The 41,043-nt window shown below is 34.8% G+C and carries 28 protein-coding genes; 22 read left to right on the top strand and 6 right to left on the bottom strand.

Annotation, left to right across the window (positions count from 1 at the left end):
- The 9 genes from EDD63_RS06450 to EDD63_RS06410 form a co-directional block, all read left to right on the top strand.
- Positions 1–333 (top strand): LPXTG cell wall anchor domain-containing protein (locus EDD63_RS06450; RefSeq protein ID WP_134169658.1); only part of this gene is annotated, 333 nt, incomplete at its 5' end.
- Between the two features lie 207 nt (positions 334–540).
- Complete coding sequence (locus tag EDD63_RS06445) at positions 541–1,386, top strand: PRD domain-containing protein (protein ID WP_134169656.1); 846 nt, start codon at positions 541–543, stop codon at positions 1,384–1,386.
- Between the two features lie 3 nt (positions 1,387–1,389).
- Positions 1,390–3,207, top strand: a complete 1,818-nt coding sequence (locus EDD63_RS06440) for a beta-glucoside-specific PTS transporter subunit IIABC (RefSeq protein ID WP_134169654.1) — start codon at positions 1,390–1,392, stop codon at positions 3,205–3,207.
- An 8-nt stretch (positions 3,208–3,215) separates the two neighbouring features.
- Positions 3,216–4,652: a glycoside hydrolase family 1 protein gene (locus EDD63_RS06435; RefSeq protein WP_134169652.1), complete on the top strand. Its 1,437-nt coding sequence runs from the start codon at positions 3,216–3,218 to the stop codon at positions 4,650–4,652.
- Between the two features lie 226 nt (positions 4,653–4,878).
- The gene (locus EDD63_RS06430; RefSeq protein WP_134169650.1) at positions 4,879–5,148 is read left to right on the top strand and encodes an ACT domain-containing protein; all 270 of its coding nucleotides are present in this window, start codon (positions 4,879–4,881) and stop codon (positions 5,146–5,148) included.
- Between the two features lie 11 nt (positions 5,149–5,159).
- Positions 5,160–6,518 carry a PFL family protein gene (locus EDD63_RS06425; RefSeq protein ID WP_134169648.1) on the top strand — a complete coding sequence of 453 codons (1,359 nt, stop codon included), beginning with the start codon at positions 5,160–5,162 and terminating at the stop codon, positions 6,516–6,518.
- Between the two features lie 268 nt (positions 6,519–6,786).
- On the top strand, positions 6,787–7,287 hold the full coding sequence (locus EDD63_RS06420) for an NADH-quinone oxidoreductase subunit NuoE family protein (RefSeq protein ID WP_134169646.1): 501 nt from the start codon (positions 6,787–6,789) through the stop codon (positions 7,285–7,287).
- Between the two features lie 8 nt (positions 7,288–7,295).
- Positions 7,296–9,185: an NADH-quinone oxidoreductase subunit NuoF gene (nuoF, locus tag EDD63_RS06415; protein ID WP_134169644.1), complete on the top strand. Its 1,890-nt coding sequence runs from the start codon at positions 7,296–7,298 to the stop codon at positions 9,183–9,185.
- A gap of 14 nt (positions 9,186–9,199) precedes the next feature.
- On the top strand, positions 9,200–10,936 hold the full coding sequence (locus tag EDD63_RS06410) for an NADH-dependent [FeFe] hydrogenase, group A6 (RefSeq protein ID WP_134169642.1): 1,737 nt from the start codon (positions 9,200–9,202) through the stop codon (positions 10,934–10,936).
- A gap of 149 nt (positions 10,937–11,085) precedes the next feature.
- On the opposite strand, the gene EDD63_RS06405 is transcribed toward EDD63_RS06410, so the two are convergent.
- A complete protein-coding gene (locus tag EDD63_RS06405) occupies positions 11,086–11,988 on the bottom strand; it encodes an endonuclease/exonuclease/phosphatase family protein (protein ID WP_134169639.1) in 903 nt (300 codons plus the stop codon).
- A gap of 481 nt (positions 11,989–12,469) precedes the next feature.
- On the opposite strand from EDD63_RS06405, the gene EDD63_RS06400 reads away from it, so the two are divergent.
- The 8 genes from EDD63_RS06400 to EDD63_RS06365 all read left to right on the top strand — a co-directional run bounded on the left by EDD63_RS06400 (position 12,470) and on the right by EDD63_RS06365 (position 29,676).
- Positions 12,470–12,730, top strand: a complete 261-nt coding sequence (locus tag EDD63_RS06400; RefSeq protein ID WP_134169637.1) for a TIGR03905 family TSCPD domain-containing protein — start codon at positions 12,470–12,472, stop codon at positions 12,728–12,730.
- 86 nt (positions 12,731–12,816) lie between these two features.
- Entirely contained in the window at positions 12,817–13,713 is an 897-nt protein-coding gene (locus EDD63_RS06395; RefSeq protein WP_134169636.1) for a peptidase U32 family protein, read from the top strand.
- Positions 13,710–14,933 (top strand): peptidase U32 family protein, encoded by a 1,224-nt coding sequence (locus EDD63_RS06390; RefSeq protein ID WP_134169634.1) that lies wholly within the window; start codon positions 13,710–13,712, stop codon positions 14,931–14,933. Before EDD63_RS06395 ends, EDD63_RS06390 begins: the two co-directional genes overlap by 4 nt.
- Positions 14,934–14,945: 12 nt before the next feature.
- Positions 14,946–16,643, top strand: coding sequence for a proline--tRNA ligase (locus tag EDD63_RS06385; protein WP_134169632.1), 1,698 nt, complete (start codon positions 14,946–14,948; stop codon positions 16,641–16,643).
- 121 nt (positions 16,644–16,764) lie between these two features.
- Positions 16,765–17,217 carry a thioredoxin domain-containing protein gene (locus EDD63_RS06380; protein ID WP_134169630.1) on the top strand — a complete coding sequence of 151 codons (453 nt, stop codon included), beginning with the start codon at positions 16,765–16,767 and terminating at the stop codon, positions 17,215–17,217.
- Positions 17,214–17,696 (top strand): hypothetical protein, encoded by a 483-nt coding sequence (locus tag EDD63_RS06375; RefSeq protein ID WP_134169628.1) that lies wholly within the window; start codon positions 17,214–17,216, stop codon positions 17,694–17,696. Before EDD63_RS06380 ends, EDD63_RS06375 begins: the two co-directional genes overlap by 4 nt.
- A 381-nt stretch (positions 17,697–18,077) precedes the next feature.
- On the top strand, positions 18,078–25,025 hold the full coding sequence (locus tag EDD63_RS06370) for a discoidin domain-containing protein (protein WP_134169627.1): 6,948 nt from the start codon (positions 18,078–18,080) through the stop codon (positions 25,023–25,025).
- Between the two features lie 187 nt (positions 25,026–25,212).
- Positions 25,213–29,676 (top strand): LamG-like jellyroll fold domain-containing protein, encoded by a 4,464-nt coding sequence (locus EDD63_RS06365; RefSeq protein WP_134169625.1) that lies wholly within the window; start codon positions 25,213–25,215, stop codon positions 29,674–29,676.
- A gap of 55 nt (positions 29,677–29,731) precedes the next feature.
- Here EDD63_RS06365 and EDD63_RS06360 read toward each other — a convergent pair whose 3' ends face one another.
- From EDD63_RS06360 to EDD63_RS06345, 4 genes are all read right to left on the bottom strand, one after another.
- Positions 29,732–30,748, bottom strand: coding sequence for an acyltransferase family protein (locus EDD63_RS06360; protein ID WP_166667566.1), 1,017 nt, complete (start codon positions 30,746–30,748; stop codon positions 29,732–29,734).
- A 66-nt stretch (positions 30,749–30,814) separates the two neighbouring features.
- Positions 30,815–31,168 (bottom strand): hypothetical protein, encoded by a 354-nt coding sequence (locus tag EDD63_RS06355; RefSeq protein ID WP_134169620.1) that lies wholly within the window; start codon positions 31,166–31,168, stop codon positions 30,815–30,817.
- A complete protein-coding gene (locus EDD63_RS06350; protein WP_243833745.1) occupies positions 31,165–32,070 on the bottom strand; it encodes a phosphocholine cytidylyltransferase family protein in 906 nt (301 codons plus the stop codon). The genes EDD63_RS06355 and EDD63_RS06350 overlap by 4 nt, the downstream gene beginning before the upstream one ends.
- Before the next feature lie 2 nt (positions 32,071–32,072).
- The gene (locus tag EDD63_RS06345; protein WP_134169616.1) at positions 32,073–33,404 is read right to left on the bottom strand and encodes a DUF1576 domain-containing protein; all 1,332 of its coding nucleotides are present in this window, start codon (positions 33,402–33,404) and stop codon (positions 32,073–32,075) included.
- Positions 33,405–33,635: 231 nt separating this feature from the next.
- Between EDD63_RS06345 and EDD63_RS06340 the strand changes: the two genes are divergently transcribed.
- From EDD63_RS06340 to EDD63_RS06325, 4 genes are all read left to right on the top strand, one after another.
- Positions 33,636–35,330: a phosphoenolpyruvate carboxykinase (ATP) gene (locus EDD63_RS06340; RefSeq protein ID WP_134169614.1), complete on the top strand. Its 1,695-nt coding sequence runs from the start codon at positions 33,636–33,638 to the stop codon at positions 35,328–35,330.
- Between the two features lie 208 nt (positions 35,331–35,538).
- Positions 35,539–36,741 (top strand): Fic family protein, encoded by a 1,203-nt coding sequence (locus EDD63_RS06335; protein ID WP_134169612.1) that lies wholly within the window; start codon positions 35,539–35,541, stop codon positions 36,739–36,741.
- 85 nt (positions 36,742–36,826) lie between these two features.
- Positions 36,827–37,303, top strand: coding sequence for a Cys-tRNA(Pro) deacylase (ybaK, locus tag EDD63_RS06330; protein WP_134169609.1), 477 nt, complete (start codon positions 36,827–36,829; stop codon positions 37,301–37,303).
- A 7-nt stretch (positions 37,304–37,310) separates the two neighbouring features.
- Positions 37,311–38,732: an LTA synthase family protein gene (locus EDD63_RS06325; protein WP_134169607.1), complete on the top strand. Its 1,422-nt coding sequence runs from the start codon at positions 37,311–37,313 to the stop codon at positions 38,730–38,732.
- Between the two features lie 47 nt (positions 38,733–38,779).
- Here the strand turns inward: EDD63_RS06325 and EDD63_RS06320 are convergent, their stop codons facing one another.
- Positions 38,780–40,099, bottom strand: a complete 1,320-nt coding sequence (locus tag EDD63_RS06320) for a C39 family peptidase (RefSeq protein ID WP_134169605.1) — start codon at positions 40,097–40,099, stop codon at positions 38,780–38,782.
- Positions 40,100–40,262: 163 nt separating this feature from the next.
- On the opposite strand from EDD63_RS06320, the gene EDD63_RS06315 reads away from it, so the two are divergent.
- Positions 40,263–40,985, top strand: a complete 723-nt coding sequence (locus tag EDD63_RS06315; protein ID WP_134169603.1) for a Bax inhibitor-1/YccA family protein — start codon at positions 40,263–40,265, stop codon at positions 40,983–40,985.
- Positions 40,986–41,043 lie beyond the last annotated feature (58 nt).

Here is a 41,043-nt window from a genome sequence, read left to right as displayed (position 1 = left end):
ACAGAATACGAATATCTAGCAAAACGTGCACAACCAAAAGTACCAATGTTTATGCACTTGTCATTTACAGATGATACATTTACAATGGAAGCATATCGTACGGATACTATGGAAACAGTAGATGCTTATACAATCAAGAAGACAAAAGATACACCAGTGGATGAAAAACCAGTAGACGAAAAGCCAGTAGTTGATACACCAAAAGATAACACTGTATCAAAACCAGCAACATCACCTGATACAGGAGATAGTACAACACCAATGGTATTTGCCTTGATGTTACTAGCTAGTGGTATGGTATTAGGAGCTTACAAGCTAAAAAGAAAAAACTAACAGTCATAGAAATCTATGATTGTTGTACAAATCGTGTTGACATACACACAGTTTGTGATATTATGGAATTACAAAACAAGAAAACGCTTTCAATCGACGATAGACTGGAAGAGTGAGTATGTTACTGGAATGCAGGCAGACTCAAACCGCGAAAGGATTTTTTCCTATGTGGTTTGAGTTTTCTTTTTGTAGAAAGGAGGAAATACAGTGAAAATTCGTCAAATATTAAACAACAATGTGGCACTTGTAGAACGTGGCAAAATTGATGTAATCGTGGTATCAAAAGGAATTTCATTTAAGAAAAAAGTAGGAGATTCTATACAAATGGACGAAGTTGAAAAAGTATTTGTGCCTGATTCCAACGACGTGTTAGAAAATTATAGCTATTTATTAAGTCATGCGGAGCAAGGTACACTTGATGCAACCTTCAAAATTATTACGTATGCTGAAGAACACATTGAAGAAAAAGTAAATGACTACTTATATTTGACACTTCTAGATCACATTGATTATGCAATAAAAAGAGCTGAAAAAAGTCAATTTATTATTAGCCCATTAGCTTGGGAAGTAAGAAAATTTTACCCACATCATTATGAAATTGGGAAGCAAGCAGTCAGAATTATGTCTGAAGAAACAGGAATTGAATTTCCTGAAAGTGAAGCAGTAGCAATTGCTTTACACTTTATCAACTTGCAAGAAAGTCAAGTTGATGTCAAAGATGCAATCAAAGCAATGGAAACTGTAAACGATATCTTAACGATTATTCGTATCCATTTCCAAATGCAATTTGATGAAGGATCAATGAATTACAATCGTCTTGTGACGCATTTACAATATTTTGCACAGCGCATTAATTTAGGGGAGATCTATAATAGCGAAGATAGTGAACTAAATAAGCAAGTTCGTATCATGTATCCCCAAGCATATATTTGCGTCAACAAGATCCGCGTTTACCTTATGGATCGATTTGATAAAGAATTATCAAAAGATGAGGAGACGTATTTAATGTTACACATTCACCGTGTGACACAACGAAATGAAAGTGAGGAATAATACATGAAATATGAAGAATTTGGAAAACGTATTATCGAACTTGTCGGGGGAAAAGACAATGTTCAAGCAGTTGTACACTGTATGACAAGATTACGTTTTACCTTAAAAAATAGAGATTTAGCTGATGCAGAAGCAATTAAGGCGATGGATAATGTCATCGATGTTGTTTCAAATAAAGTATCATTTCAAATTATTATAGGAACAGAAGTTGCTGAGATTCATCCAGAAATTTTACAATTATTAGGGATGGAATCAGAAGTGAAAGAAGAGAAAAAACAAAATATTGTAAAGCGAATTCTAGATTTAGTATCAGAAACATTAACACCAATCTTGAGTGTTATGATGTGTGCTGGTTTGATTTCGGGAATCCTTTCTTTATTAACTGTCTCAGGGATCATCTCCTCAGAGAGTTCAACATTTATGATTTTTGATTCGATTCGTACATCAATGTTTTACTTTTTACCATTATTTATAGCTGCATCTGCTTCAAAACGTTTAGGCGTTCCGATGTATTTGGGAATGTTATTGGCAACAACGCTACTATCAACTACTATCAATGGTGTTGAAGGGTTAGATTTATTCGGAATAGCGTTGCCTACTATTACATACTCAAGTTCATTTATACCAGTACTATTAGGTTTATGGTTTATGGGAATTGTTTATAAGTATGTACAGAAAATTATGCCAAAATCATTGGATTACTTTTTCACACCACTACTTACAATTATCATTACATTACCAATAACATTGCTATTATTTGGTCCGATTGGAACATGGATTAGTGATGGATTAGGGTATGTATTCCAGTTTATTGGAGATACATTTGGTAGTTGGTTAGTTGTAACCATTTATGCAGCATGTCAACCATTCTTAATTATGATGGGAGCTGGAAACTTCATAATTCCTATTGTAGTTAACTCATATGCAACGTTAGGCTATGATGCAATGTTCACACCAGCTTGGATTATTTCAGATTTAGCAGTTGCTGGAGCGATGCTTGGATATTTCTTACGTGCTAAAGATGCAAAACAAAAGCAGTTCTTTGGAACATTGTCTTTCTCTGCATTTATGGGAATTACAGAACCAGCAGTATTTGGAGCATTTGTGAAATACCGTCGTCCGTTTTTTGCGGTAATGATTGGTGGAGGAATTGGAGGTCTAATAGCTGGACTACTAAGCGTAAAAGGTTATACGATGACAACTCTTTTTGGATTATTAACATTTATTGGTAACAATGATTACAATAATTTATATTTCATGATTGCAGCATTGATTGTTGGATTTGTTGTTGCAGCAATTGCTGGATATGTACTATGGATTCCAAAGTCAGAACAAGAAGAAGTAAAAACTGAAGTAAAAATTACGGAATCAGGATTAAATAAAGTACGTTTAACTACTCCAGTATTAGGAGAAAGTATTCCATTAGCTGATGTGAAAGATAAAGCATTTTCAACAGGAGCACTTGGAAAAGGAATTGCTATTAAACCGGAAGATGGACTTGTAAAAGCTCCAATTGCTGGTGAAGTAGTAAGTTTATTTCCAACCAATCATGCAATTGGCATTAAAACAGAAGATGGTATTGAGGTTTTAATTCACATTGGTATTGATACAGTAGAATTACAAGGAGAACACTTTACACCACTTGTTAAACAAGGAGATGTTGTAAATGTGAATGATCCATTAATTGAAGTGGATTTCGCACAAGTAAAAGCAAAAGGATACGATCCAACAGTAATTATGGTAATTACCAATACACAAGATTACTTAGAAGTTGTACCAAACATGACAAATGCAAATGAACTTGTGACAGTTGTACTTTAGGAGGACTTATGAAATTAGATAAAAACTTTCTTTGGGGTGGTAGTATTGCTGCTCACCAATTAGAAGGTGCATATAACGAAGATGAAAAAGGTTTAAGTGTTATGGATACTGTGACAGGTGGAACGTATGAAACACCTAGAACAATCACAACGGAAATACAACCAGATGTATTTTATCCATCACATGAAGGAATTGATTTTTATCATCGTTATAAAGAAGATATTGCTCTATTTGCAGGGATGGGGTTTAAAGCATTACGTATATCCATTGACTGGACACGTATTTATCCAAATGGAGATGATGAAAAACCAAATGAAAAAGGAATTGCATTTTATCATTCTTTACTCGATGAATTGATTAAGCATGATATTGAACCGATTGTGACATTGTTTCACTTTGAATTACCAGTCGGTATTTTAAAGAAATACAACTCATGGTTGAATCGTGAAACCATTGATTTATACTTACGCTTTGTTGAAACGGTTGTAAGTGAATATAAAGGAAAAGTAAAACGCTGGGTTACGTTCAATGAAATGAATCATTTAGATCCTACAACAGATGTATCTGCATTATTTACATATATGTTAGCTGGAGTTGAATATTCAAAAATAAAAAACAAGGAACAAGATTTAGCAGTGATTGGATATAATATGACGCTTGCATCAGTAAAAGCAGTGAAACTGATTCATGATCTTGATATAGAAAGTCAAGTAGGTTGTGTGTTTGGATTAACACCATCATACCCAAAATCATGTAAACCAGAAGATGTGATGCTATCATTTAAGGATACGATTCGTGATTTCTATCAAATTGATGCAATGACGTATGGAAAATTCCCAAAATACAAACTACACGAATATGAACGTATGGGTGTACATTTAGAAGTCTCTAAAGAAGACGAACAAGCATTTAAAGAAGGAATTATTGACTTTATTGGATTGAACTACTACATGAGTCAAGTAAGTTGTGCAACAGTTGCAGATGATGAGCAAGCTTCTTTATTTGGTGGAATTGTAAACCCATACTTAGAAAAATCAGATTGGGGATGGACTGTTGATCCTAAAGGATTGCGTTATCTATTGAACTTCATGTATCGCAAGTACCAAAAACCAATCATTATTTGTGAAAATGGACTTGGAGCAGTTGATGAAGTTGGTGAAGATGGTATTGTGCATGATGATTACCGCATTGATTACTTGAATAAGCATTTAACACAACTAAAGAAAGCAGTGGTTGAAGATGGGGTTGAATGTTTTGGATATTTAATGTGGGGACCAATTGATTTAGTGAGTGCAACAACTGGAGAGATGAAAAAACGTTATGGATTCATTTATGTTGATAAACATGATGATGGAACTGGTGATTTATCAAGAACACCAAAAGATTCATATTATTGGTATAAGAAAACCATTGCTGAAAATGGTGAGAATCTAAACGAAGAATAATAAATAGAAAGTGGATCATTTGATGGAAAACAAACGATTCACTTTTTCAAATTAGCTGGATTTTTGATGTATATAAAATATGGATATATTAAATATAGCGTTTACATGAGTAATACAGGAAAACTAAGGCATAATTTTATTGTGTTTCTTGTGCATATTTCATATAATAGAAAAAATGAAAGTGTTCGCAGTATGAATACAATTGTTTGTAAGAGGAGGAAAAGTTATGCGCGCAGTAATAAGTGTAGTTGGAAAAGATGGAGTTGGAATTTTAGCAAACGTTTCAAACAAATGTGCAGAAGCAAAAGCAAATGTTGTGGATGTATCACAAACGATTATGGACGATATGTTTGTAATGATTATGTTAGTTGAGGTAGATCAATTAGCAACAGAATTTACAATGTTTGTTGATGACATGGAAGCATTTGGGAAAAGCAAAGGTTTAGATATTCATGTTATGCATGAAGATATCTTTAAATCTATGCACACAATTTAAGGAGTGTTTCTATGATTAATGTCGATAACATACTTGAAACGATCAAGATGATCAATGAAGAAGATCTTGATGTCCGTACGATTACCATGGGTATTTCACTTTTAGACTGTGCAGATGCCGATATAGATAAATCTTGTGAGAAGATCTACAACAAGATTACAACAAAAGCAAAAAACTTAGTGGCTGTTGGTGAACAAATTGAAAAGGAATATGGAATTCCTATCATTAATAAACGTATTTCTGTTACACCAATTTCAATGCTTGTTGCTGTTAGTGGGGGAGACCCTGTTAAGTATGCACATGTATTAGAAAAATGTGCACAAGCTGTAGGTGTTAACTTTATTGGTGGATACAGTGCGCTTGTTCAAAAAGGGTGTGCCGCTGGAGACCGCGAATTAATGGAAAGTATTCCTCGTGCCTTAGCAGAAACAGAACATGTTTGTGCTTCGGTAAACATCGGTTCAACAAAAGCAGGAATTAATATGAATGCTGTTGAATTAATGGGACGCAAAATTGTAGAGGCTAGTGAACTAACAAAAGATCGCCAATGTATTGGGGCAGCTAAATTAGTTGTATTCTGTAATGCACCAGAAGATAACCCATTTATGGCTGGAGCATTCCACGGAGTTGGAGAGCCTGATGTTGTATTACATGTTGGAGTTAGTGGTCCAGGTGTTGTTCGTGCAGCACTTGCCAAAGCACCAAAGGATTTACCAATGGATGAAATTGCAGACTTAATTAAAAAGACTGCATTTAAAATCACAAGAATGGGGCAAATGGTTGGTAACTTAGCAAGTGAACGCCTTGGTGTGCCATTTGGAATTGTGGATTTATCATTAGCACCAACACCTGCTGTAGGAGATTCAGTTGCTTACATTCTTGAAGAAATGGGTCTTGATGTATGTGGAGCATATGGAACTACTGCATGTTTAGCCATGTTAAATGACGCGGTTAAAAAAGGTGGAGTTATGGCAAGTAGCTCTGTTGGAGGACTTTCTGGAGCATTTATTCCAGTGAGTGAAGATGCAGGAATGATTGAAGCCACACGCAAAGGTGTTTTAACACTTGAAAAACTAGAAGCGATGACAGCTGTATGTAGTGTTGGACTAGATATGATTGTTGTACCTGGATACACAAGTGCATCAGTGATTTCAGGAATTATTGCAGATGAAGCTGCAATTGGTATGGTAAACTCAAAAACTACTGCAGTACGTCTTATCCCAGCAATTGGAAAAGATGTTGGAGATGAACTTGAATTTGGTGGACTACTAGGATCTGGACCAGTTATGAAAATTAACCAAACAGACTGTAGTGTAATGATTAACCGTAAAGGAAAAATCCCAGCACCACTTCAAAGTTTGAAAAACTAATCTATATAATGAGGAGAGAATTGATCGAAAGGTTGATTCTTTTTTTATTAGTATTAGACAAATCCTTTAAAATGGCACTTTTTCTATGGAAAATGAATACGTTAGGAAAGGTGTGTAGTGCATGTTTTATAGTTACCTTCAACTAACAAAAATATCGATAAATACAGGTCTGGTAGTGCTTTCAATCTTTTTCTAAAGTTGTGGAAAACTGAACTTATTTATACTATAATAGTCTATGAGCGCATAAGAATTTTAAGGAGGATCGCGAATGTCAGAAAAAGTCGTTCCGTTTCAAGGAACTAAAGAGCAAGAAGATTTGCTTAATGAAGTGATTGCTAAACATAAAGATCAACGCGGTGGGTTGATGCCTGTCTTGCAAGAAGCGCAAGAAATCTATGGGTACTTACCTTTAGAAGTGCAAAAAATGATCGCTAACGGTTTAGATAAATCATTATCTGAAATCTATGGAGTAGTTACATTCTACTCACAGTTCTCACTCGTACCAAAAGGTAAATACAAAATTAGTGTTTGTATGGGAACTGCATGTTACGTAAAAGGTGCAGATAAAGTATTGGATGAAATCCAAAACAAATTAAACATCAAAGCAGGTGGTTGTACAGAGGATGGATTATTCTCAATTGATGCAACTCGTTGTGTTGGTGCTTGTGGTTTAGCACCAGTTATCTTAGTAAATGAAGATGTTTACGGAAAGGTTACTGTTGAAGAAGTTGACGGTATCTTACGTAAATACAGAGATATGGAGGCGTAGGGAAACATATGGATTTCGAAACATTACAAAATATTAAAAAACGTTATGAAAACGTGGTTCACGTACGTCAAGCATTAAACTCTCATGGGGCACTAGTTCAAGATAGTGAATATGAAAAACAAATTGTTATTTGTGCGGGTACAGGATGTACTTCATCAGGTTCACGTAAACTAGCTGACCAAATTGATACAGTATTAGCTGAAAACAACTTAACTGATAAAGTATTAGTTGTAAAAACAGGATGTTTTGGTTTATGTGCGCTAGGACCAGTCGTACTTGTTTATCCAGAAGGAGTATTCTATTCACAAGTAACTCCAGAAAGTATGGATATTATTTTAAATAAACACATTATCGGGGGAGAAGTGTGTACAGACTTATTATATGAAGATACAGTAAGTCCTGAAGGTAAAGTGCTTCCTCTACAAGATACAGATTTCTATAAGAAACAAAAACGTGTTGCTTTAAGAAATTGTGGGGTTATTGACCCAGAAAAAATTGAAGAATACATTGCAACTGATGGATACCAAGCGTTATACAAAGCATTAACGGAAATGACTCCTGAAGATGTAATTGACACAATAAAAGCCAGCGGACTAAGAGGACGTGGAGGGGGAGGATTCCCTACAGGTCTTAAATGGTCATTTGCGGCTAGAGAAGAAAATGGTACAAAATATGTAGCATGTAACGCCGATGAAGGGGATCCAGGAGCATTCATGGACCGTTCAATTCTTGAAGGTGATCCACATGTTATTATTGAAGCGATGGCATTAGCTGCTTACGCAATTGGAGCCAACCATGGTTTCGTATACGTACGTGCTGAATACCCAATTGCTGTACAACGTTTACAAATTGCGATTGACCAAGCACGTCGTGACGGATTCTTAGGAAAAGATATTTTCGGAACTGGATTCGACTACGATATGGAAATTCGTTTAGGAGCTGGAGCTTTCGTTTGTGGGGAAGAAACAGCACTTATTACAAGTATTGAAGGTAACCGTGGAGAACCAAGACCACGTCCACCATTCCCTGCTGTTAAAGGGTTATTTGGTAAACCAACAGTACTTAATAACGTAGAAACATACTCTAACGTGCCACAAATTATCCTTAAGGGAGCTGAATGGTTCTCTAGCATGGGTACTGAAGGTGGTCGTGGAACAAAAGTATTCGCTATCGGTGGTAAAGTTAAAAACGTTGGTCTAGTGGAAGTTCCTATGGGAATCACATTAGGTGAAATTGTTAACGAAATCGGTGGTGGAGTACCAAACGGTAAAAAATTCAAAGCTGCACAAACAGGAGGACCTTCTGGAGGATGTATTCCTGCAAGCCAAATGGATGTTGCAATTGACTTTGATAACTTAGTAAAACTTGGATCGATGATGGGTTCAGGTGGACTTATTGTGCTTGATGAAGATACATGTATGGTGGATATTGCGAAATTCTACTTAGACTTTACAGTTGATGAGTCTTGTGGAAAATGTACACCATGTCGTATCGGTACAAAACGTCTATACGAAATTCTTGAAAAAATTACTTCTGGAAATGGAGAACTTAGCGATTTAGATACAATTGAAGAATTATCTAAACAAATGCAAACGTCTTCACTGTGTGCTTTAGGGCAAACAGCAAGTAACCCAGTAGTTTCTACACTAAAACACTTTAGAGATGAATATTTAGCACACATCGTGGATAAAAGATGTCCAGCAGGTGTATGTAAAGACTTACTACAATATTCAATCATCGAAGACAAATGTATTGGATGTACAGCTTGTGCACGTAAGTGTCCAGTAAGTTGTATCTCAGGTGAAGTGAAAAAACCTCACGTCATCGACCAAAGCAAATGTATCAAGTGTGGTGCATGTATGGATGCATGTAAGTTTAGTGCAGTAGTGAGAGGGTAATGAAGGAGGTAAATATGAGCGATATTAATTTAAAAGTTAACGGTATAGATGTAACTGTTCCTAAAGGAACTACCGTTATGAGCGCTGCTAAATTAGCAGGTGTAGAAATTCCTTCATTATGTTACTTACGTGAAGTAAGTGCGATTGCTTCATGTCGTATTTGTGTGGTAGAAATCAAAGGTCGTAAAGGTTTAACGGCTTCTTGTGTATTACCAGCTGAAGAAGGAATGGAAGTTTTTACAAATACAAAAAATGTACGTGATGCAAGAAAAGGTAACTTAGAGTTATTACTTTCTGATCACAACAAAAAATGTTTATCTTGTGTTCGTAGCACAAACTGTGAATTACAAGAATTATCAAGAGAATACGGAGTTGAAGAAGACAAATATCCAAACAGTGGAATTCGTTATGAAATCGACAACTCAAGTGAATATGTAGTGCGTGACAACAACAAATGTATCTTATGTCGTCGTTGTGTAAGTGCTTGTGTGCAAATGCAAGCAGTTAATGCGATTGGTGCAATTGACCGTGGTCACAATACACACATCGGATGTGCATTTGAACGTAACTTAGAAAACTCTCCTTGTGTTGGATGTGGGCAATGTATCGTTGCTTGTCCAGTTGGAGCACTTTCTGAGAAAAACCACGAAAAACAAGTTTGGGATGCAATTAGTGACCCTAACAAACGTGTTGTAATGTTTACAGCACCAAGTGTTCGTGCACAAATTGGTGAAGCATTCGGTATGCCAATTGGAACAAACGCTGAAAGCCAAATGATCGCTGCTAGCCGTCGTTTAGGATTTGATGCAGTATTTAACATGGATGTTACAGCTGACTTAACAATCGTTGAAGAAGCTAACGAACTTGTTGACCGTGTAAGTAACGGTGGTGTATTACCAATGTTTACTTCATGTTGTCCAGGATGGGTAAAATTTGCTGAGCACAATTACCCAGAGATGTTACCTAACTTAAGTACATGTAAGAGTCCTCAACAAATGTTTGGTGCATTGTTGAAATCTTACTACTGTGAACAAGAAAATATCGATCCAAAAGATCTATTCGTAGTATCAGTAATTCCATGTACAGCTAAGAAATTCGAAGCAAAACGTGGAGAACAACACTGGCACGATGACCAAGATGTTGATGTAGCATTAACAACTCGTGAACTTGCACACATGATTAAAGAAGGAGCTATCCAATTTGAAAAATTAGATGGTGAAGACTTCGATAATCCATTCGAATGTGGTTCTGGAGCAGGAACAATCTTCGGAGCAAGTGGTGGAGTTATGGAAGCTGCACTTCGTACAGCTGGACGTATCATTGATCCAACATTTGATAAAGTTGAAATCGATGAAGTTCGTGGTACAAAAGGTATCAAAAAAGCTACTTACAAAATGGGTAACTTAGAAGTTAAAGTTGCAGTAGTTTCTGGATTAGCTAACGCAAGAAAGTTAATGAAAGAAATCGAAGAAGGAAAAGAAGAATTCCACATGATCGAAGTTATGGCATGTCCAGGAGGATGTGTTAACGGTGGAGGGCAAATCATTCCACGCGACAAAGTTAGAAACAACATTGATGTTCGTACAGAACGTGCAAAAGTTCTATACAAAATTGATGATTCTGACAAATACCGTGTATCTCACGAAACGCCAACAATTACAAGAATTTACGATGAATTCCTTGGTAAACCAGGACATGGTAAAGCACACGAATTGTTACATACAACATACGTGAAACGCGAAAAATTATAGAATGAAAAGATGAACCTGAAATTGACGGTTCATCTTTTTAATTTTGTGTAAAAAAAGTAGCAAAATCACATATATGAATTTGCTACTTCTTCGATTGTAAATTATCTTATGCTGTTATAATTCATTATTAACTAAACTACTTAATTGTCTTAGTTTAATTCCAATTCAACAACTAATGGATTGTGATCAGATAAATCTGTATCAACCATTTTTACGGATTTAATTTTGATGTTCTTAGATACAATAACATTATCGATATGATACAAGTTCATAGATTCGTCTACTCCAGTATATGTATCATGCCAAATACCATCTTTTCCATTTGATAGCTTGTAATTATCTTTAAATAGATCTAATTCTCTTGTATTTTGGTCAACATTAAAATCACCAACGACAATTTTATACTCGCATTTGTCTTCATCAAGTGTTTTAGCGATAAACTCTAGTTGCTGTTTTCTAAGTTCGATATCTTCCCAACTTAGGTGTGTATTGTAGAAAGCAACATCTTTTCCGTTTACACTAATTACTGATCTTTGAAGTACTCTTGGTTCAATCGGTCCTTTTGCATCAACTGCATCTAGTGCATCTGCTGTTTCTTTGATTTCTGGATCAAAGTTTTTATATGCTTCTTTTAGTTCAGCTAAAAGTTCTTCACCCTTGAATAGTCCACTAAATAATTCCATGGTATCTGATGAAGTGAATGGGTGTTTTGAAACAGTAGCGATTCCATATTCTCCGCCTTGAAACTCAATTGCATTGCTATAGAATACATCTGTGTATACGTCATTTTTGAATTTCTCTGCAACATCATATGAATTTCTAATGGTTTTATTATCAACTTCTTGAATTCCAAAGATATCTACGTTGTTATCCTCTAACAGCTTTCTTTGTGCTTGAACATCAGGTTGAGCTTTCGCGTCAATATTAAATGTAGCAACAACAAGAGTGTTTGGATCCGGTTTTTCACTCCCATCCTTTTGTTTGTCCGTATTATTTGAACAACCAGTTAAAACAATTCCAATCAATAAGCAAACGGTAAATAATTTTTTCATAAATCCTCCTCTTATCCGTCTTTTATCTATTCAGTTTAATAAACTGTAAAGATCGAAATTCAAGTATATGATTTTCTATACATATACTACCTTTGCGATTTATATCGCACAGTGGTGAAACCAATGAATATAAAGTAAATCTGGTATTGCTCATGAACGCTATTTATAATTCTTTGATAATAAAAAAATACTTTTTTTATTATCAATAATTTTGATGTAATTATACCATGGAAATTCTTAATTCTCAATATTCGTAGAATTCGTTGTTTTCAATCACATGTAGTTCTTTGACTGTTTTTATGTGATAAATCATAGTGTGTAAATTACATGCACTCATAGATAAGAGCATAAGGTAAAAGGTAAATTGAAAACGAAATATGAAATTATACAATAAATGTAGAATAAAACTTCATTTTTGATATAAAAAAAACGAAAAATATAGTAAATTATTATCAGTAAGAATTAGAGGTGAGGTTTGAACATGCATTATGAATATAAGACACGAAATACGTGTTCACAGAAAATAAGTTTTGATTTAGATGGGAATACTATAAGTAATATTGAATTTGAAGGTGGTTGTAATGGGAATTTACAAGCTATTTCAAAATTATTAGATGGAGCAAGCGTTGAATTAATTGAAGAAAAATTACTTGGAAATCTATGTGGGATTCGTCAAACATCTTGTACAGATCAACTTGCTAAAGCAGTTAGGAAAGCATATACAGAAGCAACTATTAAGTAAATTGAGCGTATTTGTTGATTTAGAGAATAAAGTTTTATAAAACCTAAAAATTGACAGATAGATTGTAGTATAATAGTATAGCAAATATGAAAGAAAATATTATTGTTTCGCCTTATATATTGGCGGATATTAAAAAATTAAATGAAGCAGGAGCGACATCAATTCTTGTTGGAATTGATGCTTTTCCTTTTGCCTCAACCATATATGTAAGTCATGATGAATTGCAGGAAGTTAGAAGACTAACCAAAGCATTAGGAATGAATCTCTATGTGAATGTGAATGCATTCTTTATGGAATGTGATTTGGATAGATTACTTGAAGAACTTGCTTTTATTAAAGAAGTAGATGTTGATGGTATTTACTTTACAGATTTAGCTGTATATACACAAGCAAGTAAACTGGATATGACAGATTTATTAATATATAATCCTGATACATTACTAACCAACCATTTGGATGTACAAGAGTATTTAAATCTTGGCTTACAAATGTGTACACTTGCTAGTGAAATTACACTAGAAGATATTGTATCTATTGCTTCTAAAGTACAAGGTCGTGTTGAAGTTATCATACATGGAAGACTGAGTATGATGCACTCAAAACGGACATTGCTTACAAACTATATGAAGTTTATTGATAGTGAACATAAAGTATATGAAAATAAAGACTTGTATTTGATTGAAGAAAAACGTGATGATCATATGCCGATCTTTGAAGATGTTAGTGGTACACATATGTACACTGGATTTACACTTGCTAGTTTCGAAGAAATGGAAGATTTTGTTGGTGCAGGCGTGCATGATTTTCGAATTGAAAGTATGTTTTATACAATAGAAGAACTTTGTCGAATCATTAAAGACTATCGCTATGTATTAGAACATCCTGAAAGTGGTCGTGCACTTTATCAAGAGTACGAAAGAAATCAAAAAGATCGTAATATTACCAAAGGATTTTTATATACAAAGACAGGAGCAAAAAAATGAGAAAGGTTGAATTATTAGCACCAGCTGGTGATTTAGCCAGACTGAAGGTTGCCGTTCGTTATGGGGCAAATGCTGTCTATTTAGGTGGTAAGAAGTTTTCATTACGCTCACGAGCAAGTAATTTTGATATTGAAGATATTGCAGAAGGTGTACAGTTTGCTCACGCACATGGTGCACATGTCCATGTAACGGTAAATATGTTGCCACACGAAGAAGATCTAGAAGGACTAGAAGCCTACTTAAAAGATCTAGAACGGGTAGGCGTGGATGCCATTATTGTAGCTAGTTTTCATATCATGAAACTAGCAAAGCAAGTCGCACCAAATTTGGAAGTACATGTAAGTACACAGCACTCAAGTACCAATAGTGGTGTTATTGATTTCTATGAAAAACAAGGAATGAATCGTGTCGTACTTGCTAGAGAGTGTACACTAGATGATGTTAAAGCAACGATGCAACATGCAAAACTTCCTGTAGAAGTATTTATTCACGGTGGAATGTGTATTTCCTATTCGGGTAGATGTACGATGTCAAATTCGATGACACTACGTGATGCAAATCGAGGAGGATGTGCACAAAGCTGTCGTTGGAAATATAAACTCTATGATAAAGATGTTCCAATTTATAAAGAAGATCATCTATTCTCAATGAGTAGTAAAGACTTGAATGCGATGCGTTTTTTACCGGAATTAATTGATGCAGGTGTTGCAAGTTTTAAAATTGAAGGACGAATGAAAAGTCCATATTATTTAGCTACTGTGGTACGTAGTTATCGCAAACTTATTGATACTTACCAAGAAACTGGACAACTAACAGATGCTGATTTTGATTGGGTGGTTCGTGAACTGGCCAAAGCAGAAAATCGTTTAACAGGACCTGGATTTTACGCAGGCTTACCGAAGATGGAAGACCATCTATATGGGGTCAATGGTGCTGGAGTATCACAAGAGTTTATTGCATATGTTCTTGACTATGATCAAGAGACGCAGATGGCAAAATTAGAAGTACGTAATAATTTTAAGATTGGTGATGAAGCAGAAGCTTTTGGACCAAGTTTAGATAACACTAATTTTAAAGTTGATACATTGTATGATGAAGATGGAGAAATCGTGGATGTTGCACGAAATCCAATGCAAGTTTTATACACAAAAGTAGATATAAAACTGCAAAAACATGATATGATAAGAAAAGTTATGACAAAGCGAGAAAAAGTATATTAGGAGGTAATTGTTATGAGACTAAAAAATAGTTTCTTCTATACGATCCGCGAGGATAGTAAAGATGAAGAAAGCCGCAGTGGAAATTTGCTTGTCCGTGCGGGGATGATTAAAAAAAGTAGCGCAGGGTTCTACATGACAATGCCCATGGGTCAACGCGTAATTCGTAAAATTGAAGACATCATTCGTGATGAAATGAATAAAGCTGGGGCACAAGAATTAACGATGCCTACGGTTATCCCAGAAGAAGTATATGAAAACAGTGGACGTCGTGAAGCATTTGGTTCAAATATGTTTGCTTTACGTGATCGTAATGATAAACGTTATGTCTTAGGACCAACACATGAAGAATTATTTGCCATGGCAGGGATGATGGATGGATCAAGTTATAAAGATTTTCCATACAACCTATACCAAATTCAAAACAAATTCCGTGATGAAACTAGACCTAGATATGGTTTAATTCGTACGCGTGAATTTACAATGAAAGATGCATATTCATATGATGTGGATTTAGCTGGACTAGATGTATCTTACCAAAAGATGTTTGATGCATACTGTAATATTTTTGATCGTATGCATTTAAATTATAAAATTGTACAAGCAGATACAGGAGCAATGGGAGGACTTTTAAGTGAAGAATTCCAAGCCATCACGGAAATTGGAGAAGACACTGTAGTTCTTTGTGACTCATGTGATTTAGCAAGTAACTTAGAAATTACACCAGTTGTAATTCAAGGAAATCCAAGTGATGAAGTAGAACTTGCTTATGAAATGGTAGAAACGCCAAATGCGAAAACCATTGAAGAAGTTGCTGCATTCTTTAATCAACCAGTAACAAGTTTTGTGAAAACATTAATCTACAATGTAGATGGTGAACTTTACGCTTTCTTGATGAAAGGGGATCGTGAACTTAACGAAACAAAAGTACTTAAATTATTAGGTGCTAATGAAATGGAACTTGCTACATTTGATGAGGTGGAACAAGCAACTCATGCAAAAGTTGGTTTTGCTGGTCCAATCGGTCTAGAAATCAAAGTTGTAATGGATAATGAAGTTGCTAATATGAAAAACTTTATTACAGGTGCAAACAAAACTGATCACCACTACAAAAATGTAAACGTAAAAGATTTCGATGTATATAAACAAGCAGATATCGTAAGTGTACATGAAGGAGATGTATGTCCTAAATGTGGTGGTAAATTGAACTTTGCACGAGGTATTGAAGTTGGGAATACATTTAAATTAGGTACGAAATATGCAGAAAGCATGAACTTCAACTATCTTGATAAAGAACAGAAATTACACCCTGTTGTGATGGGAAGTTATGGTATTGGAGTGCAACGTTGTATGGCTGCAATCGTTGAACAGTTCAATGATGAAAATGGAATTGTTTGGCCAATGAGTGTCGCACCATATCAAGTGGAAATCATTATCGTAAATGTAAAAGATGAAGCACAAGTAAAACTTGCTGATGCATTATATGAAGACTTACAAGCACAAGGCGTTGAAGTACTGTATGATGATCGCGATGAACGTGTGGGTGTAAAATTCAAAGATAATGAACTTATTGGAATTCCTTTACGTATCACAGTTGGTAAAAAAGCTGGTGAAGGTATTGTGGAATTCAAAACACGTACAACAGAAAAAGAAGAAATTGCTTCAAACACAGTTGTCTCATTTGTTAAAGAGAAAATTGCTGAAAGTATGTAGTTATTGAGGAATAATTAAAATTAGCTTGGGCGAATTCGCTTGAGCTTTTTTTGTTGAAAAATGTAAATAATTTAATATTTAGTGCAAGTGATAATGACAACTTTTATGTTACTCTTAAAGTATGAAGAGAATCTATTTACTGATTATTGCACTATTATTAGTTGCATGTACTGCAAAGAAAACGGAAGATGTTGCAATAGAATTACAGCCAAACAAAGGAGAAGTTGTAGGTATTACATTAAATGAAGTAAACCAAATGGTCGAAGATGAGGACAGTTTTGTAGTGATCTTCTCACAGACGTACTGTGGTTCTTGTATGAGTTTTTTCTCGCAAACAGATGAATATACAACAGAAGTTGGATTGAGACTGTATGATGTAACACTTGACAAGGAAGAAAGAAGTGAAACAGAAAACTTAGAATTGATGGAAAAGCATTTCTCTGGTTTTCAAACAACACCAACGATTTATGTTGTAAGTAAAGGTGAAATTGTTGGAACTCTTGATTCAAGTAAAGAAGAACCAACATTGGATGCCTATAAGACATTACTAAAAGAGAGTGGGGTAATTAAATGAAAAAAATAATGCAAATATGCAGTGTAGGACTACTTGCACTTGGCTGTGTTGCATGTAATAGTTCAACAAAAGCGGATACAACTGCAGTATGTATGATGCAAACAAGTATTGATGATATTCAATTTAAAAGCATTTACACAATGGAATACAACAAAGAAAAAGAAATTGTTCTTTCTTTACAAGCTGAGGAAACGTATTCAAATCTCGATAATGAACTATTCAGTGTTAACATTCGAAAAGATGTAGGAATGAAAGCTAGTGAATTAACTTCAATTGAAGGCTTAGAAGCACTTGTTCGTGATGAAACAGATGCTGAATATTTCAAGTTAGAAATTGATGGTGAAGCCTTAGATGTAGAAGATATGGTTTCAAAATACCCAGAATATAAAGCATGGATCAAAGATGGAAATATGAACATAGAAATGATCACAAATGCACTTATTATGGAGGGGTATTCTTGCGATTTAGATAGTAAATAACAATAAAAACAATCACAGATTTGTAGCTATAATCCATTTTTGGATTTATGCAATTTTCCGTGATTGTTTTTTACTATAATTTGATTATCATTATATTTCTATTAAAAAATAATGAATCAATATATTTATAAAATATCTATCAAATAATACCAAAAAAGATAAAGTACATGTTAAAAATTCTAAATCTTTTCTAAAAAATAGGTGTAATAATGTGATTGTAGTGTAAGGGCTTTCAGATTAAAAAGGTAGAAAATTGAGACAGGCTATCTATGAAATCTGATGAAGGGAGTGGTGTGTTTTAATACGTACAATTGTTTTTATGTATACATTTATTAGTTAATCGTTTGATATTCATATGAATAATATGAGAAGAGGGAAAGAATGAATAATATAACAAAAAAAATAAAGTTAGTCTCATTAGCTGCCTCAATCACATTAGGTGGATTTGCATCTTTACCGATGAACGTACTTGCTAAAGAAGGGATTCAAGCAACGGCGACAGATACGGAAGGATACACATTTATTGGAAGTGTAGAAACAGCTAAACAAAGTAAAAACAAAGTAGATTTAGTATTACAATCGGGAGAGAAAATAAGATTCACATTCTTGGATAAAGATCTATTCAGATTGTATATGGCACCTGATGGTGAGGATTTTAAGGAATATCCTACACCAAATTCAGTTGATCACAAAGCAACAATCACAGTTGCTTCAGATGACGAGTTCTACGCAAAAAATAATGTAGAACCAACACTTGTTGAAAATGATACAATAATCCAAATTAAAACGGATGCTTTGGTATTAGAGATCAACAAAGAAACTTCAATTATGAAATTAACGAAGACGAATGGGGAGATTGTTTGGGAAGAAGCACAACCTTTACGTTACAAAAAAGGAAGTACTTACCAAACACTAAAAACTTCGGCTGATGAATTTTACTATGGTGGTGGGACACAAAATGGTCGCTTCTCTCATAAGGGTGAAGTAATCGCAGTAAAAAACACAAACAACTGGGTGGACAAAGGAGTAGCGAGTCCTAACCCATTCTATTGGTCTACGAAAGGATATGGAGTTGTACGTAATACATGGAAACCAGGATCATATGATTTTGATTCTAAAGGACAAAATGTAGTTACAACGAAACACGACGAAACACGTTATGATGCATATTATTTTGTTGGTGATACACCACAAGAATTATTAAGTGGGTATTATGATTTAACAGGAACACCTGTGGAGTTACCAGAATATGCTTCATATTTAGGACACTTAAACTGTTACAACCGTGACTACTGGACAGAAGTTCCTCAAGGTACAGCTGGTGCTGTTAAACTTGGTAGCAAATGGTACAAAGAAGACAGTAAAACAGGAAGTATTAAAGAAACACTAAATGGATCTGCGGAAACAACAGCAGAGCAAATAATTAGAGATCACAAAGATAACGATATGCCATTAGGATGGTTCTTACCAAATGATGGATATGGTTGTGGATATGGTCAAACTGCAACGTTAGATGGCGATGTTCAAAACTTAGGAACATTTGCAAGTAATGCACTTGCTAAAGGTGTTCGTACTGGGTTATGGACACAATCAAACTTATGGCCAAAAGATCAAAGCAAGCCGCAAAAAGGCGAACGTGATATCTATAAAGAAGTTGATGCAGGTGTTGTCGCTGTAAAAACTGACGTTGCATGGGTTGGTAATGGATACTCAATGGCGTTAAATGGAATAAGTGTTGCATATGATGCAATTACAAAAAACTCAGGATTAAAAGCAAACATCGTATCATTAGATGGATGGGCTGGAACACAACGTTATGCAGGTATTTGGACAGGTGACCAATATGGTGGTAAATGGGAATACATTCGTTTCCATATTCCAACATACATTGGAACTTCATTGTCAGGACAACCAAATGTCGGAAGTGACATGGATGGAATCTTTGGAGGTAAAAACACAACCGTTTGGACACGTGACTTCCAATGGAAAGCATTTACAACGTATATGCTAGACATGGATGGTTGGGGATCAAACCAAAAATCACCTTATGCATTAGGTGAAGATGGAACATCAATTAACCGTTCATACTTAAAATTAAAAGCAATGTTGATGCCGTACAACAACACAATGTCACATGAAGCTACAGTGAACCAAGGATTGCCAATGATTCGTGCAATGTTCCTTGAAGATCCAAATGCGTATACATACAGTAGCAAAACACAATACCAATACATGTGGGGTGACAACTTCGTAATTGCACCAATCTATCAAGATACAGCAAGTGATGCTGCTGGAAATGATATCCGTAACGATATTTATCTTCCATCAACAAGCGATGTATGGATTGATTACTTTACAGGTGAACAATATGAAGGTGGACGCATCATTAATAACTTTGATGCACCGATTTGGAAATTACCAGTTTTCGTAAGAAATGGTGCAATTATTCCGATGTATGCTGAAAACAATAACCCAATTGCGAAAAGTGCAGAAAACACAGATGGATTAGATCGTTCAATCCGTCGTGCTGAATTCTATCCATCTGGAGATACTGAATTTGAAGTATATGAAGATGATGGAATCACTTTAGGTGGAGCTGGAACAACTACAAAAATTACAAGTAGTGTAGTTGGTGATGTTGCTACATTAAAAACAGCAAAAACAAATGGTACATACACAGGTATGGTAGACAAACGTTCAAACGAATACATCGTTAACGTTTCAAAAGCACCATCAAGTGTAACTGGAAATGTTGCTGGTAAAGATGTAACATTCACTAGTGTTAACTCAAAAGAAGAGTATGAAGCTGCTACAGGAAATGTATACTTCTATGATGAAAACCCAAGTATTTTTGTAAAAGAATTTGCATCTGCTGGTTCAACTTACGAAAACACAGATAAAACTACTGCTCCTAAGCTATATGTAAAATCAACAGATAAAGTAAGTATTCATAACTATGACTACACAGTTGTAGTAAATGGTTTTGCAAATGACCAAGGATTAGTAAAAGATGTATTGGATACTACATTAACAATACCTACAAACATTCGCGGAGAAAACATTGAAGATTTATCATTCACTGCTGTGTGGGATGATGTTGTTAATGCAACAGGATACGATGTTGAAATTTTCGATGGAGTATATGTAAATAATCCACAAGCAAGATATGAAGTGGTAGATTTAGACTATGATACTGAATACACTTTCCGTGTTCGTACAAGAGTTGATAACACATACTCTGAATGGAGTGATTATGTAACCGTTCGTACAAATGTTGACCGTTACCGCAATGTTGTTCGTAACTTAGATGTAACTTGGAAATATGGAGATAGTCACGGGGCGTTGAAAAATGGTTTCGACTTTGATCAAGGAACCATGTTCCACTCATCAAATGCAGTTACTGAAGATCAACAAATGATTATCGATATGGGTGCTGCATATACAATGGATAAATTTACATACCAACCTCGTATGGATAACAAAGGAAATGGTGCAGTAGAGAAAATGAATTTATATGCATCAGTTGATGGTGTAACATATGAAAAAGTTTGGGATGGAGATGCAAACCCTGCATGGACATACAACAAATCAGATATGAGTGTTGAAGATGTTAAGGAAATTCCATTAAACAACAAAAAAATTCGTTTCTTCAAAATTGGAATTATCTCTTCAACTGGAGGATTCTTCTCTGCTTCTGAACTAATGCCTTATAAAGTAGAAGGGACAGGACCATGGGTAGTAGGAGATGCTAACAACTCTGGCGAATTAGAAGATGGAGATCTAATGTTCTTTGAAAACTACATTGGATTAAATTCAGTAGATGCAGATTGGGAATACACATCCGTATTAGCAAACCTTAATGGAAATGATATTCTTGATGGATATGATTTATCATTTGTTGCTAGATTGTTAGGAACACCAGTTAAAAATGCTGAAACTGGGGCCGATGGTAAATTGATGTTAGTTCCTTCAAAAACGGATATTAAAGCAGGTGATGTTGTAAATGTTGATGTATATGGAATTGGATTGAAAAATGTAAATACTATTTTCGTTGAATTCCCAATTGATACAAATACAATGGACGTGTCACAAGCGGCACAACCAAGTATTTCAACAATTGCAATGCGAAACTTCTCAAAACTAAGAAAACACAGTGATAACAATGTAGATAACTACATTGCATTTACAAATGTTGGTCAACAACAATTGTTAAATGGGTCAGGTACAGTTGCGACATTTAGTTTTACTGCAACTGCTGATTTCACATGGAATCATGATATGAGTCGTGCACAACTTGTTGGACAAGACTTAACAGAAATTGATGCAAGAATTGATGAAAGTCAAACACCACAAGTTCCAGAAACAGTTAATGTACTTAATGAAGCAGATATCAAATCAATTAAGTTCTCTAATTCAGAAAGTGCAGACATTCCTGGTGCTGATTTATGGCAACAATCTGATTGGAAAACTCGTTTATTTGATGGTGATAAAACTGGAGAATTAGCTGAGTTCAAATGGTATCATTCAGAGACTGATATTCCAGCATACGTAATGTTACCAACAGATATGGAATTCACATTAAATAAGGCAGAACCAGTATCAAAAGTCGTTGTACACAATAGAAAAAGTAGTAATGGTTCAATTAAAAAAATCAAGGCTGTAGCATACAATGGAACAACTGCATACGACTTGGGAACAATTACAAACCCAGAAAGTACAGAAATTACATTTAGTATTCCTGCAGAAGCGAAAAAGATTGATCGAATTGTTATTACGCCAATGGAAAGTTCTGGAAGTGCAACAGGAACACAAACAGGAACTGAAACAAACCGTATGTTATCAATTCACGAAATTGAAATTATTAGTGATGCAACAGTAAAAGCTACAGGTATTGCATTTGCTGATGATGCAATTAGTGAAATGAATGTTGGTGCCTTAGAAGAAATTTCAGCAGTAGTATTGCCAAATAATGCTTCAAACCCATTATATGAAATTACAAGTAGTGATATAGAAACAGTACGTGTAAACAAAGTCACACTAGGAGATCACTATGCATACGTACTTGAAGCTCTAAAAGAAGGAACTGTTACGTTAACAGCTACAAGTGAAGATGGAAACTTTAGTGCAACACACACATTACATGTAGTGAAAGGTATTGATGCTACAGAATTGCAAAAAGCAATTAATACATTTGATGCATTACCACCACAACTATATACTGCAGACACATATAATGCAGTGAAAGTACTTGTAGATCAAGCAAAAGTATTATTAACTGGAGATCCTACACAAGCTGAAGTAAATACGATTACAATTCAAATTGCAAATGCTTCAAAACTATTGAAATTAAAAGGTTCAAATGAAGAACAACCAACAAGTACAAATATCATGGATTTATCAGATGCAACACTATTCTATGAAACAAGTTTTACATCTGCTGAAAAAGAACATGGTGATTTAGCATTTGATGGTGATATTACTACATTCTGGCATTCTAACTATGGTTCAAGTTATAAATTACCTCAATACATCGTTGTGGATTTAGGTGATACATATAACTTAGAACAAATTAATATGTTAGCACGTCAAAACAGTAGAAATGGTGGTGTAACGCATTACCGTGTTGAAGTAAGTACTACTGAAGGAGATAATTTAACAATTGATGATTTAGATTTCTATCCTGTAGTTGAAGGTTACTTCGAAACAGAAAATGGAGAATTGGTTGATCGCGCGAAAGCAAAAGAAATTAAGTTCGATACAGTAGAAGCTCGTTATGTAAAATTTATCGCTTTAGAATCAGTAGGAAGTTCAGCTGATCAAGCAAACCGTTATGCTTCGATTGCCGAACTAACAATGTTTGGTAAAAAGAGTGTAACATTTGAAATACTTCAAGATGTACTTGCAGAAGTTGATGGATTAAATGAAGATGACTACACATCAAGTACTTGGAGTGATTTAATGGCTGCATACGATGTAGCGAATGCACTTACAGACACATCATCAAAAGAAGATATTAAAGCAGCGATTACTGATTTAAAATCAGCACAAACTGCCTTAACTCGTCGTGCTTCAAACATAGCACTTACAAGTTTAAAAGATAAAATTGCAAAATGTGAAGCACTAGAAGGATCATACACTACAAGTGACTTTGCAGCTATGAAAGCATTACTTGTAGATGCAAAAGCATTGATTGCAAAAGGTGATGCAGATATTAGTTCAACAGAAGCTACTGCTATGTTATTGGCATTAGTAAATGAAGAATTAGCATTAGGAGAATTATCTGATGTTTATGCAATGCGTAGTACATTGGCGATGGTCGTTGAATTAGCAGGTGAAGAACTAGCTAATGCGACAAATATCCGTCCAGGTAAGATTACACAACTTACAAATGCACTTGCTGCAGGTCAAGCGTTGCTAGATGCTGAAAGCAAAGATGTTGCTGCTATGGAAAAAGCAATGAAAGATATTAATGCAGCTGTAGAACAATTATGGGAAATCGTAAATAAGAGTGATTTAGAAACAATTATTGATACTGCTAAAGATGTTGAAGCAGATGGATATACTGTAGATAGCTACAAAGCATTACAAGATGCAATTGCTGCTGGTGAAATTGTAGCAGCTAATGATGATGCAACAACTACGGAAGTTGCAGATGCAACACAAGCAATTTATGATGCAATTGCTAACCTTGAACGTGAAACAGTATTGAATAAAACTGCACTTATCAATGAAATTGCACTAAGTGAAACAATCGTAGCGGCTAGTGACCGTTATGTTCCTAGTTCAATTAAAAACTTACCAGGTGCAATTGATGTTGCAAAAGCAGCTCTTGCAAGTGCAACAACTCAACAAGAACTTGATGATGCTACTAAAGCATTAATGAGCGTACGTATGAAAGCAAGATTAAAAGCTGATACTGCTGCTTTACGTGCATTAAAAGAAAAAGTAGAAGCAATGAACCTTGATGGTTACACTGCAAGTTCAGTAATGGGTGTGAAAAATGCATTAGCACATGCTGCAAATGTAATTAGTGATCCTGAAGTAAGTCAAGATGTTGTGGATACAGCTTTGGCTGGACTACAAAATGCAGTTGATGCATTAACGCCAATTACTACAACGCCTGGAGGCGATGATGTAAATACACCAAAACCTGGTGATAATGGAAATGGTGTGATTGGTAACCCAAGTGTGGCACCTGATGGAAGTGTAAACTCAGGTGATACGACAGATGTAACAAGTCTATATGGACTTCTTGCTCTTGCACTTATGGGACTAGGTGTCTTAGGACGTAAAAAGTATAAAAACCACGAAATAAAAGAATCCGAATAATTAATCTCCTGTGACTTATTGTTTAGATAAGCACAAACAAAAGGCCGGGTGAAAACAAGTTGTACACTCGGTCTTTATTTAAAATATGTGGTTATATAATAATTTCGTGTGTTTAGAATGATTGAGATATGTATCAAGTAGGAGAAGTAAAGGACTTTTGCTTGATTAGGAAAACAGGGAGTGAAAAATGTATAAAATAATTAAACGACTTTTCATGACGTTTGTTGTGACATGTATATGTATGACAACCTGTATCACAGGTGTTGATGCAGTGCTATTAAAAGCAGTTACTGATGAAGTTCTATATGTAGATTTTGAAGGACAAGTTGATGACCAATCGGGAAATGGTAATAACGGTACCTTAGTAGGAAGTCCTGATTTCGTGAGTGGTATTAAAGGAAAAGCCATTCACATTAAGAATGCCGGATCAACAGCAACACAATATGTAAACTTTGGAAAACCAACAGACCTACAATTTGGTGAAGGAAACTTCTCGTATTCACTATGGTACAACAGTGCTGGTAGTAATGATGATATGATCCTTGGAAATAAAGATTGGAATAGTGGTGGAAACCGTGGATGGGGTCTAGCAACATTTAGTGATGGAGTGAGAGCTAACATTGCAACAAATGGTCGTAAAGATGCATATTATATTAAAGTTAATGATCAAAAGTGGCATCATATTGCAGTAAATTATGACCGTAGTGGAGACATGGTTGTGTATGTAGATGGAGTTGAGTTTAAGCGTTTAGCAATCAACACATTGACAGGAACAACAGATTCACTTGATGTGGTGTTAGGAGCTGATGGAAATAAAGGGTTTGCACTTGCAGATGGATATATCGATGAATTACGTATGTTTAGACGTGTTATGAGTGCTGAAGAAATCAGTGAGCAATACATGGATGATGGACTCCCATATCTACGCAAAATGCATAAAGAACAATATGCGCAAATTAAAGGTAATCAAGAATACAACAGTGACTTAAAACAAGCGTATAAAGTATTAGTTGATGAATTACACCAAGATAATTTAACAGCGGCTCAATTAAATGAATTGACACCAAAGTTAGTTAGCGCATATGAAGCAGTACAAGCAAGTGCACCAGATGCAGTGCCTGGACTTGTGTTACATACAACATTCGATGATGATACAGCTACAGACATTAGTGGTTGTGCCAATAATGGATCAGTAGTTGGAAATCCTGAATATGTAACTGGTGTGAAAGGAAAAGCGATTCACATTCAAAATACTGGATTAGCTGCTACACAATATGTAAACTTTGGAAAACCAGAAAGTCTAATGTTTGGTGAAGAGAATTTTGCGTATTCACTATGGTACAACAGCGCAGGTAGTGAAGATGATATGATTCTTGGAAATAAAGATTGGAATAGTGGTAAAAACCGTGGATGGGGATTATCTACATACAATAATGGTGTTCGTACAAATATTTCAACTACAGATCGAGTAGATATAAGAGAAATTAAAATCAATGATCAAAAGTGGCACCATATTGCGGTAAACCATGATCGTACAGGCGATATGGTTGTGTATATTGATGGTACAGAGTTTAAACGTATTGATATAAGTAAGATTCCAGGAAATGTAGATGTTCTTGATGTTGTATTAGGTGCAGATGGTAAAAAAAGTTTTGCGATGGCAGACGGATACATTGATGAGCTTTACATGTACAACCGTTTGATTACACAAGAAGAAATTAATGAGCAATATGATGTAATCAAGTTGGAAAGTACAATTAAGAAATATCAAGCAATCGTTGCTGAAGCAAAAACAAATGGCACAGATGCAACAAAAATTGCTGAACTTGAAAAAGCAATTCAATCAGTAATTACAATTAAAGAAGCTGGCGGAAGTTTGGATATTAATCGCTTAGTAGCAAATTTAGATATTGCATATGAACGTTTCCAAACAACTGAAACTCCAGCAATGAGTTTTGAAGTAATTAGTGATCCTCACATTCAAGGAACAGATCGTTCATCTAAAAATAGTGCAAACTTAATTGACGCACTAGAAGATATTGGATATCTAAACCCAACATCATCAGCTGTTTTATATCCTGGTGATTTGACTGACTATGGAAGAGAAAATGAATATAAAGGATTCTATGATATCATTGAAAACTTTACACCACAAGGTACAGAAAGTTTCGTAACTTTAGGAAACCATGATGTTCGTTGGCAACCAAGTGGATGGGAAGAAGCAAAAGCTCGTTACTTGAAATACAACAAAAATATCATGGGAGACACAGATGGACGTGTTTACTATGATAAATGGATTGATGGGTATCACTTTATTTCATTATCAACAGAATCAGATTTAAAAGATCAAGCTACATTATCTGCTGAGCAATTACAATGGTTAGATAACAAACTTAGTGAAAATGATGATCCTGAACGTCCACAGTTCATTATCATTCACCAAACAATCAAAGGAACATATGACCAAGCAGATGAAGATGTTATAAAAGAATCTGAAGAAGTGAAAGCTGTTTTAAGAAAACATAAAAATGCAGTTATGTTTACTGGACACATTCATAATGGAATCGATTTAATCTCACATGTGAACTATGGATATGGAACACAAGTGGATGTACCTTCATTCTACTATTCAAGTTTTGGTAGTAAAGTAAACCAAGTTGGATATCAAGTCAATGTATTTGATGGTGGACAAATTCAAATTCGTTTAAGAGATTACAAGAATGATACGTTCTTAGATGAATATGAAATGAACTTCAACATTGATGATGTACAAGAAAGTGCATCGTCACCTGATGTACCAACAGATGTATGTAAAGTTACTGCTGGTTCAGAACAAAGTACATCTGAAGATGCAAGTAAGTTAATTGATGATGACTTAACTACAATGTGGCACTCAAAATACAGTAACGACACTCGTGAAAACCAATATGTAATCTTTGAACTTGATAAAGAAATGGAAGTTAATGGAATGCGTTACGTACCACGTCAAAGTGGAATTAATGGAAAGATTAACGCATATGAAGTATATACCTCAGTTAATGGAACGGACTATACGTTACAAACAACTGGAAAATGGTATGGTCACCGTAATACGCAGTTTGCAAGTTTTGATCCTGTAGTAGCAAAATATGTAAAACTTCAAGTAGTAAGTAACTACGGACCTGGACTTTATTCCTCTGCAACAGAAATGCGTGTGACACAACCGAAAAAAGCAAATTCTGAAGCATTCGATGCACTACAAGAAGTGATTGTACGTGCTAAAGCTTTGATTGATGCAAATAAAGAAGCATCAACAACGAAAACTTCATGGACAAACTTTAGGAATGTATATGATGAAGCAGTCTTAGTGACTTCTGATGCTGAAGATGTAGCAATTCTAGATGTAACATTACGTTTAGAAACGGCAATGACTGGTTTAGTTGATCGTGCTTCAACAGCTGACTTTGAAGCTCTAGTAGCAAAAATTACAGAATATGAAGCATTAGCTGACAAATACAGTGATGCACAGTTTGCAGGTATGAGAACTGCAATTGGTGAAACTAAAACACTTGTTGCTAAAGGAAATGCAGATGTATCTGCAACTGATGTAGCAAATGCAACTAAGAAATTAACTGATGAAAAAACAAAATTAGATGCAATTAGTCAAGGTGATCTCGATGAAATTCGTGCATTACTTACAACAACAATTGCAAATGCAACAAAAACACTTGAAGAAGCAAAAAATATGCGTCCTAGTACTGTAACAGCTGTGGAATCAGCAATTACAAATGGACAGTCATTATTACAAGCAAGTGAAACAAACATTACAATCCTTACAGACGCAATTCAACGCATTGTGGATGCTGTAGCTAAATTAGAAACCATTGTAGATAAAACTGAGATTACACAAATGATTACACTTTTAGAAGCATTAACTGAAAGTGACTACACTGAAAAATCTTGGAAAACACTACAAACAGCAATCACAAATGCAAAAGCAGTTGTCGCAAATGATGATGCAACAACTGAAGACGTACGTCTAACACAAGAATCTCTATATGCAGCTCTTAACGGTCTAGAAAAAGTAAAAGTATTTGTAAAAGACAATTTACAAAAAGAAATTGCAACTGCAGAAATTATTCTTGTGAATAGTGATAAATATGTAGCTAGTTCAATTAAGGACTTAGCTACAGCAGTAGCAACTGCTAAACAAGCGCTAGCTGATGCAACTAGTCAAGCTGATATTGATGCAGCAACTAAAGCATTAATGAGCGTTCGTTTAAAAGCACGCTTGAAACCAGATACAGAACGTTTAGAAAACCTCCTTTCGAAGACAGCTGATTTGGACACACGTCTATACACTGTTGAAAGTGTAGCCGCTTTAGATAATGCAATTACGAAAGTACTTTCATTACTTGAAAATGAAGAAGCTACACAGGCAGAAATTGATGCAGTATATAGTGAATTAGCACAAGCAATGAAGAACTTGGTAAAACAAGCTCCTAGTACATCCCCTGAACAAAATAAACCAAACAACACACAAGTCAACAATAATGGGGCTGGTGTAAATTCTGGTGACACTACAGATACAACAGCACTATATGGTTTACTCGTACTAGCACTTGCTGGTGTAGCCCTTTTTGGAACACGAAAATATAGACAACATAAATAAAACACACATGTTAGACGCAAAAAAGCTCGGGCCATAATGCTCGAGCTTTTTTGTGTTATGAAGTAATTTTGTTGATGAGTTGATTGAATTTCTGAATCCGGGCTAAGCCATAGGATATTCCAAAACTAAGCACACATAATATAATGTAGAATACTATCGTATTTCCTAAAATGCCTAGTGGAACTTTTTGCATAGCGATAATAATCATTGGATGTAAGATATACATATAAAGTGATGTGTTTCGCCATACAATATTTCTTGGTTTCTCTTTGGAAACAAGTAATGTAAATAGTGAATACGTAAATGGAATGAGTGAGATATACATTGTATTGTGTATATCAGAACGAACAATATGAAATTGATACAAAATGATACCTTCCAAAAGTAGTGCGATTGCGCTGATAATTAGATCACTCATATGAAACACTAATTTATTGCGCTGTATTTTGCGTGCGATATAGGCACCTAATACAAAGAATATCGGAGCCATAAAGATTCCATTTCGTGTACTTTCAAAGATGAAGAAGATACCATCATACAATGTGGAAATGATTGGTGTTTGGAAGATAAATCCATAATACGAATCACCAAATAAACCAATGACATATAGTACACCTGCAAAGAAGATAGACGACTTCATATTGAAGGTTTTTAGAAGTAACCAGGCAACATAGGCACCAACTAGAGAGCCCATGAAGAACCACAAGTGATAAAATGTACCATTCCATAAGAATTGTTGGAGTAGTAGATGAATATCACTCCATTGTTTATAACTGCCACCAATAAAATTAAATGGTAAGTAGATAATGATACATAAAATGTAATATTTTAAATTGCGCTTCATAAATGCGAATACTTTATCTTTGGTTTGTGTATTCTTTAGATTGTTGTTGAATAAAAAGAATGCAGAACTTACAAAGAAAAAAGGTACAGCAATTCGAGCAATAATTCTTGTGTATGTATAATCCAGTGTGGTATTAATAGATGAAAATACTGGATAGTGTGCTGCGATTACAAGTAATGCAGCCAGTATACGGAAAGTATCAATCCTTCCATATTCTTTGTGTTTCATGATATTCCCCCTCATAAAAAAGCTATAACAATCTTACCATATATTTGATAAGTATGTTATAGCGTACTAGTCGTGTCGGTATCGAATAAGTTGAATTTCTAAATGATTGGTTGTATGTGTGACGTTTGCTTCATCGATTAATGAGTTTAGCAAGTCAAATTCGAACTCATTACTAAGATCACTTGTCCCAGTCAAATTCCAATACATTTCTTCTACTGCTTCTAATCGGTTACCAAATAGTTTACCTTCAAGATCATCTACCATTGATTGATAGATGTCTTTATAATCACAAGTTAAGGAAATGATGTGTGCATCGATTTCCTCTTTTATGTGAATATGGATATCGTTTGCCCCTATGGCATACGCATACGTCGTAAGTTCTTCAGATATCTTACTTATAATACGTTTGGTGTGTCTCATGATACAACTTTATATGCTGGGTCGATATCGCAAAGTTCTTTAAAGGTATCAATTTCAATAATATCACCTTCATGAACTGGTTTAATATGCACGCTATAGTGATCAATGCATTCACGTAATGCAACTTCATCCCAGTATTTTTCTTTACCGCCTGGACTTTGGTATACAGTTTCAATATCGGTTGCTAGTTTTTTTCCATCTTCTGCACTCCAATAAGAAATTCCATACATGTGGTGGCAGTTTTTACCACCAACTGCAAGTTCTGTGATAACACCTTTCTTTGAATAGAAACACCAGTCATCAGTGACGTCTACTTTTTTACCCAAGTAGTTGCTGTTGTATTCGTAAGCACGAATAATCTCTGGGTTATATAAGACTAAATCCGATTCTAGTACATAAGCATTTTCAAGTAAGTCTTTGGCAATATATGCACTTGAAATATTGTTTGCTTCATTGTAGAAATCGTTATCAATGAATGTAATCATTGGATATTTTGTTAGTAGGGTATCGAATTGTTCTTTCAAATATCCACGAACAATTGTAATATCTTCAATTCCAGCTGCAAGAACTGCATCAATTAAGGTATCGATGATACGTTCGCCTTTCACTTTGATTAAAGGTTTTGGTGTATTTAAAGTAACAGGAACCATGCGGCTACCAAATCCTGCTGCCATAAAGATTGCACGTTTTACCTTATACGGTTCTAATGCTTTGTATCCAGCTGCAGTAACTTCATATTTCGATTTTCCTAATACGTCAATGTATCCAAGTTCTTGTAATTCTTGGATAGCTTTGTTTACAACGCCAAGCGATACATCTAATTGTTTTGCAATATCGCGTTGTGCGTATTTTTCTTTCTTTTGCGTAAATGTAACAAGTACTTCAAATTGTTGATGTGTCATAGTTATCTCCTAATAATCTCTTCCTCTAGTGTATCATTTTCTACACGTTTTGAGAACCTCGCTTCTTGTTGTCGACGTCTTTGTTTAGCAAATACATCAATGATTGGTAAGACAAATAATGCAACTAGTCCGGCAGAGAATCCATTGTTATATAAATTGATCCCTCCGTGATACGCTCCGATGCTTTGTACTAAAGCTAAATGTAGCATTCCTGTCACAATTCCAGCAACCCAGCCAAACTGTCCAGCAATTGGTGCAAGTCCGGTTGCAAATAAGGCAGCAAGTAAAATCACTGGTTCATGTAAGGCTCCCATTCCTATATATCCAGCAATGACTACACCTAGGACTAAAGGAATAGTATTTCGTAAGTGTTTACCAAATCCTCCAAAACCGACAATTGTAAGTATTCCACCAATTGTAGGTCCATTAATATGTCCACCAACAAGCAGTACATAACTTGTGTAGGTAATGCCTAGAATTCCCATATTGAATAAAACGGGACCGCAATTATCCGAACGAATGAAATCACTAACAAGACGTCCAGAGCGTTTCATCAGTTGGCGATAATTACGAAGTACGTGTTTATCTAAAATACATGCACAAATGATAAAGCAAATGAACACTCCATATAATAAAAGGATAACACCAAGATGGTGTGAATCATACCAATGTAATACTGGTGTACTTTCATAACCGATTTGTGAGATGATTGCATAAATAATCGTGCCAGCAAGTCCAGCACCAAAGCCAACATTATATAAGTTATATCCTTGGTGAACTGCTAAACAGGCATTAGAGACAGGTGCTAAAAAGAAACCAACTGCCACAGTTACTAAAAATGCCATGAGTAGTGCTGCAACTGTATTGTTGTGCCACAAGGCGAGTTCACTAGTTAATGGCGCTAAACTTGTCCCAAAGAAAGCAATATAGATATACTGTCTAAAAGGATGTTTTTGAAGCTTTGCAAAGATGTATACGCCTGTGATGATTCCCCATATATTGACAATGTTTTTACCAAACATCCCAAATCCACCCATGAGAAATACAGCAGCGATTGCCATTCCACTAAGTTTCGCTTTAGATAGTTGCAATAAGCCAAGAGATAAAAGCATCAACAATCCTGCATTTAAAAAGGTCGCACCAAATCCAGCAATCTCTACATAGTCTGTAATTAGGCGATCTCCTTCCATAATTATTGTGGACATTCCATTTATAATATTACTTACGGAATCCAATAAAAAAGCACTACCAATAAAGATAAGTGCGAAAAGTATAAGAAAAATTTTAATTTGATGGTCTTGTGTGTTCTGTAGTTTCGAAATCGTATCTTGCATAAGGCCCTCTTTATATTCTTTATAGTATTAGTATACAGGAAAATAAAACCGTAAAAAAGTACAAGTCTTTATTTTTTATGAACGAATCGTCGATGAATACTACATAATGAATATACTTACATTTATGAAACAATTTACATTATAGCAAAGAAACTTTTTTCAAAAATGCTTTTTTTTACTGGTGTTTTAGTGTACAATGGTACTAATGTTTAATGGAGTGGAGGTAATTTAATGAAAGAAAAACTATATTTACATGACAATGTGGCGATTATTAATTTCGACTTAGCATACCCTACATCAATGTCTGAACTACTCGGTTCTAGATCGTTAGGTTTATTTGCGAAAAAATATTTAAAACATTTGGAAAAACGTGATCCAGACTTACATGCTTGGGTAACTAATGGATTTACAATGGATCAAGCTACACGTGCACTATCACGCGTGTTCCGTCAACTCATCGTAATGAATCCAGATGAAATTGATGATTACTACTTAACAGATAAAGCGAAATTACTTGAATTTGTCGAAGGTCTATACAACTACTGGAAATCTCACCAACGTTTCTCTTATACAAGACAACGTTACACTGGTAGAAATGCATCAAGCTTCGTGCTTTCAGATTCTAACTTCAATACATTACTTCGTAGTTCATACCGTTTCCTTGAACAAAAACTTCAAGGAAGAAAAAGTGGTGTGTACCGTCAGTTACAAGCAGGAACGAACTCAGCGATGTCAACATATCGTGCACGTAAGTTAGCGTTCCCTGAAACATATAAAGCGTTTGCGGATATCCCTATGATTGAAGCAGTAATGTTACGTACACCAATGATCTTAACAACAAGATCAAACAAACGTACAGGTATGTTTGAAGAAACGGATAGAAACCCTGTAGAATACTTTACTGGAGATAAGAGTACTTGGTTTTGCTACCCTGCAAAAGTTGGGGATTTATTAGTACATATTTACTTCCACCGCGATTTCACTTGTAGTGGAGTATCACTGGCTAACTTATTTGAATTAGCAAACCCAGAAGAAGCACAACAAAAACCAGATGCAATTGTCCAATTTGCAAATCAAGATGGTAAAGATGAAACGAAATTCTTCTATGATGAAGAAAACGATATTTATGTAGGTAGTGTTTCTTACATGCAACAAGCAGAATACTTTGGATATATGAAGAAAATGGTACTTACATTACACAACCTTGTTATGATGAGACGTGGTTGGTTACCAATTCACGGTGCCTTTGTTAATATCACACTTTACGATGGAAAACGTAAAGGTATTATGTTAATGGGTGATAGTGGAGCTGGTAAATCAGAATCAATTGAAGCCTTAAAAGCATTAGGTAATGATGTAATTAAAGATATCGAAGTTGTCTTTGATGACATGGGAACGATTCACATCGAAGATGGTGTTCCTTATGGACAAGGTACAGAAATTGGTGCCTTCATCCGACTTGATGACTTAGATCCTGGAACTCCATACCGTGATATGGACCGCTCAATCTTCATCAACCCAGATGTATTGAATGCACGTGTTATCACACCTGCTGCACCATATAGCGTAATTGCACGTAACCATAAAATCGATTTATTCTGTTATGCAAATAACTACGATACAGATTTAGGTATGCGTCAAATTGAAGATATGGATGAAGCAAAACCAATCTTCGTTGAAGGTAAACGTATGGCTAAAGGAACAACGCAAGAAGTTGGTTTATCAACTACGTACTTTGCTAACCCATTTGGACCAATGCAAAAACAAGAAGTTTGTGATCCAATCATTGATGAAGTCTTTGATACATTGAAAGCAAACAACATCTACGTTGGAGAAATCTTCACACACTTAGGTCTTGACCGTGGTGACCGTGATGGTATTAACGTAGCTGCTCAAGAATTATTAAAATTCATCCAAGAAGGATAGAACTCATTTAGACATTTCACAATATAGTGAAGTGTCTTTTTTTTGTTTGTTGAAATTGGTGAAAATCAAAGAACAAATAGTAGAAAAGCGAACTGAATTCATTTTACTTGTTGAAAACGTGGATTTTTAACACGAAACATGATAATATCTTGGTAAAGTTGTTGAAAATCTAAATAATAAAAGATTTTCGTAGGTTAGGAGGAGTTAGATGGCGTATTTATTACTTTCAAAAGAGTTTTATAAAAATCCTGATAATTATGAATTGCTATATAAGCAAAGATTTTATAGTGAGTCATCTGTTCATTTGAATTTTAGAGTTAAAGAAAATCCTTCATTTTTTGTAATTAATAATGAAATTTCGAATAAAATAGCTGAGGTATATAAACTCAGTGGTGTTATAAAAGATTTATTCAATGATTTGCCAGAAGTAGCAAAGCAATCGTTTCAACAGATGATACTAATTGAGGAAATTATGATCACCAATGAAATCGAAGGAGTTTCTAGTACAAAAAAGGAAATTGAGAGTGCAATTGAAGAAGATAAAAAAGTAAAAATGAAGAACCTAGATACTAGGTTTATTGGTCTTGTAAATAAGTATAGTAGTATTATAAACAAGCAAAACATCAACTTGAAAACATGTGAGAATGTTAGGAAGCTTTATGATGCATTCGTTTTAAATGAAATTGAAGACAAAGATAAACCAGACGGAAAAATGTTTAGAAAGGAAATTGTAAATGTAATAAGTGCTACTCAAAAAGTTCTGCATAAAGGATTATATCCTGAGCAAGTTATAATTGAAACAATGCAAGAATGCTTAGATTTCGTTAATGACGAACATAATGAACTAAACACGTTGGTAAGGATTGCTCTTTTTCATTATATGTTTGGATATATTCATCCGTTCTATGATGGGAATGGAAGAATGAGTAGGTTTATAAGTAGTTATTTACTGAGCAAGGAGTTAGAACTTTTTGCGGGTTTAAAGCTGTCTTGTTCTATAAAAAATAGAATTAATGATTATTATGATGCATTTAAAATATGCAATGATGATAAGAATAAAGGAGATTTAACCCCATTTGTTTATACTTTTATTGATTTTTTATTGGATTCATATAAAAGTTTAAGAAAGGAATTAAAAGCAACAAAATTTAAATTAGACTTCTATATAGATAAACTTAAGATGATTACGACAGAAGAGAAAAAAATTAATTTTCTATATGTGCTTCTTCAAAATTCACTTTTTGAAGATGATGGTCTATCGGTTAGTGAATTAAAAACAATTCATTCAATTGGGGAATCAAAAATCCGTGAAATTCTTCGAGAGTTTAGTAGCAAGAAAATAATAACATGTAAAAAAATATCAAAGAAAAAGCTTTATCGAATTGATTTAGAATCGCTTGAGAAAATGTAATATAAAGCATAATATGTGAATGATTCGGTATATATAGACTCGTTTTGAAAAAGTATTATATAAAGTAATAGATAGGAAGTGTCATATGAAGAAACTACAAAAAACTAATGCAATGCGTATTCTTGAACAAAAGAAATTTGAATATCATACATATAGTTATGTACCAAGTGAAGATGGTAAACCTGGAGAAAGTGCTTTGCAAATTGGAAAGCCAGCAGAGATGATATACAAAACCCTTGTATGTGTAGCCAAAAGTAAACAACACTATGTATTTGTAATTCCTGTATTACATGAATTAGATTTAAAGAAAGCCGCAAAAGCAGTAAAAGAAAAATCGGTTGAATTAATCCATGTTAAAGAATTACTTCCACTAACAGGATATGTACGTGGTGGTTGTTCACCTTTTGGAATGAAGAAATTATTCCCAACAGTTATTGATGCAAGTGCATTATCACTTGATACGATAATTGTAAGTGCAGGAAAAATTGGACAACAAATCGAGACAAGTAAAGATGCATTTGAATCAATTTTACATGCATCATTTCTTGATGTAGTGGTATAATACGAAAATGAGTTATTATGTAATTTTATTAATCCTATTTATCGGTTTACTAGCATATATTAGTGCGCGGTGGGCGATACAATATTTTGGATTATCATGTTTCGAACAAATTGTGTTTCATTTAAAGGTACCTTTAGAAGGGGCTAATCCACAATTCTTAATTGACTGGGTAAAACTTTGTTTTATAAAGGCATTAGTTATTGCACTGGTTATAGCAGGAGTGATTTATTTCTTATTTTATGACATTGCGGCTATTTTAAGTTATGGAGCTCTTGTTGGATTGCTTATACTTGCGATGCAAGAAGTTGGTATTTTTGGATGGGTTGTTAACTTGTTTAGAAAAACGAATTTCTATGAAGAAAACTATGTCGATGCTAGTAAAGTGAAACTGACTTTCCCCGAGAAAGAACGTAATTTGATTCACATTTATGTAGAATCACTTGAGAACACATATAGTAGTGTTGAGAAGGGTGGAAACTATAAAGATGATTTACTATACCCAATTAGTGATTATGCTTTAGAAAACGTGCATTTCTCGCATAAGGAGAATTTAGGTGGTGCTAAAGAATTATCAGGGACAGGTTGGACAACAGGAGGTCTTGTTGGACAAAGCGCTGGAATACCATTGCTTGTTCCTTTGAACTGCAAACGATTTAGTGAATCACAACCATTCTTTCCAGGATTAACCGCACTTGGAGATATCTTAAAAGCCAAAGGATATCAACTGGAATACCTTATTGGTAGTGATGCTGCTTTTGGTGGAAGACAATCGTATTTTAAAGATCATGGAGATTTCAAAATCTTTGATTTGCGTTATGCGAAAGAACACGGATTTTTAGCAAAGGACTATAAAGAATTCTGGGGTTATGAAGATCGTAAACTATTCGATTTTGCCAAATCAGAACTGCTTGAACTTGCTAAAAGTGAGGATCCATTTTACTTTGCGATGTTAACAGTCGATACACACCATCCATATGGGTATGTTGATGCGCAGTGTAAAGAACAATACAGTGAGCGATTAAGTAATGTTATTGCTTGTGATATTAAAGAACTTACAGAGTTCTTAGATTGGTTGAAACAACAAGATTTCTATGAAGACACAACGGTTGTTATTAGTGGAGATCACTTAAGTATGGCAGCAGGGTATATTCGCTCAACCTATGATAAGTCGTATGAACGAACAACCTTTAATTGCTTTTTAAATAGCGCAGTACAGCCATTACAACCATACAATCGCGAGTTTGTGACACTAGATATGTTTCCAACTGTATTAGCTAGTATGGGGGTTACAATCGAAGGAGATCGTTTGAACTTAGGAACAAATTTATTCTCAGATAAGAAAACGTTAGTTGAAACGTATGGATTTACATATGTGGATAAAGAACTACGTAAACAATCTAAATACTATAAACAACATATTATGAAATAGAAAAAATGAGTAAGTAACTGCTACGTGCAATTGCTTACTCATTTTGGTTATTCACTTGCTTCTGCTTTTCGATAAATGTTGATAATACGTGTATCGCCATTTGGATCTTTAATTGTTTTGATTTCTAATAAAATGTAACCAGCAATATCAGATACATTATCATTGTCTGGCATATTTCCTTCGATTTTTGTTTTTAGGATTGTACCTTGTTCATCTTGCCATACAGTGGTTGTCACAATTCTGTGATATGTATTTACTGTATGCATATTTCCATTTTCATCTGTAGTAGTTGTAGCGGAAACAACGGAATATCCAGGAATATCTGAAATGCCATCATTATCTAGTTTTGTTCCATTTTCTTTAGCACGTAGAACACTACCTGCTTCATCTACCCAAATGGTGTCTTCTGTTTTTACAACCTCTACTTTTGTAATTGCATGGAATAATGCACCGCCATCGTTTGCATCAACTGGATCGCTACTTCGTTGATTCCAAATGGAACTAACTAAGAATGCACCACTACGTGTATCACTATATACATCATACACATAGGTATATCCATTGCTATATCCGTTTAAGACAATAGCATGAGATGCTCCAGCAGGTGCCCAGTTACCTGGACCAACTGCAGCAACGACTGTTTGTCCTTTGGCAAGTGCTTCGACAAGTTGTTGTTGGCTCATTAAGTTTGTGGATGTTGCTCCATAATGTTCAGCTGCAATACGTATACCAACGCCGGTTGTACCAATGTATTGTTTGTTGAACTCATTGGTATTGTAGTATAAATAGTCAGCTACAGTTACTGGTGATACAGGTATACCAGCAGCAGTTAATGCCATTGCTAATGAAGTAGGAACACAACCTGAGTTTGCCATATTCCAAGCCGGATTGAATGCGTGACTTGCCCAACGTGGATCGCGTTGAGAATAGTACTGTAATGTACGTGGCAAATCATAATATGATGGGTTGTACTGTCCTTTCTTTTCCGCTTCTTCTGCGGCTTTTTGACGTTCTTGTTCAATTCGGTAACGTTCTTGTTCTTTGGCAGTTTGCGCTTCTAAATACGCTTTTGCTTCCGCTTCTCGTTTTGCATCTTCTTCCTCTTTCTTCTTTTTTTCTTCCTCTTCCTTTTTCTTAGCTTCTTCATCAGCGGCTTTTTGTTTAGCATCTGCATTTTTGTTTTTTAAAGGAATCAATCGTCCTTCATAAGTCGAAAGAGTTGATGAGAGTGTAGCACCAGATGATTTTTTCGATGTATCATCAGATGCTTCAACACCACAGCCACTTATGATGACACAACATAATATAAATAATGTAACACACACATTTCTTAGCTTCTTAAAAGCTCCCTTTACTTTTTGTAACATGAATAGTCCCCCCGTGAATCATATATATTATAGAATGAATTTCGAATAATAACAATTTTTTATAATGAAAAACATGAGTATAGCTATATGAAATTATGGTGAACTCACTTGAAACTATATATAGGTGTGATATGATAAGTTATACCAAAGGAGGAAATTACTCATGGAAACTTATGAAGGGAAAAATGGACCTGAATTATCCATTAACAATGAGAATTCATTACGTAAACAATTAACGAAAACATTCGGATGGATGTTTCTAGGATTAGCAGTCACTTTTGGAGTAGCATTTTATTTGTTTAATACTCCTGAGATGATGTATTCAATTTTCAGCAGTCGCTTTGGAGTGATTGCAATTGTAATTGCACAATTTGCAATTGTTATTGCTTTTAGCTCACTAGTCTTCAAAGTAAAGCCTGCAGTTGCATTAGCACTGTTTATAGGATATGCAGCAATTACAGGAGTTACGTTTTCAGTTTTACCAATTGTTTATAACGTTGCAACAATTGCACAAGCATTTGCGATGGCAGCAGTTTACTTTGCTTGTTTGATGGTGATTGGATTAACAACGAAAAAAGACTTAACAAAAATTGGATCAATCGCAATGGCTGGATTGTTTGCAATGATTATTTATAGTTTTATCTCTATGCTATTTGGATGGAGTAGAGACTCATTTATCTATTCATTTATTGGACTTATCGTATTTGTAGGTTTAACTGCATGGGATGCTCAAAAAATGAAGACGATTTATGCACGTTATCAAAATGATTCAGAAATGGTAAATCGTGCATCAATTTACATGGCATTAGAACTATACTTAGACTTCATTAATATTTTCTTATTTATTTTAGGCTTAATTCAACCAGTGCATACCAAGTCTCGATAAATCACTGATAAGTACTGAATAATTTATGTGTCTTTAAAGCATTTCTTGTGATGGTAAA

Origin of the sequence: Breznakia blatticola (genome assembly GCF_004365815.1) — a bacterium.
In the GTDB taxonomy this organism is placed as follows: Bacteria; Bacillota_I; Bacilli_A; order Erysipelotrichales; family Erysipelotrichaceae; genus Breznakia; species Breznakia blatticola.
This window is presented reverse-complemented; position numbering and strand designations above follow the sequence as displayed.

Bases quoted from the DNA above. Each gene is read 5' to 3' on its own strand.
- EDD63_RS06355 (WP_134169620.1), bottom strand. From the start codon at position 31,168: ATGAGACACACCAAACGTATTATAAGTAAGATATCTGAAGAACTTACG.
- EDD63_RS06335 (WP_134169612.1), top strand. From the start codon at position 35,539: ATGGCGTATTTATTACTTTCAAAAGAGTTTTATAAAAATCCTGATAAT.
- EDD63_RS06425 (WP_134169648.1), top strand. From the start codon at position 5,160: ATGATTAATGTCGATAACATACTTGAAACGATCAAGATGATCAATGAA.
- nuoF (WP_134169644.1), top strand. From the start codon at position 7,296: ATGGATTTCGAAACATTACAAAATATTAAAAAACGTTATGAAAACGTG.
- EDD63_RS06365 (WP_134169625.1), top strand. From the start codon at position 25,213: ATGTATAAAATAATTAAACGACTTTTCATGACGTTTGTTGTGACATGT.
- EDD63_RS06380 (WP_134169630.1), top strand. From the start codon at position 16,765: ATGAAGAGAATCTATTTACTGATTATTGCACTATTATTAGTTGCATGT.
- EDD63_RS06420 (WP_134169646.1), top strand. From the start codon at position 6,787: ATGTCAGAAAAAGTCGTTCCGTTTCAAGGAACTAAAGAGCAAGAAGAT.
- EDD63_RS06440 (WP_134169654.1), top strand. From the start codon at position 1,390: ATGAAATATGAAGAATTTGGAAAACGTATTATCGAACTTGTCGGGGGA.
- EDD63_RS06395 (WP_134169636.1), top strand. From the start codon at position 12,817: ATGAAAGAAAATATTATTGTTTCGCCTTATATATTGGCGGATATTAAA.
- EDD63_RS06430 (WP_134169650.1), top strand. From the start codon at position 4,879: ATGCGCGCAGTAATAAGTGTAGTTGGAAAAGATGGAGTTGGAATTTTA.
- EDD63_RS06325 (WP_134169607.1), top strand. From the start codon at position 37,311: ATGAGTTATTATGTAATTTTATTAATCCTATTTATCGGTTTACTAGCA.
- EDD63_RS06350 (WP_243833745.1), bottom strand. From the start codon at position 32,070: ATGACACATCAACAATTTGAAGTACTTGTTACATTTACGCAAAAGAAA.
- EDD63_RS06435 (WP_134169652.1), top strand. From the start codon at position 3,216: ATGAAATTAGATAAAAACTTTCTTTGGGGTGGTAGTATTGCTGCTCAC.
- EDD63_RS06375 (WP_134169628.1), top strand. From the start codon at position 17,214: ATGAAAAAAATAATGCAAATATGCAGTGTAGGACTACTTGCACTTGGC.
- EDD63_RS06320 (WP_134169605.1), bottom strand. From the start codon at position 40,099: ATGTTACAAAAAGTAAAGGGAGCTTTTAAGAAGCTAAGAAATGTGTGT.
- EDD63_RS06400 (WP_134169637.1), top strand. From the start codon at position 12,470: ATGCATTATGAATATAAGACACGAAATACGTGTTCACAGAAAATAAGT.
- ybaK (WP_134169609.1), top strand. From the start codon at position 36,827: ATGAAGAAACTACAAAAAACTAATGCAATGCGTATTCTTGAACAAAAG.
- EDD63_RS06405 (WP_134169639.1), bottom strand. From the start codon at position 11,988: ATGAAAAAATTATTTACCGTTTGCTTATTGATTGGAATTGTTTTAACT.
- EDD63_RS06345 (WP_134169616.1), bottom strand. From the start codon at position 33,404: ATGCAAGATACGATTTCGAAACTACAGAACACACAAGACCATCAAATT.
- EDD63_RS06410 (WP_134169642.1), top strand. From the start codon at position 9,200: ATGAGCGATATTAATTTAAAAGTTAACGGTATAGATGTAACTGTTCCT.
- EDD63_RS06390 (WP_134169634.1), top strand. From the start codon at position 13,710: ATGAGAAAGGTTGAATTATTAGCACCAGCTGGTGATTTAGCCAGACTG.
- EDD63_RS06385 (WP_134169632.1), top strand. From the start codon at position 14,946: ATGAGACTAAAAAATAGTTTCTTCTATACGATCCGCGAGGATAGTAAA.
- EDD63_RS06315 (WP_134169603.1), top strand. From the start codon at position 40,263: ATGGAAACTTATGAAGGGAAAAATGGACCTGAATTATCCATTAACAAT.
- EDD63_RS06360 (WP_166667566.1), bottom strand. From the start codon at position 30,748: ATGAAACACAAAGAATATGGAAGGATTGATACTTTCCGTATACTGGCT.
- EDD63_RS06370 (WP_134169627.1), top strand. From the start codon at position 18,078: ATGAATAATATAACAAAAAAAATAAAGTTAGTCTCATTAGCTGCCTCA.
- EDD63_RS06340 (WP_134169614.1), top strand. From the start codon at position 33,636: ATGAAAGAAAAACTATATTTACATGACAATGTGGCGATTATTAATTTC.